Annotated in this window: 37 protein-coding genes and 1 tRNA gene (1 of these 38 cut by a window edge); 11 read left to right on the forward strand and 27 right to left on the reverse strand. The window is 43.7% G+C overall.

Annotation, left to right across the window (positions count from 1 at the left end; genetic code table 11):
• On the forward strand, positions 1-185 hold the end of the coding sequence (locus L0M98_RS18510; protein ID WP_227217187.1) for an META domain-containing protein. The gene continues 835 nt to the left of window position 1, outside the view; 185 of the gene's 1,020 nt are visible here — the last part of the coding sequence; its start codon lies beyond the left edge, outside the window; the stop codon is at positions 183-185.
• An 83-nt stretch (positions 186-268) separates the two neighbouring features.
• Here L0M98_RS18510 and L0M98_RS18515 read toward each other — a convergent pair whose 3' ends face one another.
• Positions 269-2,449 carry a glutamine synthetase III family protein gene (locus tag L0M98_RS18515; RefSeq protein WP_186977347.1) on the reverse strand — a complete coding sequence of 727 codons (2,181 nt, stop codon included), beginning with the start codon at positions 2,447-2,449 and terminating at the stop codon, positions 269-271.
• Between the two features lie 614 nt (positions 2,450-3,063).
• On the opposite strand from L0M98_RS18515, the gene L0M98_RS18520 reads away from it, so the two are divergent.
• The 4 genes from L0M98_RS18520 to L0M98_RS18535 all read left to right on the forward strand — a co-directional run bounded on the left by L0M98_RS18520 (position 3,064) and on the right by L0M98_RS18535 (position 7,759).
• Complete coding sequence (locus L0M98_RS18520; RefSeq protein WP_186977349.1) at positions 3,064-5,358, forward strand: PAS domain-containing sensor histidine kinase; 2,295 nt, start codon at positions 3,064-3,066, stop codon at positions 5,356-5,358.
• 39 nt (positions 5,359-5,397) lie between these two features.
• Positions 5,398-6,264, forward strand: a complete 867-nt coding sequence (locus L0M98_RS18525) for a pyridoxamine kinase (protein WP_227217186.1) — start codon at positions 5,398-5,400, stop codon at positions 6,262-6,264.
• A gap of 101 nt (positions 6,265-6,365) precedes the next feature.
• The gene (locus tag L0M98_RS18530) at positions 6,366-7,190 is read left to right on the forward strand and encodes an HAD-IIB family hydrolase (RefSeq protein ID WP_227217185.1); all 825 of its coding nucleotides are present in this window, start codon (positions 6,366-6,368) and stop codon (positions 7,188-7,190) included.
• Positions 7,191-7,195: 5 nt separating this feature from the next.
• A complete protein-coding gene (locus tag L0M98_RS18535; protein WP_227217184.1) occupies positions 7,196-7,759 on the forward strand; it encodes an AAA family ATPase in 564 nt (187 codons plus the stop codon).
• A 203-nt stretch (positions 7,760-7,962) separates the two neighbouring features.
• On the opposite strand, the gene pyrF is transcribed toward L0M98_RS18535, so the two are convergent.
• Together pyrF and prfA are read right to left on the reverse strand one after the other, a co-directional pair.
• Positions 7,963-8,790 carry an orotidine-5'-phosphate decarboxylase gene (gene pyrF, locus L0M98_RS18540; RefSeq protein ID WP_227217183.1) on the reverse strand — a complete coding sequence of 276 codons (828 nt, stop codon included), beginning with the start codon at positions 8,788-8,790 and terminating at the stop codon, positions 7,963-7,965.
• A gap of 36 nt (positions 8,791-8,826) precedes the next feature.
• Positions 8,827-9,912: a peptide chain release factor 1 gene (gene prfA, locus L0M98_RS18545; protein ID WP_186977357.1), complete on the reverse strand. Its 1,086-nt coding sequence runs from the start codon at positions 9,910-9,912 to the stop codon at positions 8,827-8,829.
• A 180-nt stretch (positions 9,913-10,092) separates the two neighbouring features.
• On the opposite strand from prfA, the gene L0M98_RS18550 reads away from it, so the two are divergent.
• Positions 10,093-10,671, forward strand: coding sequence for a sigma-70 family RNA polymerase sigma factor (locus L0M98_RS18550; RefSeq protein ID WP_227217182.1), 579 nt, complete (start codon positions 10,093-10,095; stop codon positions 10,669-10,671).
• 159 nt (positions 10,672-10,830) lie between these two features.
• Here the strand turns inward: L0M98_RS18550 and L0M98_RS18555 are convergent, their stop codons facing one another.
• From L0M98_RS18555 to L0M98_RS18650, 20 genes are all read right to left on the reverse strand, one after another.
• The gene (locus L0M98_RS18555) at positions 10,831-12,393 is read right to left on the reverse strand and encodes a PKD-like family lipoprotein (protein ID WP_227217181.1); all 1,563 of its coding nucleotides are present in this window, start codon (positions 12,391-12,393) and stop codon (positions 10,831-10,833) included.
• Between the two features lie 24 nt (positions 12,394-12,417).
• On the reverse strand, positions 12,418-13,086 hold the full coding sequence (locus L0M98_RS18560; RefSeq protein WP_227217180.1) for a DUF4843 domain-containing protein: 669 nt from the start codon (positions 13,084-13,086) through the stop codon (positions 12,418-12,420).
• A gap of 19 nt (positions 13,087-13,105) precedes the next feature.
• The gene (locus tag L0M98_RS18565; protein ID WP_227217179.1) at positions 13,106-14,557 is read right to left on the reverse strand and encodes a RagB/SusD family nutrient uptake outer membrane protein; all 1,452 of its coding nucleotides are present in this window, start codon (positions 14,555-14,557) and stop codon (positions 13,106-13,108) included.
• 12 nt (positions 14,558-14,569) lie between these two features.
• Entirely contained in the window at positions 14,570-17,968 is a 3,399-nt protein-coding gene (locus tag L0M98_RS18570) for a SusC/RagA family TonB-linked outer membrane protein (protein WP_227217178.1), read from the reverse strand.
• 62 nt (positions 17,969-18,030) lie between these two features.
• A complete protein-coding gene (locus L0M98_RS18575) occupies positions 18,031-20,637 on the reverse strand; it encodes a zinc-dependent metalloprotease (protein WP_227217177.1) in 2,607 nt (868 codons plus the stop codon).
• Between the two features lie 43 nt (positions 20,638-20,680).
• The gene (locus L0M98_RS18580) at positions 20,681-23,245 is read right to left on the reverse strand and encodes a zinc-dependent metalloprotease (protein ID WP_227217176.1); all 2,565 of its coding nucleotides are present in this window, start codon (positions 23,243-23,245) and stop codon (positions 20,681-20,683) included.
• A 31-nt stretch (positions 23,246-23,276) separates the two neighbouring features.
• Positions 23,277-25,949 (reverse strand): zinc-dependent metalloprotease, encoded by a 2,673-nt coding sequence (locus L0M98_RS18585; RefSeq protein ID WP_227217175.1) that lies wholly within the window; start codon positions 25,947-25,949, stop codon positions 23,277-23,279.
• A 136-nt stretch (positions 25,950-26,085) separates the two neighbouring features.
• Entirely contained in the window at positions 26,086-27,291 is a 1,206-nt protein-coding gene (locus tag L0M98_RS18590) for a FecR family protein (RefSeq protein WP_227217174.1), read from the reverse strand.
• Between the two features lie 316 nt (positions 27,292-27,607).
• Positions 27,608-30,244 carry a zinc-dependent metalloprotease gene (locus L0M98_RS18595; RefSeq protein ID WP_227217173.1) on the reverse strand — a complete coding sequence of 879 codons (2,637 nt, stop codon included), beginning with the start codon at positions 30,242-30,244 and terminating at the stop codon, positions 27,608-27,610.
• 111 nt (positions 30,245-30,355) lie between these two features.
• Complete coding sequence (locus L0M98_RS18600) at positions 30,356-31,471, reverse strand: TlpA disulfide reductase family protein (protein WP_227217172.1); 1,116 nt, start codon at positions 31,469-31,471, stop codon at positions 30,356-30,358.
• Between the two features lie 22 nt (positions 31,472-31,493).
• The gene (locus tag L0M98_RS18605; RefSeq protein ID WP_227217171.1) at positions 31,494-32,747 is read right to left on the reverse strand and encodes a thioredoxin family protein; all 1,254 of its coding nucleotides are present in this window, start codon (positions 32,745-32,747) and stop codon (positions 31,494-31,496) included.
• 31 nt (positions 32,748-32,778) lie between these two features.
• Complete coding sequence (locus L0M98_RS18610) at positions 32,779-34,101, reverse strand: thioredoxin family protein (protein WP_227217170.1); 1,323 nt, start codon at positions 34,099-34,101, stop codon at positions 32,779-32,781.
• A 30-nt stretch (positions 34,102-34,131) separates the two neighbouring features.
• Positions 34,132-35,151 carry a hypothetical protein gene (locus L0M98_RS18615; RefSeq protein ID WP_227217169.1) on the reverse strand — a complete coding sequence of 340 codons (1,020 nt, stop codon included), beginning with the start codon at positions 35,149-35,151 and terminating at the stop codon, positions 34,132-34,134.
• A 22-nt stretch (positions 35,152-35,173) separates the two neighbouring features.
• Complete coding sequence (locus L0M98_RS18620; RefSeq protein ID WP_227217168.1) at positions 35,174-36,754, reverse strand: RagB/SusD family nutrient uptake outer membrane protein; 1,581 nt, start codon at positions 36,752-36,754, stop codon at positions 35,174-35,176.
• Between the two features lie 11 nt (positions 36,755-36,765).
• Entirely contained in the window at positions 36,766-40,362 is a 3,597-nt protein-coding gene (locus L0M98_RS18625; RefSeq protein WP_227217167.1) for a SusC/RagA family TonB-linked outer membrane protein, read from the reverse strand.
• Positions 40,363-40,524: 162 nt separating this feature from the next.
• Positions 40,525-41,652, reverse strand: coding sequence for a FecR family protein (locus L0M98_RS18630; protein ID WP_227217166.1), 1,128 nt, complete (start codon positions 41,650-41,652; stop codon positions 40,525-40,527).
• 510 nt (positions 41,653-42,162) lie between these two features.
• Positions 42,163-42,702 (reverse strand): RNA polymerase sigma-70 factor, encoded by a 540-nt coding sequence (locus L0M98_RS18635; protein ID WP_237961838.1) that lies wholly within the window; start codon positions 42,700-42,702, stop codon positions 42,163-42,165.
• Between the two features lie 159 nt (positions 42,703-42,861).
• Positions 42,862-43,854, reverse strand: a complete 993-nt coding sequence (locus L0M98_RS18640; RefSeq protein ID WP_227217241.1) for an NAD-dependent epimerase/dehydratase family protein — start codon at positions 43,852-43,854, stop codon at positions 42,862-42,864.
• Positions 43,854-44,261 (reverse strand): OsmC family protein, encoded by a 408-nt coding sequence (locus L0M98_RS18645; protein ID WP_099289916.1) that lies wholly within the window; start codon positions 44,259-44,261, stop codon positions 43,854-43,856. The genes L0M98_RS18640 and L0M98_RS18645 overlap by 1 nt, the downstream gene beginning before the upstream one ends.
• A 313-nt stretch (positions 44,262-44,574) precedes the next feature.
• The gene (locus tag L0M98_RS18650; RefSeq protein WP_227217164.1) at positions 44,575-44,925 is read right to left on the reverse strand and encodes a YraN family protein; all 351 of its coding nucleotides are present in this window, start codon (positions 44,923-44,925) and stop codon (positions 44,575-44,577) included.
• A gap of 388 nt (positions 44,926-45,313) precedes the next feature.
• On the opposite strand from L0M98_RS18650, the gene L0M98_RS18655 reads away from it, so the two are divergent.
• Entirely contained in the window at positions 45,314-46,120 is an 807-nt protein-coding gene (locus L0M98_RS18655; RefSeq protein ID WP_186977396.1) for a glycogen/starch synthase, read from the forward strand.
• A gap of 74 nt (positions 46,121-46,194) precedes the next feature.
• Positions 46,195-48,033: a glutamine--fructose-6-phosphate transaminase (isomerizing) gene (gene glmS / locus L0M98_RS18660; protein WP_099289914.1), complete on the forward strand. Its 1,839-nt coding sequence runs from the start codon at positions 46,195-46,197 to the stop codon at positions 48,031-48,033.
• A 33-nt stretch (positions 48,034-48,066) separates the two neighbouring features.
• Here glmS and galE read toward each other — a convergent pair whose 3' ends face one another.
• On the reverse strand, positions 48,067-49,083 hold the full coding sequence (galE, locus tag L0M98_RS18665; RefSeq protein ID WP_227217163.1) for a UDP-glucose 4-epimerase GalE: 1,017 nt from the start codon (positions 49,081-49,083) through the stop codon (positions 48,067-48,069).
• Between the two features lie 128 nt (positions 49,084-49,211).
• On the opposite strand from galE, the gene L0M98_RS18670 reads away from it, so the two are divergent.
• Entirely contained in the window at positions 49,212-49,916 is a 705-nt protein-coding gene (locus L0M98_RS18670; RefSeq protein ID WP_227217162.1) for a hypothetical protein, read from the forward strand.
• On the opposite strand, the gene pssA is transcribed toward L0M98_RS18670, so the two are convergent.
• The gene (gene pssA, locus L0M98_RS18675; RefSeq protein ID WP_227217161.1) at positions 49,882-50,724 is read right to left on the reverse strand and encodes a CDP-diacylglycerol--serine O-phosphatidyltransferase; all 843 of its coding nucleotides are present in this window, start codon (positions 50,722-50,724) and stop codon (positions 49,882-49,884) included. The two genes, L0M98_RS18670 and pssA, sit on opposite strands and share 35 nt — an antisense overlap.
• 93 nt (positions 50,725-50,817) lie before the next feature.
• On the opposite strand from pssA, the gene L0M98_RS18680 reads away from it, so the two are divergent.
• Positions 50,818-51,837: a glycosyltransferase family 9 protein gene (locus L0M98_RS18680; protein ID WP_227217160.1), complete on the forward strand. Its 1,020-nt coding sequence runs from the start codon at positions 50,818-50,820 to the stop codon at positions 51,835-51,837.
• 16 nt (positions 51,838-51,853) lie between these two features.
• On the opposite strand, the gene L0M98_RS18685 is transcribed toward L0M98_RS18680, so the two are convergent.
• Positions 51,854-55,477 carry a sensor histidine kinase gene (locus L0M98_RS18685; RefSeq protein WP_227217159.1) on the reverse strand — a complete coding sequence of 1,208 codons (3,624 nt, stop codon included), beginning with the start codon at positions 55,475-55,477 and terminating at the stop codon, positions 51,854-51,856.
• Between the two features lie 19 nt (positions 55,478-55,496).
• Complete coding sequence (rlmH, locus tag L0M98_RS18690) at positions 55,497-55,970, reverse strand: 23S rRNA (pseudouridine(1915)-N(3))-methyltransferase RlmH (protein WP_099289908.1); 474 nt, start codon at positions 55,968-55,970, stop codon at positions 55,497-55,499.
• A 172-nt stretch (positions 55,971-56,142) separates the two neighbouring features.
• Here rlmH and L0M98_RS18695 point away from each other — a divergent pair.
• Positions 56,143-56,216: transfer RNA gene (locus L0M98_RS18695), tRNA-Ile, on the forward strand.
• Positions 56,217-56,348: the final 132 nt, after the last annotated feature.

Consider the following 56,348-nt stretch of genomic DNA (forward strand, 5'->3'; position numbering starts at 1 on the left):
TTTACCCGAACGAAGAACTTGCCGTGGTTACCCTCGACGATCAAACTTACGAGTTACCGCAACAAGTAATGGCTTCCGGTTACCGTTACGAGAAAGATAACGTAAGCCTCATCGGCAAAGGAACCGAGGCAAAACTCACTCTTCCCGACGGGAAAGTACTGAATTTACAGGAAAAGAAGAAATAAGTTTATAAAGTTTGTAAGGTTCATAAAGTTTGTAAAGTTACTTTATGAACCTTACAAACTTTACAAACCTTATAAACTCATTCTCAACGAGAGAACAGCAATTCCCGGTATTTCGGCAACGGCCAAATCTCATCATCTACAAGCAACTCCAACTTATCCACGTGATAACGGATTTTTTCCAAGTAGGGACGCACGTTTATCGTGTACTCCTCGGCACGCTTCACCTCGTCGGAGATCGTGTTAGCTTGTTTACGCGCCTCGGTCATATCCGACACCATCTTCTGGATCTCCCGGATATGATGGGAAATCGTGCGAATCTCGTCAATCTGCACATCAGCCACCTGCTCGTAATCCGGCAAAATGGCCTTCAAAGAGGTCACGTTCGTCAACAACGTATTCTGGTACGAAATAGCCGTCGGGATCACGTGATTTAAAACCAAATCACCCAATACCCGCGATTCGATCTGCAACTTCTTCAAGTATATCTCGTTCTTGATCTCGAACCGCGCCTTCAACTCCCGTTCACTCAGGATACCGCTGTCCACCAGCAATCGTTTTGCCTTCCCCGAGCAATAAGCCTTCAACGCGGGCACGCAATCGACCTCCGTCGACAGGCCGCGACGCTCCGCTTCCTCTTTCCATTCCTTGCTGTACCCGTTCCCCTCGAAACGCACGAGTTTCGACTCGATAATATATTTACGCAGCACTTGAAATATCGCTTCATCCTTCTTCACCCCCTTGTCTATCAAGGCATCCGTCTCTTGTTTGAAATGAATCAACTGTTCAGCCACCGCCGCGTTCAGCGCGATCATCGGTCCCCCGCAATTGGCAGAAGACCCCACCGCCCGAAATTCAAACCGATTCCCGGTAAAGGCAAAAGGAGAAGTACGATTACGATCCGTGTTATCCAGCATGATTTCCGGGATCTTGCCCACGTTCAACTTCAATTCCGTCTTCTCGTCCGGGCTCATTTTCCGGTCGCTCACTTTCTCCACCAACTCGTCCAACACCCCGGAAAGATAATTACCGAGGAAAACAGACATAATCACGGGAGGAGCCTCGTCCCCACCCAAGCGGGCTTCATTACCCAACGAAACGATAGAGGCTTTCAACAAATCGCCATGCTCGTATACCGCCCTGATCGTCGACACCAAGAAAACCAAAAACTGCATATTCGATTTCGGGTTCTTGCCCGGGGATAACAAATTCACCCCCGTGTCGGTCATCAACGACCAATTATTATGCTTCCCGGAACCGTTCACCCCCTTGTACGGCTTCTCGTGCAAAAGCACGCGGAAATTATGACGCCGTGCCACCCGCTTCATCGTGGACATCAGCAACTGATTGTGATCCACCGCCAGATTCGCCTCCTCGAAGATCGGGGCACACTCGAACTGATTCGGTGCCACCTCGTTATGACGTGTTTTAATCGGGATGCCAAGACAATGACACTCGTGTTCCAGCTCATCCATAAAAGCGGTCACCCGTGCCGGGATAGAGCCGAAATACTGGTCTTCCAACTGCTGATCCTTCGCCGAGGAATGTCCCATCAACGTCCGCCCGCACAACTTCAAATCGGGACGGGCATTGTACAAAGCCTCGTCTACCAAAAAGTATTCCTGTTCCCAGCCCAACGTGGCTAAAACCCGCTTCACGTCCTTGTCGAAATACTGGCAAATATCCACCGCCGCCCGGTCAATCAACGCCAACGCCTTCAACAAGGGAGTCTTGAAATCAAGCGCCTCCCCCGTGTACGCCACGAACACGGTCGGGATACACAACGTGCGATTGTTAATAAAAGCCGGAGAAGCCGGGTCCCACGCCGTGTAACCGCGCGCCTCGAACGTGTTGCGAATCCCCCCGTTCGGGAAACTGGATGCATCGGGTTCCTGCTGCACCAGTAATCGCCCGTCAAAGCACTCGATCACGTCACCGTCCGGCAACAAATCAATAAAAGAATCGTGTTTCTCCGCCGTCGCGCCATTCAAGGGATGAAACCAATGCGTGTAATGAGTAACCCCTCTTTCTACCGCCCATGCCTTCATCGCCGAAGCCACTTGATCCGCCAATCCCCGATCAATGACACTTCCCTCCACCATCGCCCTCTCCAACTTCTTGTAAGCCTCGATCGAAAGATAATGCCTCATCTTGTCCATCGAAAACACGCTTTCGCCAAAAACAGCAGAACACCGGGGTAATTCCCCGCGTTCCACGGGTTTACGACGGGTGATTTCCTGTAAAGCTAAGAATCTGAATTTTGCCATAAATTTGTATTTTTAGAATGAACCCTATTTTTATCGGGGCAAATATACAAAATATCCATCATTTAGCATACACCCCCCTATTTTTTATACCAAAACTCGAATAAAATACATTTTCAAGAAAGAACACCCCCTAAATGCTCCCCTCTCTCGTGAATTTCATATAACATTCTTCGCTTCACCCAAGATGACAAAACAAAAAAGCAGGAACACGTCAAGGGGAGCACAACATTGATTAACTAAATATACCCTATTTATAACCTGTTCATAACCTGCTATAGCAGGTTATGAGTAGGTTTTAAGCAGGTTTTGAGCAGGTTATGAGCCCGCTCAGCCCTTTACTGGCGCGGGTTACGAGAGGGGAAACGCGTAAAAAACATGTAATAAACTTTTTACCAGCAATTTACACCCGCACTCGACACCACATGAAAATAGGATTAAATTTAGTAACCAAAAACAAAAATAACACAAATAAAAGACAAAGCCGGAGAAGCTTCCAATGTCCAAAATTTAAAATTCAACATCAAATACCGATAATTTACCCGATACATGAATAAAAACATTAACTTTGTTCCGTTATAACAGCTATATAGTGAGGTCCTACTAAAATCAACAATATGTTACACGGTACTACTTCCCTTGAAAATCAAGGTTCCGAAGATATACTGAAAGCCATTATAGCAGCTTTCCCGGACATGATGCTCATCTTCGATGAAACGCATCATATCATGGATATTATCAACCCCATCCGGGAGCAATTACCCCTTCCCGCGGAAGAAATGATCGGCAAACAGTTACATGAACTGATAACTTCACCCTCGGAACGGGATTATTTCTGCCAACAAATAACGAAGACGCTCGTGTCAAACACCTCCCTGCGTTTTGATGTTTGCCTGCCCACGCAAGGTCAGCCCTATTATTTCGAAACCTGCACGGCAGTTCTCCCCGGCAATAAAGTAATCGCGTTCTTGCGTGACATCACGGAATACACGCTCCATCGCATAGAATCCGAGAAACTTCAATTTTTCCTCGGTCAAGTGTTGGAAAATACAGCTATCCCCACTTCAATCAAAGACATGAACACGGGGCGCTATATATTCTGGAGTAAAAAATCAGAAATGTTCGGAGCCACGGCGCGACAAATCCTCGGGCAGACCGAAGACATTTTCATGAATAAAGAACAAGCAAAAACATTGCAGGAATTTGACAGGAAACTATTCGCGGAAAAAGGCTCATACCAAGGAATCGAGAAATTCATCATGGCTGACGGCAAGGAACACACGCTCATGATCACCAAGAATATCTTCACTCATGAAGACAACAATTGGCTGGTTTGCAGTTCCTTTGACATTACCGAATTGCAGGCACAACGGGAAGAGATAGAGTCCATCACTCAAAAATTGTCCCTCGCCCTGCATATCTCCAAGCATCTTCTCTGGATGTATGACATTGAAGCGAAGAAATTTATCATGGATTCCCTGCAACTAAAGGGCATATACAGCGAAACATTAAAATGGGACACGGAAATTCCCCTCGAAGCCTTTTTCGAGGCGGTTCACCCGGAAGACATCGAGCGAGTAAAAACAGGATTTCAAAGCATCATCCGGCAGGAAGTACAACAAATCATCATCATCTTCCGGGCCGATTACCGGAAAAAAGGAATATACCAATGGATCGAAATTCAAGCTCAACTGGAAAAACCTGCATCGAACAAACAATCTCCCCGTCTCATCGGGACTTCCTGTTCGATCAACGACCACAAAAAACTGGAGGAATCACTACGTGACGCCAAAGAAAAACTGGAAATCACGAACTCCACCCTTTCCTCTGTCCTCAGTCTGGCACACGTGCTACCGTGGGACTGCGACGTACCCTCTCAAACTTTCTCGTGCGACTATTCTATATACCACCACGAGGACACCAAAGAAGCTATTGACGGCAAATACTATTGTAAAGTCGAAAAATATATCAATTCCATACACCCGGACTTCCGGGATCATATGCGTTCCGTCTTCGAAGAACTGCTCTCCGGGGAACGGGAAGAATTTCACGAGGAATACCTCGTGCATTGGTACAACGACCGGGAATACGAATGGATAAACAAACAAGGGGCCGTGTACGAGTATGACGTGAACGGCCGACCGAAAACCATCATCGGTTCAAGCGTCGTGATTACTGAACAAAAACGCATGGAACAAAACCTCCGGGACGCCAAGGAACAAGCCGAAGAGAGCAATCGTCTAAAGTCGGCATTCCTCGCCAACATGAGTCACGAAATACGTACCCCGCTCAACTCCATTGTCGGGTTCTCCGAGATTCTGGCGTACACCACGGATGAAAAGGAAAAACAAGAATATCTCAACATCATAAACAACAATAACAACCTGTTGTTACAACTGATCAACGACATCCTCGACCTTTCGAAAATCGAGGCCGGAACTCTTGAATTCGTGTACACTGAGGTGGACATAAATATATTGCTCGATGAAATAGAACAAAGTACCCGGTTGAAAATGGACACGGATACTCCCGTCAAATTCCTCGTTGAAGAACGTCTTCCGGAATGTATCATCCGGACGGAAAGAAACCGGGTAGCACAAGTGCTCCACAATTTCATCACGAACGCGCTCAAGTTCACGACAAACGGCAGCATTCGTGCCGGGTACAAACTAATCGATCCGCAAACTCTCTGCTTTTACGTGAAGGACACCGGTTGCGGTATCGCACCCGAAAAACTGAAGAAAGTGTTTGACCGTTTCACCAAATTGAACACGTTCTCGCAAGGCACGGGACTCGGACTGGCAATCAGTGAAACCATTATCACTAAATTAGGCGGCAAAATCGGGGTGGACTCCACCGTCGGACAAGGTTCCACGTTCTGGTTTACCCTCCCCTATATGCCCGTTCATTGATTTTTTATTATCTTTGAAGACTCAAGATAATGAAATGACATGAAGAAAATTGCCGCAATACACGACCTGTCCGGCTATGGAAGGGCATCCTTGACCGTGGCCATCCCCATTCTCACGCACATGGGTTATCAGGTATGCCCGTTGCCGACGGCCATACTGTCCGCCCATAGCGAGTACAAGGACTTTCGTTCCCTCGATCTGACCGATTACATGGAAACATTCATCGAACACTGGAAAGAACTGAACCTTCATTTCGACGCGATTTACACGGGCTACCTCGCTTCCGTGAAACAAATGGGAATCGTCAGCGACTTCTTCGACTATTTCAAAGACAATAATAATTTTATACTGGTCGATCCCGTGTTGGGAGATCACGGGACATTATATTCCAGCATGACACCCGATATGATCGAGGGCATGCGACAACTCTGCTCGAAGGCCAAAGTAATCACCCCCAACCTCACGGAAGCCGCGTTCCTGCTGGGACGCAATCCCCGCGAAGAAATATCCGTGGAAGAGGCTGTCAAATGGTGTAACCAACTCAGCGAACTCGGCCCCGAACACGTGATCATCACTTCCGCCCCCGGAAGCAACACGTGCAACGTCGCCACTCTCGCGTACAACAAACTGGACGGACGCACGTGGCGCGTGCTGTGCGACTACGTCCCGGCTTCCTATCCCGGAACGGGCGACGCTTTCGCCAGTGTCATCACGGGCTGCATGCTCAACGGTGACAGCCTCCCGGAAGCCCTCGACCGAGCCGTCCATTTCATCAACATGGGTATCAAATCCACCTTCGGGTACAACCACAACCCGCTGGACGGCATGAACCAAGAGAAAGTGCTACACTACCTCAACGAACCTCTGCCTTACTACAAGTATGAACTTGTAACAATTGAAAATTGAAAGTTGAAAATTGAAAATGACAGAAGCGAAACTTCTCTTGAAGGGAAAGAGCGCCGGCAAGCGGGGAGAAATCTAAAATCATAAATCATTAAATCTAAAATATGATAAGGGCTATCATTATCGATCTGGACGGAACCACGCTCCCGCGCGGTTGGAATTCGCTCAGCGAAGAAAACAAAAAAGCATTGGAAGAAGCCGGATGCGCGGGAATCACCCGCGTTCTGGCAACGGGACGTTCCGTATTTTCGTTTCGTAACGCTTTGCCGGAAGGACTTCCCATTGATTACATGGTATTCTCCTCGGGCGCAGGCATCATGCATTGGAACGACCAACGCCTTCTCTGTACCCGGGAACTATCCCCGGAAGAAACACTGGATATCGCCACCATGTTGTGGGAATACGACATCAATTTCACCATACAACAACCGATTCCCGACAATCACCACTTCCTGTACCGCAACACCTCTCCCTTGCACGAGGACTTCCGCCGACGCGTAGAAAACTACCCCGGACTAGGTACTTCCATTCAAAGCACACGGGACATACGCGGCGGAGCCACGCAATTTCTCGTGATACTCGACTCCAAACAATTGCAACTCCACGGGGAGATTCAAGAGAAACTATCCGGATACTCGGTAATCCGCTCCACCTCCCCGATCGACAATCAAGCGATATGGACGGAAATATTCGCCCGGGACGTGAACAAAGGTTCCTCCTGCCAAATTCTGCTCGACCAACTTGATATTCGCTATGACGAGTGTGCCGGGCTGGGGAACGACTACAACGATATCGACTTTCTCGAACGTTGCGGGCACCCGTTCATCGTCGCCAACGCCCCCGAACCGCTACGGGGCAAGTTCAACAATGTCACCAGCGACACGAACAACGGGCTGGCAGAATTTATCCATACCGCACTAACTTTATAAACGTGATGTATAAACCGAATTTCATCATCATCACCGGTGGTCCCGGTGTAGGCAAGACTACCCTACTAGAACAACTGCAACAACGGGGTTTTCCTTGTATTCCCGAAGTCGCCCGGGAGATCATCCGGGAACAATCGGCACAAAACGGGAATGCTCTTCCTTGGGGCAATATACCTGCGTATACCCGGCTGATGCTCTCCCGTTCCGTTGACTCCTATCGAGAGAACGCGTACCGCAACGAAATCCTCTTCTTCGACCGGGGTATCCCCGATACCCTCGCCTACGCTCATCTCACCAATCAACCACTCTTTCCCGAACTCCCGCGAGCCTGCGCCGACTATCGCTACAATACCCGCGTATTTATTCTCCCGCCTTGGGCCGAAATATACCATACCGACTCCGAACGCAAACAAACCTATCAAGAAGCCATCGACACCTACCACACGATGGCTGCCACCTACCAATCCATCGGCTACAACCTCACCCTTGTCCCCAAAGTGACACCCGCAGAACGGGCGGATTTTGTACTACGACAAATCAGCCAATCACTCGATTACAAACACGTTTAGGAAGAATTTCTCCCCTTTTCGAGAAAAACACGGGGAATACCTTGGCTTCCGGACAGGTTCAAAGACGACTCCTATCGGCTTTAACTCGACTTTATTTAATAATCGCGAGCCGAACTCTTGAGAATCTCTCCTCGAATTGGGTATAAAAAAAGGAGGAATGTCAAAACACCCTCTCCTCTTGTTCTTTATATGATAACATCAGATCAAATAATCCCTCTCGCTGCCAACAATTCAGCCATTTGTTGTTGCAACTTCACGGCTTCCTCGCGGGCACGGGTAGCGAAGTTCTCGGTTTTATCCGCGAAGATAATTCCGCGGGAAGAATTCACGATCAGACCACAGTGGGCGTTCATCCCGTATTTTGCCACTTCTTCAAGACTACCGCCTTGAGCACCGACACCCGGCACCAGCAAGAAGTGATTCGGCACGATGTCGCGGATGCCCGACAGCATCTCCGCTTTCGTGGCACCAACCACGTACATCATATTCCGATCGTTACCCCATTCTTGGGATTTATGCAATACTCTTTCATACAACTTCTCACCGTTTTCCTCGAAGAATTGGAAATCAAAAGCACCTTTGTTTGAGGTCAACGCTAACAATATCACCCATTTCCCCTCGTATTTCAAGAAAGGCGTAACGGAATCCTCCCCCATGTAAGGAGCCACCGTGATAGAATCGAACTCCAGTGTTTCGAGAAAAGCACGAGCGTACATCTCGGAAGTGTTCCCGATATCTCCCCGCTTGGCATCAGCGATCGTGAATATCTCCGGGTACTTGGATTTAATGTATTTCACGGTCTTTTCTAATGAGATCCATCCCTCGACACCCCGACTCTCGTAAAAAGCGATATTCGGCTTGTAAGCAATTGCCACGTCCGCCGTGGCATCCACGATTGCCTTGTTGAACTCGAACACCGGATCTTCGGCATCCATCAAATGTTGCGGAATCTTCTTGATATCGGAATCCAAACCGACACACAAAAAAGATTTCTTCTTCTTTACCTGCTCAAACAGTTCGTTATAGGTCATAAAACTTTCAGCTTTTAATTTTTATCTTTTCACTTCCTAGAATCCGCTCTCTTTCAGTTTCTCCGTGTTCTCCTCTATCTGCAATTTCTCGATAATCTCGCCGATCTCACCGTCCATCACTGCCGCCAGATTGTACAAGGTCAAATTGATCCGGTGATCGGTCACCCGTCCTTGCGGGTAATTATACGTGCGGATCTTTGCCGAACGGTCACCCGTGGATACCATCGTTTTCCGTTTCGTGGCAATCTCGTCCATATACTTCTGGTGTTCGATAGCATAAATACGCGAACGTAACTCGGTCATAGCCTTCGCCAAGTTTTTCAACTGCGACTTCTCGTCCTGACAAGTCACCACGATACCCGTGGGGATATGTGTCAAACGGATAGCCGAATAGGTCGTGTTCACGGACTGTCCGCCGGGACCGGAAGAACAATAGGTATCTTTCCGTATATCAGCCGGGTTCAGCACCACGTCCACCTCTTCCGCTTCCGGCAATACTGCCACGGTAGCCGCCGAGGTATGCACGCGTCCCTGTGTTTCCGTTGCCGGAACCCGTTGCACGCGGTGAACACCCGATTCGTATTTCATGATCCCGTACACCCCGTCGCCCGATATATTCGCCACGATCTCCTTGTAACCGCCAGAAGTACCCTCACTGTAATTCGTGATCTCGATCTTCCAACGCTTTGACTCGCAATACTTCGTGTACATACGAAACAAATCACCGGCAAAGAGGCTCGCCTCGTCACCACCCGTTCCGGCACGGATTTCCAGAATAACATTTTTCGAATCCTCCGGGTCGGCAGGCACCAACAACATTTTAATCTTAGTTTCCAGTTCCGGTATCTTCGCTTCCAGTTCTTCGATCTCCATCTCCGCCATCTCCCGCAACTCCTTGTCGTTCTCCGTGTTCAATATCTCTTGTGCCTCGTCATAAGATTTCACCGCACTCTTCAACTCGTCACCCGCCTCCACGATCTGCTCCAGCTCCCGATACTCCTTATTCAGTTTCACGAAACGATTCATATCCTGAATCACCTCGGGGTCTGTAATCAACTGCCCGATCTCGCGGAATCGGATATAAAATACCTCTAATTTTTCTAATAGGGAATTATCACTCATATATGTCTAATTAGATTTGTCGCGAATTTAATAAATTATCAGGAGAAAAAAAGCCCCCTCCCGAGAATAGAACAAGTGTAACATCAACTCTTTAATACTTTTAAGATAGAACACGTGTAAAATTGAGTTGAATATTTTATATTTGCATTATATTATACTCTGGATTTGAAGATATTGTACATGGATGAAAAGGAACTATTAAAAATGCTTTCGTCAAACCGAAATGAAGCATACGAACACTTGTATAATGAATATTATACGCCTCTCGTGTTGTTTGCCGATCATTATGTTTCCAATCAAGATGTTGCCCGCGATCTGGTTCAAGAAGTCTTTATAGCCTTACTGGACGTAAAAACAAAATTCGAGAACCTGTTGCATCTTAAATCATACCTGTACAACTCCCTTCGCAACAAATGCCTCAATCACCTGCGTCACGAGAAGATCAAACAAGAATTTTTGCAGGAAGAACTATATCTTAGTGATGAATTTTTCGAGCAGAAAACAATCGAGGAAGATGTCTATTCGTTACTCCTCTCCGCGCTGGACAACCTCTCGCCACAAAGCAAGGAAGTCATGCTGTTATCACTCGAAGGGCTGAGTAATGCCGATATTGCCGAACGCCTGCAACTCTCGGTCGAAACCGTGAAGTCCTACAAGAAAAGCAGCAAAAAGAAACTTACCGAATATCTTCTTTCCCGTAAGGATTACCCGGCATTCATGCTTTTTATGATGTTGCTCGAATTGTATCATAGTATTTAAATATAATCCAAATAAAATATATTTTAAAAATAGGAAAGGGTTATCCCAGTAAATATCAAATCATCACTGAAATAACCCATTCTAAAATAACTATAAACTCCTATTTCTGTTAATTATTAAAGTCGCTATTGTTATCAAACATTGTTCATTCACTAAAATCTAACTCTGCCAAGCATTACCAGTCTTCATTTTATAACGAATATCCACTATTCTACCAACATTTGTATCGGATTCATAAATCACACGTTTACTTTCTTCCGGCATTCCTTTGTCCATTTTCGTGTCCAACACATAAAATTTTCCGTTAGCAAGCCCTACACCGACACGATAACTTCGAGCTGACTCTGCATCCAAAGCCGTAATATCGGCATCGAAATGTTTGTAGAGTATCACAAAAGATTGCATATTTCCAGCACCAATATTAGCTCGTTCGATAATATATAAATCGGCTCCATGAGCAATTAACATGTAAGTATTTTCTATATAGGGAGGTATATAAAACAATGTATTCTCATCCAAAATATCACCCAATATTAAAGGCACTTGCTTTATCGGTGTTGCAATAACAGAACTAGTTCCTGTCATCTTCTCTATAGTAAATTCTTGATAATAATAAGCTCCTTCTGCATTTCTCAATATGGAATGATACATATTTTTACCACTACTATTTGTTTCGACACGACTGTATCCCGTGTAGACCACTTCCATATCGCCCAAATTATCCAAATGTGAAAATTCATTCGGGTATCCACCGCTAATCGACAACGGCAACACTTTACCCGCATTACTTTTATCCTTATCAATCAAAGCCAGATAACGTTGTTGACCTTTCTTCCCTTCCACCATCAACGTATAGCCGGGTCCCATAAAGGGGGCAATCACAAAATCCGTTACATAGAGATCTTCACCATTGTATTGTAATGGACTGTCTAGAAAAGCCCCCGTAAAAAAAGATTTATCAGAAAGCTTCAAGCGAGTGTACACTTTATGGTCATTTTTATTAATCACCGCAGAAATCCACCTCATTTCAGCCATTTCAAGCGGCGTGAAATTGGCAGGTAATTGTTCATCCAAAAAACTCTCTTGCAACGTTATATCCCGTTTGAATGAAAGTCCGCTCAAATCAACAGATTCAGCCCCATCCAATAGTACCCAAATATTAGAAGAAGATGAACGATAATAAAAATGTTCCAATAATCCTACCGGTTTGCCACCCAATTTCAGATGATTCTCTTGTTGATAAACATCCGGGTACTCCACGTAAGAATATCCACTCGGAGCTGTAGCATCGATATTCTCTCTTATATAAGTCAAATACGACTCGCCATCTTTTTCCGACAAAATCATCCATCCCGTGGTATTATGCTTTTCTGTTAATACAAAATTAGTTCGAGCCAAATAAGTAATATCGGTTTTCGTATCCAACACCCGTAAATAACAATCCTCTTTCAAAATCGTATCCACGTAATAAGACAGATTACGCTCATTGGAAAGCACTTTATTGCCCAAGCGCCATTCAAACTCCAGTCCGGTTTCATTACTATCTTGCGCAAAAGTCAGTACCGGTTTAATATTTATCGTTTCACCGGCAACCGCCGAATACTGGGTATTTCCCAAATCTATCGTAATTCCATTTGTTTCGGAATAATCATAATTCCCCTTGTCATCATAACATGCAGCGCACGCGAACAACAATGCAAATAACCATATTATATTTCTCATATTCATACTCTTTAGACCGTCAAATTAATTCACCGGAATGATAATCTCTTCTCCATTATCCGTAATACCCTCATCCTTAATATACTTTTTCAACTGAATAGCATATTTTCGCAATGCCGGCTCCTCTACACCCGAAAAGTCATGTATCCCGGTACACGCGAGCAAAGCATCCAACTTCACTCTAGACCAGGGACCGAAATAAATTTCAAAAGTACTATCCCACCAGAGAGGTGCAATATCTTTATCATTAAAATGAATCGTGATATATCGTTGCCCAACAAATCCCGGCTCAAAATTCTCATTGGCAACGACCGCCACGACAAGCGTAGCATCTTTTTCTTTCAACATCGCATTCTTTTTCACCGTAACCTTTATCGTATCCTTATCTTGACCGGCTCCAAAATAAGGTTCCGAATCAAACTCGTACAAGTCTGAGGTTGCAGTGGTTAACGAATCAACCACAGCTAACTTAAACGCACGTGGAGAAGCGAGCAGATTCCCCATCAAATTCACTTCAAAATACAAATCATGTGTATCCGCCCCGGGATAATTGGCAAATGACAAAAGAGTGTCTTGCTCCTCGGACATGGTAAAATACACGTAATGCTCCAAATCATAACGACCAATCTGGTCCTTTTCACATGACGCCAATAATATCGTCAAAAATATACTGATTATAAACCACCTATTCATATTTTTACATATTTAATCATTAAATACCTGATTCATTCCGCGGCAACGGTAACACGAAATTGGTGTTCTTATTGGGTTTCACGTTATATTTCTTATAAAAATGAAAAAGTTGCCCTTCTCCCCAAAACTCTTTCTTCACGTCATTCAATATCAAGTCATGAAATTCATCTAAACTAGAAGCACTGATTCGCCCCGGGGTACACCCTCTCGCATTTCTCACGACCTCCAATTCAGCGACAGCCTTACCAAAATCACCCAGACTCGCGTAATATTCTCCCCGTATATAATACATTTCGCTTAAACGTATCACGGGCAGCATCCGTTTATTTATCTCGTTCATACCTGTTGCATCATAATACTTACGAGTAAATACATACTCCCACGCTTCCACCACACGAACCAATCCACCGTCCTCGGCTAACCTTTTATCCCCGGCATCTTCCGATTTCCATTCTTCCCAATCCCAATAATCCACAGCCAAGTTGCATGCATTATCATCCGATTCATCATAGTTTTCAAAGTTTTCCGTCAACTTACGTTGCGAAAGCGCAAAAATCAGTTCATCATACATTTTCGTCTTATTACTGAATGTTTCTTTGGAAGTAAACGAAAAAATCTTCTCTCCCCTATCATCCACGAAATCGATCACTTCGGTTGCCATTTTCGCGGCTTCCTCTAATCGATTTGCATAAAAATACAAACGAGCCAAAGCAGCCGTCACTGCCGTGTAGTTCATCCGAAAACCCCGGTAATTAAAGAACATATCTGACGGACCTTGCTGTCCTTCATAACGACACGTAGTTGGTAACAAATAAAGCATCTCTTTCAACGTATCAGTCGTAGCTAATATATCGCGAGCATCCAGCAAATCCCGCTCGATTTTCTCAATCATGCCCGGCACGGATAAATAAGACGCCATCAAAGAAGGAAATTCATCGAAATAAGGCATATACACTTTATCTCCGGCCTCACTCAGCGAGGGGGCAAAATAGCGCAATAACTCGAAGTGCATAAACCCACGACAAGCAAGGGCCTCTCCATGAATCATATCCCGTTCAAGACGTTTTTCCTCGAACTTCACCGTATCCTCCTTACTGATATTCTGAACCAAATTATTGCAATTAGCAATCACGTTATACCCGACAGACCAAATATTCTGAATCAAAGATTCCAAATTCTTATCATCGTACAAATATCGTACAGCCCGATTATAAACATGAGAACTACTCCCTAAATTATAACTAGGGTAATACTGGGCAAGAACATCAGCAAATCCCCAAGTCAATTCCTGTCCCCACAAAGATGTGGAAGACATATCTTTATATATACCGTTCAAAGCTGTTCTATATCCACTCCCGGAATTGAAAAGAGTTTCCTCGTCCACTTCATTGCTCGGCTGTACTTCCAGCCAATTGCTACAAGCTCCAAGCAACAAAGGTAAAATGATATATAGTATTTTAATCTTTCTCATATTTCTAATTTTTTAAAAAGTCGCTTTCAATGAAAAATTCACAGTTCTCGCGTACGGATAACTCAATCCCCGCTCTTGTTTTACAGTACAGAAACGAGCCAAATCATTAGCCCCCAACTCGAAACGCACCATACCCAATCCCGCTTTCTTCAACCATTGTTGCGGAAGGTCGTAACTAATAGTCAAAGAATTTAACGACAATAAATTGTAATCTTCAACAAAACGAGTGCTTGGACGGGTACGCACTATCGACTCTTTTCCATTTTCCAGTTTTTTGAATTTAGCTTTATCACCCGGTTGTTTCCATCTTTGGGTAAGTACCCGTTTATCAACATTATCATTATACACATCGGCATTCTCTACCTTGTCTACCAAAGTCTGATTATAACGTTGTCCCCCGTACTCGTACATGAAGGTTGCATACAATGACAATTGTTTATACCTGAAATTGAAACCGAAAGAACCTTGAATATCCGGTTCTGTATCCCCGTAACTGATCTGGTCGGCTGAATCCCATACCGTGGTCAACGTTCCATCCCGCTTTTCTAATATCTCGTTTCCGGTAGCCGGATCAATTCCATGTGATTTCACAACAGAAATTGCCGTAGTTGAAGCCCCTTCCTCATATTTTTTATACGGTTTAGCAGACTCACTATCATATATCTTCAATTCCTTGTACATTTCATCCACACGGTCATTGTAATCTCTCAATGAACTGGATATCTTCAATAATTTGTTTTCATTGTGCGCCAAATTCGCGAAAATAGAAAAGCTCATATCTCGGTCATTAATTATATTACTGCGCACACTCACTTCAAAACCGCGATTCTGCATCTCTCCCACGTTATCTTTATACGTGGTAAAACCGGTTGAACTCGGGATGGTTACATCATTTACCAAATCCACCGTTTTCTTGTTATACCAAGAAGCTGTCACGTAAAACAACCTATTCAAAAAACCGAAATCCACCCCTAAATCCGTGGAATACGTTGTTTCCCAACCGAGTTTTTTATTTCCCATTGCAATCATAGAGGCTCCCATTCCCGTTTCGTACCATTCCTCGCCATCCACATTATACACGGTTTTAGCAGCAAACGGCTCGAAATTCACCTTACCGGTCGCCCCGTAAGTTCCGCGCAATTTCAACTCGTCGATAAAACCGGCATTCTTTATAAAATCGTAATTATGCAAGGCAATACCTCCACCCAACGACCAGAACACTCCGGTTTTATTATCTGTTCCGAATTTAGAAGAACCGTCCACACGCACAGAAGCGTCGAACAAATAGATATTATTATAACTGTAATTCACCATTCCCAAGAACCCGAACAAACGGCTCTTCTCGTCCCCGTTTGAAGGTTTTTCGTAAACATCTTGAGCATAACCGGCAGAACTAAAATCGCCGGAAGGGAAACCGCGATATACAGTAGATACATTCTCCCCGGTAGTAGATGTCGCATTAATACCCAACGAGAAGTTCACGTTGTGTTTCTCTATCGAACGATTGTAAGCCAGTATAACGTTCATATCCCATCCCAAACTCTCGGAAGTGGATACCGTCAATTGTCCCGATACCGAATTATCGAGATCCAATTCATCCGCATTTCTTTTAGAATTCGGATCGATAAAATTCCGTCCTTTACTTGTTGACTTGGTTACGGTAAACTGACCTTTTAATTGCAAATAATCATTAATATACCAATTAGCACTCAAATTATTAATCAATTCATGGCTTTCCGTACGATTAAAACTATTCAAACTCGCCTCGTATAAAGGATTTACATTATCGAAAGAGAGATGCCATGCCTCCAATTCCCGCTTGTAAGTCCCATCTCCATTTTTGTATTCACTATAAGGCAACTGTTTCGTGTAATCTGAAAATTTTCCATAAGGAGAATCTGCTGAACGGGTTACTCCATAAGACACATAATTCTTTACTTGGAAAGACTTAAGACGATAATCCAAATACAATCCCATGCTAATACGGTCACGATAAGAATCTTTCATAACCCCATCCTCATTATTGTACCCTAAATCCACGCCGAAACGAATATCATCAGTACCTCCATCTACATACAAACTATGCTTATGATTAAAAGCCGTACGCAACGGTTTAGACAACCAATAAGTATTCACTCCACGTACCACATTATCCAATTTCCAATTGTACTCCCGGTCTAAAGTATATTGATTTAACGGTTTATCGTCATGATAAATTCCGGCAGCAACTTCCGTTTCCAATTTCTCTTTAGCATTCATCAAGTTATAATCAGTAAGATCAGGCATAGTTACCGTTCCGGTCATACTGTATGAAACGGAAAGCTTTCCAGGGGTCGGGGCAACGGTGGTAATCACAACCACACCATTTGCCGCACGGGAACCATACATCGCTGTTGCAGCTGCATCCTTTAACAAAGTGATATTCTCGATTCGGTTCATGTCCAAGTCATACAATTTGGTAACCGAAACTTCAAATCCGTCCATGATGAAAAGCGGCAAGTTCGGGTTATTCTTCAAATTAGACTTTGACAAAGCATCTGCATCCAATTCCTTTACTCCAATACCGGAACGACCGCGAATGTACAACTCCGGCACGGCATTCGGGTCTGACCCCCACTCCGTGTTTTCTTGTATACGAAAAGACGGATCGAATGTCTGTAAGGCTGCTAAAACATTATTTTTAGATACTTTCAGCAACTCATCCCGTTCCACTTTTATCGCATTTCCCGTGAAACTTTTCTTATTGATGTTACCATATCCCGTGATCACCACCTCTTCCATCTCCATTTTTTCTTCCACCAAACGGATAGATAAAGGTTTATCATCATTCTTGGTATCATTGCTGACCACCACTTCTTTCGTGACCATACCGACAAAGGAAACAACAAAAACGGTACTGTCCATCGGGACAAAAGTGACTTTAAATGCTCCGTTCGCATCGGTTGCGACCCCCATCTTCGTTCCCTTGAGCATGACTGTCGCACCGGGTAGCGGTTCGCCCCGCTCATCCATCACGACTCCCCGGACGGTGCGTTCTTTTACTTTCACGTCCTTTTTGTCATTCGCTTCTTTCAACTTAATCACGATGATGTTGTTCACGATGTTGTAAGTATAGTTCGTGTTTTTCAAACAATACTGCAGAATCTCCTCCACGGAAGCGTCTTTAAATACTTTCGTCACGGAAGGAATCTTGGCGATTTCTTCAAAATTGTACAGCACATCATAAGATGTTTTACTTTTCAACTCCTCCAGCACCTGTTCCATGGTTGCATTCTGGAAGGTCAACGATAACTTCTGCGCCGCGGCAGGAGTTACCTTGAGTACGCACATGAAGCAGAGTAACAAGACTCCCTTCAGAATACCCGAGTGTAAAAAATTTTCTCTCATTTTTTTCCCAAATCTGAAATTCATATCCTACGGATTTTGTTAGTAATAATTCTGACTCAAGTAGTCCGGTCACCCGGACTACATATTTAGATCTTAGGCATGTCCTTCCACGAGCGAGTCATCAGGAATAACAAATAATCATAATGAGCTCGTGTCCGGGCATCACCCGTATAGCGTTGCTTTTTAAGCAACTCTTTTATCTTATCGTACACGGAGTACCACAAATGTTTCTGGTTATCTGCCGCAATGTTTTCCACCACCCAACGATGTCCGAAAACTTGATGTTCCGGTCCTTGCGCGGATTCTTCTTCTAATTCTTCATCCAAACCGGCGTTTACATCTGCCTCTGTTGCATAATATTGCCCGAACCATCTTACCCGACCGTTAATATCGACATCATTACGCACGTTTGAAATGAATTCCGCTTGCATCACCCGCTCCTCATCCGTCAACGCCCTTCCCCGTTTCGTGGGTTCGAATACAAGTTCATATAAATCCTCGATATACTCTTTCGGACTATATGAGTTAGGAGCACGATGATAAGTCAAAGATATGCGTTTGGTCTGATATAAATCGGTAATCACGTTTTTTTCCTTCACGACATAAGATTTCAAAATTTTCATCGCTTGAGAACCGTTAAAACTTAGATTTTTGATTACCTCTTCCTGATCCAACCACCTTAAATCTTTCAACTGCTCGATCACGAATTTCAAAGAAGCCCGTTGCACCTCTTTCGGCACGACTGTAAGCGTCGGATTCGGATCTCCCACGAACGCTTCATTCAAGTAGAAAGAACCGATATTCCGGTACACGTTGAACAAATATCCCTTTACCTGTGCCACTATAAAGCGATACATGTCATTCCGGTAATTATAATCTCGGTCTTCCTCATCCATCCATTCGTTCATGTGCTCCATGATATATTTCAAGTTCTTGAGCCCGTAAGCACTGGCTTTAATGGCATCGTCACCCAAATCGTACGATAATCCGCTGGGGTCGAAGGTCGTCAACAGATATTGTTCGGGAGCGAAACGATACATCGGATCACCGGCTTTCTCGGCAATCCACCCGGCAACCACCTTATTCTCCTCTTCCGGCGTATTCACATCAAATACAGGTTGGTATGCCACTTTTATAACATAATAGTCATACGTTCCCAGTTGAGGTACTAAAGCTACCCCTTTATCCTCCGGTTGAGCCACGTAATTAAAGCCGATATTATCCATCACGGAAGCCGTAATCCCGTACTTTTGAGTATAGGAAGCCGAACGCAAAGAATCCGTCGGGATAGCAGCCGAACCTGCCATATTATTAATCAATCCTAACGTGTGTCCAATCTCGTGACGCACGGCAGCCCGAATAGATTCTCCCTGCAACTCATCCGACAATTTCAAGTGGCGGGCTCCCTCGTCAACTTGCGAGGTCTGCACGAAACGTTGAATGTTATTCCATTTCAACAAGTCATGAAACAAGAATAGAGAAGCGTTACGAATCTCGCCATTACGAGGATCTACCCAAGAAGCGTCTTTCATCATCGTCACTACACCCGTCGGCACGTAGCGAATCGTGTTATATTTCATATTATCCGGATCGAACTCGGGATCATTTGTCGGGTAATCTTTTACCTGAATGGCATTTTTGAAACCGATAGCCTCGAAAGCCTTATTCCAATCCAAAACACCTTGCGCCACGTGCGCACGCCACGCTTTAGGGAAATTAGGATCCAGATAGAATACAATCGGTTTCACCGGTTCTGTCAATTTCCCTTGTCGATAGGCTTCCACATCCGCGGGTTGAATATCCCAACGCTCCATGTAATGTCTTTCAACGGAGCGATCGACCTTGGTTGTCATATTCTCACAAGCAGAAGTTGAGATACCTACCCTTGGGTCTGCCAAACGGGGACGCATTGTCGGATGCTCCGGCAACAGCATGAAGGTACGATTCACTTTAGCCGTTAAGGGTTCGCTCTTCGAAATCACGTATTGTCCGCCCATAACCAAATCAAACCAATATCCCAGACAGGAAACAACAGACACGTTATCCTCGAAAGCCTTTGTGCTCACCACGTATGACAAATCCTTTTTAAATTCAGGGGCTATCCCGGCACGACCGTACTCCTGCGTACGTTTCCCGCTACTGAAAGGTGTCATTTCTTCATCATGCCCCACAAGAAAATCCGTCATATCAAACACGATAGCCGTACTATCGGCATTATACGCCAACACGGGGAATGAATTGATAAGCGGATGAATACTATTCATACGGATAGCCTCCTGCACTCCCTCTTCACTCGAATCCGAATATAAAGGAAGTTGCCCATTACGACTAATTTCACACATCATCAGGGTACTGTCCTGCAACGAGAAAGCAAAATGTTTCGGGCGGGTTCCCATCAATCCCACGGTACCGCTCCCCACATCGGAAGTCTCCACGATCTTCGAGCCCAACAGGAACTCTCTGCCCAACAAAGAAACCGGCAACTCGAAATAGATTTTACCGTTCACCAAATGTAACGTCATAAAACCTTTCTTGGTATCGACTTTTTTACCTTTAAAAAGTTTGTCGTACTTGCTCAATTTCTCCACCTTCTCCGTGTCCTTTTTCTTTTTATCCTTTCTACCGGCAGCATGAATATCCGCAAAAGCCACCAGTACAAGAAGAACCGTGAATAAAACAAAACTTCTTTTCATCTGTTTATATTTTTATTTTCTTATTTATCAATTAATATCTCGCTCATTTCCAGTTACGCACATCCTCAATCTTTTCCAAAAGGAAGCCGTAATGACTCCGGGTTTCCCGTGAACCGCCGTTCAGTCGGGACTCCATTAATTTCTGTACCCGAATCAACAGCCCATGCCATAAATGCGCCTGATTATCATTAGACAAGTTCGTCACGTAATATTGGAAACCGAATCCTTGTACCGGCAACACGGGGTTTATCTCTTTCGCCAGTGTTTCCACTTGAGTCTGCCTTCTCTTCTTGCCATCTCCTAACCGATGATTCGGAATCTGTATCCGTTTCAATATAGCACACACGACCTCATACTGTAAAGTACGTTCGGCCTTCGTGAGATTCCTGCCCTTTATTGTCGATGCCCACACATGCGCATATATATCATCAAGGTATTCTTTGGGGGAATAACTCTTCGGGTCCCGGTAGTAGCCCAAGGATACCCGTTTCGTGTTCACCAGTTCCTTGGCAAACTTTTTCACCAGAATTTCTGACTTCGGCGTTCCCACTGTCAGGTTTTTAGTCACTTCCGGGGCATCAATCCAATCCAACGTGCGCAATTGCTCCATCACGAATATCGCGGCACGTTTCTGCTTCTCCTTGGGCAACACGCTGAAAGCGGTACGCCCGTCCCCGACAAAACTCTCGTTCAAGTAATACCCCCCGACATTCAACAAAGCATTTTTCAAGTATCCGGCAAACTGATTGGCAATTCCCCGGTACATATCTATCCGGTAGGTATAATCCCGGTCTTCCGCGTCCAACCAACCATTCATGTTTTTCAAGATATACTGCAAATTCTTGATACCGTAAGTCCCGGCTTTCACGGCATCGTCGCTTAAATCTTCGGTCAACGCACTCGGGTCATATTCGTCGTACACCTGCTGCTTGCCGTAACGATACATCGGATCTCCGGATTTAGCCGCAATCCAAGATTGTACCACACGAAGTTCTTCCTCCGCGTTCTTCGCCTCCGGTACCGGACGATATCCCACTTCAATAGCGTAATAATCATACACACCCAAATCCGGCGGAGTCAAACCGACTCCTTTATCTCCCGGTTGCGCGATATAATTATAACGGGCATAATCCATGATAGAAGGCGTAGTCCCGTATTTCCGGGTAAATACCGCACTCCTCAACGAATCAGCGGGAAAGGCTGCCGAAGCTGCCATATTATGCATCAATCCAAGACAATGCCCGACCTCGTGAGCAATAATATAACGCAGGCTCTCGTGCATCACTTCATCCGACAATTTAGGGGTACGTACACGCTCGTCCAGTTGTGCCGTCTGCACGAAACGCATCTCGTTCACCAATTTCACGATGTCATGATATACAAATACCGAAGCGTTCATAATCTCACCCGTGCGAGGGTCTACCCAAGAAGGGCCCATGGCATTCTCAACCCCAATCGGTGCATAACGCACGCAAGAGTATTTCAGGTTATCCGGGTCGAATTCCGCATCATCTTTCGGGAAATCCTTCGATTGAACGGCATTCTTAAAACCGATACGCTCGAATGCCTTGTTCCATGTCCGTATGCCTTCATGGATAGCATTCTTCCATGAAGCGGGGAAAGTATTATCCACGTAAAACACGATCGGTTTCACCGGTTCAACAAGTTCTCCCCGCTTGAATTTCTCCATGTCCGAAGGTTCCAGATTCCAACGATGCATAAAATAAGTTCGAGTACTCCGATCTACATCCATCCCCATGTGTACTCGGGATGAAACGAAATACCCTACTCTGGGATCCGCCAACCGCCAACGCATCATATCCTCCTTTTCCGGCAACAAAATCATGGAACGATTGACCTTCATGGTTACCTGTTCAGCATGCCGATACCCCGTATTCTTACGGGTAAGTACCTCGTGATAAGTCAACACCGAACAAATCGAGATATTATCTTCGAATGCTTTAAAAGAGTCCAAGTATGACAATGACTTATTCAATGTCGCCTGTCTGGTCAACAAACCGAATGCCGCAGTCTTTCCATACGGGTCGAAAGGATCCATTCGCTTGTTATCACCCAAAAACATTTCAGTCACATCGAAAACCACCGTGGTAGTGTCCCGATTATAAGCGGCAATTTTAAAGGCTTGCATCAACGGGATAATCGTACTTTTAGCCACAGCCTGTTGCATTCCGACCTCGTCAGCATACACGTTGGGACGAGTGCCATTCGTCACCTCCTGCATATACAGCGTGCTGTCAATAATATTGAATTTCACATGCAACGGCTCCGATGCTTTCTGCCCGACCAACACGTTCCCGTTATTACTGATCTCGCTCACCGTCGTTCCGAGCAGGAACTCCCGGTTCAAAAGATTCATGGGCAACTCGAAGTATAACTTCGCCCCGATCTTATGAATCGTCAGCAATCCCTTTTTAGTTTCCACCTTCTTCCCCCGGAAGAGGCGATCGTACTTCACGGAACGCTTCTGGGGAGCAGGTGCATCCGCCTTCACCTCTTGTTTCTTTTTCCCTTTCGCGGCAACCTCTCCGGTCACAAGAAACAAGAGTCCCATGATGCAGATGAATAACCTGTATATTTTTATTCTCATCTTCAAACACTTAAAGTATTAATCACCCTATTTATTTTGACTTCATAAAATCCTCCACGATAGAAAGCAAATAAGTATAGTGCGCACGAGTTTCATACGAGCCACTATTTTTCCTTTTTTCCATCACGGCTTTCACTTTTGTCAATAATTGATAATACAAATAGTTATTGTTATTCGTCGACGTGTTGAATACATAATAAATATAGTCAAACCCGGCACGCTCGTTCAATTCATTCATCTGATTCAATGAATGATAGTAATCCAACATATCGCCTTGGAAATTACCTGAAACAACCGGCATATCTCTCAAATGATCAAACAATTCCATTTGTTGATACACGGGTAAATCCGCACGAGGTGACAAAGCATGTACATCCCGATTCATCTCGGCCGCAAGCAATTCATCCACTTCACCTCTGGGAGTGAGAGGATCTGCCCCTTTAATTAAATTCTTCAACACTTCGGTTTGCAGGATACGCTCACATTCCGTGGGATTCGTTCCCTTTATCGCGGAAGCCCAGATACTCTCGTATAAATCCGTCAGATATTCTTCCGGCGAATAAGCATCTTTATCCCGATAAACTGCCAGCGACAAACGTTTCGTGTTCAATAGCGAACCGGCAAGATTTTTCAGCATCAACCGGGCTGTCGATCCGTCCAGCGGCAAATTCTTCACCACGTCGATGTTATCAATCCAATCCATGTCTTTCAATTGTTCAAACAGGAACTGTGCCGAACGTTTCTGCATCTCTTTCGAGACAATGGCAGACGTGGCGTAAGGATCACCGACCATATGCTCATTGATATAGAATCCCCCGATATTCATATTCACGTTATACAAATAACGCATATATTGAGAAGCTATTGCCTGATAAATATGGAATCGATAACTATAATCCGCATCCTGTCCATCCAGCCACTCGTTCAAATGACTCATGATATATTTCAAGTTCTTGATACCGTATTCCCCGGCTTTCACGGCATCGTCACCCAAATCTTCCGTCAAGGAAGTCGGGTCAAATACCCCGTAATAAATTTGTTGTTTCCCGTAACGATACATCGGGTCACCAATCTTATCCTCGATAATTTTGTTCAAGTGAGGAACTTCCTCTTCCGTACTCTTGGCATCCGGGAAGAAACGGTATCCCCAGTCTATCGCGTAGAAATCATATACACCCAAACGGGGAGGAGTTAATTTCACCCCTTTGTCTTCAGGCTGAGCGATATAATTAAACCGGGCATAGTCCATGATGGAAGGCGTCGTCCCGTATTTCTCCATAAACTCTTTATCACGATATTTCTCTACCGGAATTGAAGCCGACGAAGCCATATTGTGCATCAAACCGAGGCAGTGCCCAACCTCGTGCGCCACAATATAACGCATACTCTCTTCCAACACATCTTCCGGTAATTTTGTCGTGCGTACACGGGGATCCACTTGCGAAGTCTGCACGAAACGCATATCATTCACCAACTGGATCACATCATGATAAATGAACACCGAAGCTTGAATAATCTCACTATTCCGGGGATCTACCCAAGAAGGCCCCATAGCATTGGCGATACCGATAGGCGCGTAATAAACACAGTTATATTTTAAGTTGGCAGGATCAAACTCAGGATCATCTTTCGGGAAATCTTTCGCTACCATCACGTTTTTAAAACCGATCTTCTCGAACGCTTTGTTCCATTCCAACACGCCCTCTCTTACCGGTTTTTTCCATGCTTCCGGGAATTTGTCATCCACGTAGAACACGATCGGTTTCACCGGTTCCACCAACTCCCCTCTTTTATACGCCTCCACGTCTTTCGGACGAATATCCCATTTATTGGCATAAGTCAGTATCTGCACCTCATCCGCGTACCGAGTCAATTTCTCTTTAGATGAAGTGAAATAACCAATCCGGGGATCCGCCATACGGGCATGCATAACAGGTTCTTCCGGCAAAAGAACAAAAGAACGGTTCACTTTTATCCGCACGGGTTCTTGATAAGCAATCATCACGATTCCCATGTACAACAAATCCTGCGTGTAACTCAGGCAAGAGGTAATCGACATATTGTCCTCGAACGATTTCAACTGATCGACATACGACAGGTTCTTTTTAAAAGAAGCCCGACGGGCGCATGCCCCGTACATAGTCTTCTTCCCGTTCGGATCAAAAGGATCAAGCCGCTTGTTGTCACTCACCAGAAAATCAGTCATCTCAAACACGACGGCAGTACTATCCGCATTATACGCTTTCACTTTAAATCCCTGCATCACCGGACATCCCACTCCCTGTGCCAAGGCAGCAAGAACACCTTCTTCCTCGTAATCCGTGAATATTTGACGACGAGCTCTATTGGTCACTTCCCGCAATTCCACCGTACTATCGCGAAGTGTAAACTTTATATGTAAGGGTTGTTTCACCTTCTGTCCCACCAATACATTCCCGTTATCACTAATCTCCGAAACGGTGGAACCCAACAACATATCCCGCCCCATCAAGTTTAATGGAAATTCAAAATAGACCTTCCCGTCCATCTTGTGCAATGTAACCATCCCTTTCACTGTTTCCACCTTCTTGCCTTGGAACAGTTTCTCGTAAGGGGTTACCTTTTTCTCCTCTACCTTTTTCTTCTTCCTCGTTCCGGCGCTAAGCGGTTCTGCCGCGGAAAGCACAACAAGACAAGTAACAAAAAACAAAAAAGTTCGTCTCATAATAATCATCATTAATTTTAAAATAATACATACAATATCCTCACAACGAGCAAATTATTTACCCGATGCACATAACAATACCTTTGCAAATCTTATAAACTCACACCTGACAAGCTGGAAAAATACCTTTGGCACACTAGTGATTCGATCTTGTCAAATCTTGCATCACTATTACAGTATTTCCCTTTATCTCAAATTTTATATTTGTTGTCTGTTCCAATAATTCAAGCACATCATGTATATCCGTGTACTTGGGAAGTGTTCCTTTAAAATGATAGTTCTTCAAATTCTCGTTCATATAAAATATATGTACATTATACCAACGAGCTATCTTTCGCAGGATCACATCTATATTCTCTTTGTCAAACTTGAACGTATTCCCCATCCATGCTATATAAACCTCCACGTCCACCTCTCTCACGTTTACTCCATGTTCCGAGTAATACGCCTGTTGTCCCGGGGTTAGAACCACCTTTTCCTGCTCCCGTGTTGTCACCTCCACCTTTCCGGTCTTCAACGTGGTATGGGCGAAAGTTTCATCCATGTAACTCATCACGTTAAACGAGGTTCCTAATGCCCTCACCGCAAAACCTTTAGTTTTCACGATAAACGGTTTATCCGGATTCTTCGCCACCTCGAAGAATGCTTCTCCTTCCAGATAAATCTCTCTCGTTTTTCCATTAAACGCCACCGGATATTTAAGCTTGGAGCAAGCCCCTAACCATACCTTGGAACCATCCGCCAACTGCATGAAAAACTCCCCGTTAGCCGGAATTTCCAATGTATTATAAATGACTTTTGCATCCTCTCCCCCGGTCGTACCTTGATACACCAATTCCCCGCTATTCCGGTTGGATATCATCGTACCATTCCGCTCACTTAATACCACGTTGTCTTTTCCCAACTCTATCGCGCTACCATCCGACAAACGCAACACGGCTCTCTTGTCCCCGTGGGCAATAGCCGATGCCACCTGCATAACCTCATCACCGGAAAAGCTCTGTTGCAGCATATATATACCCCCAACCAACAAAGGAATAAGCAATATGGCTGCATACCGGAAAATTCTGTTTATCCGGCGTTGTCGGCGAACTTTTTCCATTCTCTCCTTTTCTCGCAAAAACTCCTTAAAAGCCATACGTTTATCAATCGTCCGATACAATTCAATCTTACGTACTAATTCTTTCTCATCCTGCAATCGTTCAAACAACCGCTTGTTCTCCTCCGAAACCGCAAGCCATTCATCTACCGTTCTTCGCTCCGCGACAGTGGCTTCCCCGCTGATTACACGGGCGATAGAAAATGATATTTTAAACGACTTGTCAGTTACTTTACTCATCATAGTGTGATTTTATACTCCTAATACACTTAAATCTACCAAAAGGGGGTAATGTAAGTTATATTTTTTCTGTAAAAAATACGTTCTTAGCGGCAAAAGGTTCATTTTCAATGAATATACACATAAAAAAAGAGGCTATCTTGGTGGCAGCCTCTATTTGTATTCTTTAGAAGTGTTCAAAAAATACTCAGATGCAAGGCTCTGATTTACAAAGATGAGGGAGCGTACTAAAGCACGTGATCGAATCTTTGGAAAGCAAGAACGCAGCAGACGAGTACTTTTTGGACATCTTCTTCAACTAAAATGAGAAAAACAATTCCTATAACTTATCCTTTAACGCATTATTCAACTTAATTAAAAGCGATTGATAATGCACTTTTGCGCTACCTGACGTTCCACCGATCTTGCTCTTCAACAAATTACGGGACTTAATTGCCATATCCTGCATATAAGCCTTCGAATCATCAATAGCAGATACATTCACGGCTCTTTGCCAACCGTAACCCGGCGTTCCGAACTGATTCTCGATCATACGCGAGGCAACATAACCTCTCCCGTATTCTTCATCCACTGTACGGAATTGATCTGCGAAACGACCAATCAAACCGCTCTCGTCCAAGCCGTAGGCAACAATCTCGTCCACCGAAGGAGCGAACCCGAAAGGAGAAGCGGATTTCTTACCGGCACCGTCACTCAATGACTCGCAGAACATATCCACCATAGCTTGTTGCAAAATCTTATCTCCTTGCGTCAACGACCTCCCCTGCAACAGGTTATTCCACGTCCCGTTGTAAAGATCCGTCATAAATTCATTGACCGTGTACGGTGAATTTGCCACGTGAGAAGAAAGAATCACGTTACTCGTCAAACCTCTCAAATCTTTCGCCACTCGATCACGCACGATAGCACTTCCATCCACGTGCAACGGGAAATGTTGCTTCAATTCCGTATTATTCAACCAATCGGAATCCTTGAATTGCTTCAACACCCAAGCCAAAGAAGCCTTCTGACGAGCTTTCGGCACTGCCTCGTAACGTTTACCCGGGGTACCTTCTTTCACTTCCGTCAAATAAATACCACCGACATTATACATCACGTTGCGCAAGTAACGGTAATATTGATTCATAATCTGACCGTATAAAGTCTGACGATGAGAATAATCCGCATCATCATTGATCCATCCCTTCAAATTTGAAAGAATATACTTCAGATTCTTCACCCCGTAATCACTTGCCTTTACCGGATCGTCACCCAAGTCCTCCTCTATAGCACTCGGATCATAACGCACCTGAATTTGCTGTCTCCCGTAACGATAGATCGGATCGCCCGCTTTCTCGTCCACCCATTTCTCCACGATTGCCTGTTCATCCCACTCATCCCGTGCATCAGGCACATACCGGTAATTCCATTTGATTAGAAACTCGTCATACACACCCAAATTCGGGGGAGTCAATTTCACACCCTTGTCACCCGGTTGAGCTACATAATTGAAACGGGCATAATCCATGATACAAGGTGTAGTCCCGTATTTTTGAGTAAACGTGGCGGAACGTAAAGAATCTACCGGGAAAGCAGCGGAAGAAGCCATATTATGCATGAATCCCAAACAGTGTCCTACTTCGTGAGCCACCACGTAAATTAATGATGCTTGCACCACGTCATCCGGCAACTTTTTCGTTCTCACGGAAGGATCAAGCTGTGCCGTCTGCACGAAACGCCAGTTATTAATCAATTGAATGATATTCCCGTAAACCAACACCGAGGCATTGATAATCTCTCCCGTTGTCGGGTCTGTCCATGACGGTCCCATAGCATTAGCCGTGGAATTTGGCACGTAGCGGATACAAGAATACTTCAAGTTATCCGGGTCAAAATCAGGATCATCCTTCGGGAAATCTTTCGCCACCATCACGTTCTTGAAACCGATCTTCTCGAACGCAATATTCCAAGTCGTCACGGCTTGACGAATCGGCTCTTTCCACAATTCCGGGAAAGCATCATCCACGTAGAACACGATCGGTTTCACGGGTTCCACCAGTTCGCCTCTCTTGTAAGCCTCCACATCTTTCGGTTCTATTCTCCAGCGATGAGCCACGGAATAACTTCCGATGGCATCCTCTTTCGTGATAGAAAGCCGGAGTTTATTACTATTGAATATACCCACGCGGGAATCCGAAATACGGGGACGCATCTTGTCTTCCGGCAAAAGCAGGATAGAACGCGTAACCGTTGCCGTGAAAGGATAATCATCCATCAGCTTCATCATTCCCATCACGCTCAATGACACCCCGTACGACATCACCGTCTTCACGCTCAAGTTATCATCGAAAGCCTTGATCTCGTCCAAATAAGACGCCTCCTTCTTGAAAGAAGAGGAAATCTTTACCATACCGCCCATCATGGCATCAGCGAAAAATCCCAAATCCTTCACGTTCGTGGTGAACAGCGTCGACATATCGATTACCACGGCCGAACTGTCGGCATTATACGCCTTCACGTCATACGAGTACAGGATCGGAGCGCCGTACACGCTACTCATCGCCTTCTGCAAATTATCGGTAGTCGCAGACGAACTCACGTAACGCAAGAATATAGAACTATCCCGTTTCGTGAATTTCAAATGTAACGGACTATTTGCCTTGTAGCCTATATCGCAAAACTCCGGAGAGGTCACGTTCGTCACCGTGGAAGCAAGCAAAATCTCACGTTCCATGTACTTCAACGGAATCTCAAAATACAACTTGTTACCCACCTTATGCAAGGTAATAAAATCACTCTTCGACGTAACTACATTTTTTCCTTTCAGCAACTTATCATAAGCACTTACTTTCTTGGGAGCAGGCAACGCTGCCGCGGTCGCACCTTTCTTCTTTTTCTCTTTACTTGCCGCATACAAATCCGACGACAACGGCATGGCAATCATTACTGCCAACAATACAAACATCCATTTTCTCATACTAAACTTATTAAATTAGTCATCTATTATATAACTTCATTTATTAATAGACACAAAAGTCAAAATCAGTTGACAAGAGAATCCATTATTTTTTTCGTGTACTATCCTTTGCTATTCAAAAAACGACGCTACTTTCTCTTTCAAAGCCCCTCCCCTCAAATCCGTGGCTACGATACGCCCTTCCTTGTCCAAAAGGAATATTTTCGGAATACCCGTCACGTTATAACGTTTCGCCACGGGACACTCCCACCCTTTCAACGAAGAAACATGCACCCAATTCAGACCGTGTTTGTCAATCGCTTTCTCCCAAGCATCTTTCTTATCATCCAGCGACACCCCGTACACCTCGAATCCTTTGTCCCTATACATATCATAAATCGCTTTCACGTTCGGCACTTCTGCCAAACAAGGTCCGCACCACGAAGCCCAGAAATCCAACAACACGTACTTCCCTCTCAACGACGAGAGCTTGATTGGCTTCCCGTCCGGAGCGGTCAAATCAATATCCGGGGCAAAACCACCCACGTTAATGGATTGAAGACTCATCATCCGGTCTTTCAACAACTGTCCCGGGTAAGAAGTTTTCACCTCCGGGGTCAAATTGCTATAATAATGTTCCACGTCCTCGAACGGGTATTCCTTGGCAATAAAATCACCGATCAAATAAGTAATCGCCAAACTATTATTATTGGAATCCACGAAATTCTTGATTTGCTCGTCCATAGCCTTTTTCATCATCTGCGTGGCTTTATATACGGAGTCCAGCTTCACGGAATCATCCTTCACGTTTACCATGGCAAACATACCGGCCAAACCCATTAAACTTTTTCCCATGGAAAGACTCTTCCCTTTCTGTATAATCTCCTGCTCGCGACTCCCTTTAATCCCGACTTTCCACGACTCGATTTTCTCTCCCTGTTTATTGGTCATTTGAGTTGCCATCACTTGAATAGGGATCTCGTCCAACAAAATATCCTGTTCGTCCTTGCCGATCACCAATTTTCGCATATCAATTTCAAGAATTATCCCCTTCATCTCGAACTTGCCGTCTTTCACGACAGCCGAATCCAATACTTGAAATTGTTTATCACCAATCTCCTTTTTCAGATAGGCAACCCTACCGTCACCATTTTCCCATGTCCCGGAAATCGTGTAAGTCCTCTCCTTGCTGCATCCTACCGCTAACAAGAGAACAGCACACAACCAATAACATACATTTTTTATCATAATATCTATTTTTAATAAAACATCATTTCTCATCCTTTACTCCAAAAATCTTTTTCATCTCTACCATCTTTTTCTCCTCCAACTGCTCATAATTTTTCTTCGCTTCGGCAGCTTTATCCTTTTGCCCGAGTTTCGTGTAAACTGCCGCAATCACGTCATAATAATTACTCCGCACGAGATCACTTTTCGTTTGATTTGCTTTCTCTTGGTCAGCAGTCATAATCTTCAATATCCCGTTCAATACTTTCTTGTCTTTCACGTGCTCCGTGATATACAAATAAGTACCGCCTCGAAAATCATTCTCGTAATTTAATATATTCAACTCGTCCGCGAACACCATCATACGAAACATCACATCCACCTTCCCCGTCAGACGCAGCTCGTTAATTGCCAGTTTGCACAAATAAGTCGGAAAACGCTTCACCGTGTTCTGTTCCAACATTTCCCGCAGAACCTCTTCTTTATCTGCCATCATCTTCAATGTATCCGCATTTGTTGTTTTCGTCGTTATTTGAATAATCTCTTTCACTGCATCTGCCATTCCGTTCCCCAATTGGCGTTCCAGATCATAACGATTCACTCCAACCCGATATTGAAACTTCTCAATCTGTTTGAAAACAAACTGATAAGCCTCCGTATAAGGATCAGTAATATACGCTCCCACGAGTCCCCAAACCTCCTTATCCATTAACTTCTCGAGCGGTATTGTCTTCATGAATTCAGAAGCAATCACAGGAATAATCTCTTTTTTAAAAGCCCCGTTCAATGCTGCCACGTAATCCCGTACCGTTTCGAAATCCCGGGCTCCCGCCTCGTACTTCTTTTGTAAGGCGGGCAATGCCTTCCCTTCCAATCCGGCTTTCATCCCTGCTATCAGATCTTCCGCCTTCTGGTATCCCGCCATCTGATGAATTACCTCACCATTCTGATCGATTAGCAACAGAGTCGGGAAACCGATAATGTACTCCTTGTATTTCTCCCGCAACATTTTTCCGTCCCCTTTCTCCATATCATACTTCGCATTCACGAAGTGAGCGTTAAAGAAATCACCCACCTGCTTCTGTGGGAATACATCTTTCGACAATCCTTTACAAGGACCACACCACACGGTATAGCAATCCATGAAAATCAACCGATTCCGCTCTTTTGCCTGCCGCAAAACTTCACTCCAAGGTTCATTCTCCATGAACACAATTCCTTCCTGTTTCTCTTCTTGGGCACACAAAACATACCCCCATCCTGTCAATAACAGGATTAAAAATAATTTTATTCTCATACAATTACATTTACATACTTTCTCGATTTTATTATTTCTGCTCCAAACCTATTTTCGCATAAAGTTCATTAACAGTCTGTATATATTCCTGATCAATTTGTGCTTTTACCTTTTCATCTTTGAACATCTCTTTCATATCCACAAGTTTTATTTTATAGCGTTCGTCAAATTCCTTTGCGCACTCTTCACTTCTCTTTTTATCCCCCAAACGATAATATCCTATGGCCAAAATATCATAGTTATTCGACGTGAAAAGGGTAATTTTTCCATTACTTTTTTCATCATCCATACTCTGTCTTTCTTGAATAATTGCCAGATATTTCCTGATAACCTCCTTTTGTGTCTTATTATTTGCAAATTCTATTATATATTTATACATATCTGGACGAAAGGAGTATTCATCTCTTGTTGCACGCAAGGTTTTATCCGCTTCAAGCATAGCATCCAGTGCCACAATATCTCCTTTCATCCGGATATCATTGACTGCAAGCTTCGCATACAACTCATTAAATCCCTTCACGCTAGCACTCTGCAATAACTTTTTCAACACCTTTTCCTTCTCTCGCATCATGGCTAAGGTATCCGCACACGTATTATTAAGAGTTATATTCACAATTTCCCGAACAGCATCAGACATCGTCCTTTGCAAACGAGTTTCAATATCATACCTGTTCATTTTAAGCTTATACTGATAATCATCTAAATGTTTGACTACATACTCGTACTGTGGAGAATAGGCATCTTTCAGGTAAGGCAGGTACATATCAAACAACTCTTTACTTTTTAACGAATCCAACGGCATGGATTCAATATACTCTCTTATAACTCTCTCTTTTGTATCCTGATCGTAAGCAACATCAAGTGCCTTACAATAATCTTGCATCAATTCCAAAGAACGTTCCCCTGCATCATAACGTTTTTGAAATACAGTCAATGTCTTACCATCCAATCCGTCTTGCAAAGCCACAATAAGTGCATCCGGCTCCGTGTAACCGACCACTTTGTGAACGATACTTTCATCCGCAGGATTAATCACCAGCATAGTAGGGAATCCCGGAATATCACTCTTGTATTTTTTGTACAACATGATTCCCTCCCCTTTTTCCATGTCATACTTACAACACACGAAATGAGAGTTCAAGAAATCACCAACCTTTTTCTGTGGGAAAACATTTTGAGCCAAACCTTTACATGGTCCACACCAAGAAGTGTAACAATCCATAAAAATCATTCTTTTCTCTTTTGCCGCCTTATCCTTTACTGCATCCCACGACTCATTCTCCATGAAAACAGTCTGAGAGAACGTGAGGCCTGTTATAAACAGGCTCACGCATAAAATAAATAATTTTTTCACGTTTCTATGATTTTCAAATTAAATCAATAATTACTCTCCTAATTCAGGAATATCCCAATTCAAATACTTTTTACAATACTCCTTAACAAGACCTTCATTCACGATAATGTTTGAACTCTTGGCACGAATCTCTGCTTTTTCTTCTGCAGACGCATACATGATATATGCAACATAATCAGCAAAAGCATTCAAGCATGTAGGAATACCATACCATTTGGAAATATAAACATAATACCCCGTTTCATTATCCTCATCATCAAAGCCGTCATATAAAGTCGCAACTTTTATTGCTCCAGCACTCACGAGTCCACTTGAATAAGGATCATAAGAGAAGAATATATTTCCTTCATCCCAACCATCTTCATGCTCCCCGACTATATAATCGTAATAAAAATACCCGAGCCAATTGTCCCATGCAGTCTTATTATTACTTTCAAAAGCATCCGGATTCGGCAGATTTTTTAATGCCTCATAAAAAATCAATGCAGTCCATCCACGTTTTATGGACTCCTTATCAATTTTATCAAACTCGGGACCTACCGGAGCCAGCAGCAAATAGCGACTACCATTCCATCCATAAGCAACCTCTTCAAATGTTTCTTCCAAATCAGGATACTCTTCTTTTGAAGTATAGTTCAAATAATCCTCCAATTCACAAGAATGAAATACACGTCCCTCAAAAGCAATATACAATCCCATATATTCGCCAAGAATGCTATTAGGCATATTCGCCATTACTTCATTTTCCAAGAAATCCAGAGCTTTTACAATATAATCCGGATTCGCCTCTTCATATTCGTAATCTAAAGAACTTGAAGAATAATTTTCACTTGTAGTCCATGCATAAAACAGGTCATTTGCAGGAACATTGTATTGACACCACACTCCAAATTTGTCAAAAAACTCTTTCATCCGCTTTCCATGAACCGTAGACTCATCAAACGACGGTCCATCAGGAAGCTGTACATCAAAATCTGCATCATCACCGCGGTCACAAGCCATTGCCGTCACCATTATACACAAAACCAATATATATTTAAATGTTTTCATCTCTTTCCTATTTAAATTTCCATTAATTTTCATTTCGCGCAGGACGAGAATTAGGTACCAAATTAGGAGATTGATTACGTTCCGCTATCGGGAAGTTCAAAATAAAAGCGGGATCTTTCTCTTGCAAAGTAAACGTTACAAATGTATTACCACTTGTCCCCGCATAATTATAACGATGAGTAACCTGCTTCTGTCCTTGTCTTCGCATATCCCACCAGCGATGACATTCTTCAAAACACAACTCCCGACGACGTTCATCCCAACAGAATTGAACAAGAGCATCATTAGAGGTAAAATCGGCCAAAGTTAAAGTCGTATAAGGATTAATTCGTTTTTCCCGCAAAGAATTCAGATACCCGACAGCTTTCGCGTTATCTCCCGCTTCATTCCGACGTGCATAAGCTTCAGCCAACGAAACATAAACCTCTCCGGTCCGCAAGCATTGCTGTAAAGCCTTCTCGTCATCACAATCATATTTCAATGTTCTATAAGTATTATAACTGTCTGCATAGCTGGATGAAGACATTTTCGAAGGTAATATAAACCAATAAAGTAAACGTCTATCCCCTGTCTTCGCCGCTTCATCGGTATCATACATTTCTACCAATGTTTTTTGTCCGTCATAATTGGTTTGAGAAGACACAGCTATCCAATACCCGGAATAATACACGCCATATTTGCTAAAAAGGCTATAAAACGTCCTGCCACTACTGGAATAGGATGGAGTTGTATTATAACTCCAGATAATCTCCGGATTACTTTTCTGAATAAAATTAATCACGTTTTTATCAGCACCAGTTCTTGAATTCGTAGATTTCGTTTCACTCGTAATATCCATCAAACCGGACTTACGTTCCAGCAACTCCTCTCCATACTTTATAACATTGTCCCAATCTTCCATGAACAAATAAATACGGGTAGCAAGAGCAAGAGCCGCATCGTACCCTATCGTGTAATAATCCCCTGTTGCTTTATCCTTCAGATTTACGATAGCGTTCTCTATATCCGAAGCCATACTTTCCCAAACCTGAGACACGGTTGCACGAGCGGGTGAATTGACAATAATCTCAGACTTTAACACCAAAGGCACACACAAATCATCCGTGCTAGCTTCATTATATGCTTGTGCATACAAATTAGCTAAATAGAAATATGCCATGGCACGCGTAAAATAAGATTGCCCTAACAATATTTCACGCTTATCCTTATCTCCTTCTGCATCAACGCCTCCTTCAAGACAAAGATTAGCCACTTTCACTTGTTTGAAAAGATAAAGATAGGCTTCATCTGAAAAATAATCATTTTCAACCTCTGACTGCCAAGTATAGAGATCCCCGTAATGAGTTACATTATCGGAAGTATACGAGTAATCTACAAAACGTGAATAACATTCTTGAAATTCAGCATCATCCGTCATCAATTGAACCCAACAGGTTTTACTGTACAAATCTTTAAAATAGCCATCTCCCTGTAACAGTTCCGTATAATGCTCCACGGTTTCCGGAACAATCAAATTTTGAGCTGAACGTTCCAGAAAATCATCACAACCGAATACTACTCCAGCCAGAATCACAACACTTAATAATTTATATATTGTTTTCATATGACAGAATTTTAGAATGTTATGTTCAAATTTAAAGTATAGGCTCTTGTCAACGGTGTTGTGGCAAAAGCTGCCTCGGGATCGGAACCTTCCCATCGTTTATCTGCCCAAGTAAATAAATTTGTTGCTTGCAATCCTATCGTGCAATCCGTGATACGCCACTTGGAAACAAACTTCCGAGGAACCAAATAATTCAATGACAAACTTCTCATTTTCAAGAAATCAGTCTTTGCCACACGAACAGTTGATTTATCATACATCGTTGTTCCGTTCACCTCTGTCTTTCCTGTCAATATATATCTATTCTTCAGCTTGTTATACACTCTGCTATTATAAAGAACAGGAACATCGGTTTTAGCTTCATCACCAGATTCTCGCCAACGCTTAGCATATTCTTTTGACACATTCGACATCGGATTAAACACATAATTTCTATTACTTCCATAAATATCAGAGAGTCTGTTCACTCCACCAAATTGATAAGTAAAACTACCGCTTAAACGTAATCCTTTCCACCCGACACTCAGGTTAATACCTCCTTGATTAGGGGCTGTCATAACTCCGGATTTCACAAGATTTACTTCATCTGACCAAAGAGAATAATTTTGATTTTCTTCCCCATCTATATTCGTAAAAGTTGTATTTCCATACATATCACGGAATACCGGATAACCAGTCTCGTGATTCAACCCTGCAAAATCATACGAATAAAGCGTTCCCAACGCCTCTCCAACCACTAAAGCATTACCGGCTAATTTATCTTCATTTGTGACCAAACTTTCATTCGCATCAATAAGTTTATTCCGATTATAAGAATAATTAATCCCTATCGCAATATCCCAATCTTTGGTTCTCAATGGAATAATAGTTGTCCCTATTTCAACACCTCTATTATCGACCTTCCCTGCATTAATTTTAACAGTTTGAATTCCATTAGATTGAGACACATTCTTAGTCATAATCATATCCGTTCCCTGTTTCTTATAGACGTCAGCAACAACAGAAACCCGATTATCCAACAAAGACAAATCCAATCCGATGTTATACGATGTCGTTTTTTCCCAACGCAAATCCGGATTGGGCAAATAAGCAATTGTTGATTCATTATGCTCTGTTGTAGCATTCTGTGACCCTAACTTTATCACCAAATCCGGAGATGTACCGCTATCAACATTCCCTTGTATTCCGTAGGATGCCCGCACTGCTAAATAGGAAATAATATTATTATCCCTCAGGAAATTTTCATTGCTCAAAGTATATTTACCCGACACTGACCAAATAGGTAAAAATCGATATTTCGGGTTAGAACCAAACTGATTGGAGCCATCCATACGTATATTCCCATTCACCACAAACTTATCCTTATATGAATAAGATCCGGTAAAGATCCATGATACATAATTCTGAGTCGATTTTGTCAATGACGGATTAAGAGAACCTCCTGCAAGCAGCGTTGTATAGGCTGTTGTTATTGCAGGATTAAATGTTTCTCCCCGATCCGGTTGCCACCCATAATACGTTCCGGACAATCCATCCGTTTTTACCTGACGAATTTCTGATACCGCCATTAAATTCACCACGTGCTCCTCCTTTAGCACGTAATTAAATTCCAACGTATTCTGTACCGTATAGGTATCTGATTGTGACGTATTTTTAGTATAAATACCTCCTGTAGGAATCGAAGAACCATCTTTAATTTCAGCCTTTGTTTTATCCCCTTCTGCTGCCACGTAAGTATTATAAAAATCTAAATTATACCCGCGCAAATCAGATACATAATATGAGCTTTCTGTTGCCCAACTCTTTTTCATCGAATGACTATTCTGATAGGACAGTTGCAACTTATATTTCAGACCTCTCCATATATTCCACTCCAAATTAAGTTGCGAAGAAAGCTGATTCACACGTCCGGATTGTCCCGTTTCATCCATCTCGTTGAGAATATTATAATAAATATAATTTCCCCAATCCCGGTAATACCGATTATACGTATCATAATAATATAAAGACCCGTCTTCATTGTAACACGGGATTGCCCGAGAGGTATTATAAGCATAAGTATTCGGGTTTACAGAAGAATGGAATCCAAGAGTATTCTTAGTTGAAACATTTGCCTGAAAACTCAAATAAAGTTTTTCCTTCAATAACCATGAATTAACCTTTGCCGTTGCGGTAAAACGTCGACTGTAATTTTTTATTGCAGTACTTTGCGTGTCGTCATACCCGAAAGAAGTATAATAACGTGTTCCATCACTTCCCCCGCTCAAACTAAGTGAATGAGCATGTGTAAACGAATTACGGAATAGAATATCATACCAGTCGGTATTCATGTCGGCCAATTTTTGTACACCATTCGTGAACTCCTCATACGTAATCTCACGACTTATCCATTTCATATAAAGTCCCTCATAGCCATATTCCACGGGCATAGAAGAATAAGCTGAATTATCTTCAATAATCTCCTTTGAAAGTTGTAACCTTTCACTTGCATTCATTCTCTCCAAATCAGCATAAGACATACGTTGATTAATAGCATAACTCCCCGAATAAGAAATTTTTGGAGGTCCTGCCTGTCCTTGTTTGGTTGTGACAACTATAACCCCGTTAGCAGCTTGTACTCCATAAATAGCTGTTGCTGAAGCATCTTTCAATACCGTAATTTTATCAATATCGTTCGGATTAATACCTGATATCGCATTACCTACAAGATAAGCAGCATCATCACCATTCAAATCAGTCATGTTAACTTCGCCCATATCATCCTCGGTCAAAATAACTCCATCCAATACCCATAACGGGGCCCGGTTCCCCAAAATGGACGACGTGCCGCGAATTCGTATCTTGGCAGAAGCCCCCGGATCTCCCGAGTTAATAATCACATTCATACCTGTAATCTGTCCTTGTAACATACTCTCGATACTTGGGACGCCCCCTATCCTCACTTTTGCAGCATCGATAACACTCACAGCACCTGCAATCTGCGACTTTTTCATATTTTGATAACCGGTAATCACAACCTCGTCCATTTCCAACAAATCTTCCTCCATGATAATTACCCAATCGCCTTTTTTCGGTCGGTCCTTATAAGCGATTGTCTTGGATTTCATCCCAACAAATGAAAAAACAAATTCCACGTGCGCCGTAGTATCAGGAATCAAAATAAAAAACACACCATCAACATTAGTAACCACTCCTGTTGTTGTCCCTTTTATCAAGACAGTCGCTCCCGGAATAGGTTTTTCCTCTCGATCTATCACTTTACCACTCACCACCGTGGATTTGTTCTCCTTCTTCGTTTGAGACAGATCTACCAATTTCGGCGAAATCACCACAATCTGATCCTCGATCATATACCAGAGTTGCGTTCCTTTCAAACACTCCGCCAAGACTTCCTGTAAATCTTTATCCTTCGCGTTCATTGTCACCTTTCCCACCTGCTCCACCTCATTGTTGCTATACACGAACTCGTAACCTGTGCTCTTCGTGATCTCTTTAAAAATTTCTTTAAGAGTAGCATCCTTTACGTCTATACTCAATCGCACTTGCGAAAAAGTATTCGCCGAAACCGTGGATAAACCCAGAACAAAAATGCAAATAAAGACTCTCATAATTCTTAACATTTTACAAATGACATTAGACTCCCATCCTATGTCAAAATCTCGAATTTTTTCCATAGATTTGTACTGATTAATAGTTAATAATTTGCCATTCCCCAATGGCAGTTATCTCAAGAGTGGGGTTCTGTTAGAGCAGAACCCTATTTTTATGCATCATTCCAATTGAACTATCAAAACCCGCTTATTCAATTCAAACTTCACCCGTGTCGTCAATGCCAGCAATTCCAATACCTTATCTATCTTCTCGTACTTGGGCAGATTACCCGTGAAACGCATCTCCCGCAAGGCGGCATTCTGGATAAAGACATCTATATTATACCAACGTTCCAATTTCTTCAACACGTCTTCCAAAGATTCGTTCTCGAACACGAATCGCTCATTTTTCCAAGCTATATAAGGATGAATATCCACTTGTTCGACCTTCAATTCATGCTCGACACAAGTCACTTGTTCTCCCGGACTCAGCACCACTTGTTGCTGATTCAATGATACCTCCACAGCCCCTCTCACCAGTGTCGTCTGCTGATTCTCGTCCGGGTACGCTTTCATGTTAAAACACGTCCCCAACACCCGGACATCCATCCCGTTTGTCTTCACGATAAACGGTCGCAAACTATCTTTAGCCACGTCGAAAAAGGCCTCTCCTTCCAACAATACCTGACGATCTTTTCCCGAGAACTGTGCCGGATAACGAATCTTAGAATCGGCATTCAAAGTAACAACCGTCCCGTCAGCTAAATTCAACACGAACTCGCCACCTCTCGGAACCTGTAACGTGTGCCATTCGACAGCCTTCTCCGCCGGAACTTCCGTGTAAACCAACTTTCTTCCGTCATTCACGAAATTCTCCCCCTCCACCTTTTCATATAGGGTATCCCGCCCCGATTCCAACTCTATCGCTTTCCCCGATTCCAAGAATAAAATTGCTTTCGAACGTCCATATTCTATTTCCTGTACATATTGTACCGGTTCCTCCCGATCCTTCATTAAATACCATGCAGTTACCCCCAAACTGAATAAAATAATCACGGAAGCCGCATACCTCCATATCGAACGATACGCGCTTTTGCGAGATTCAGTCAATCGCGGAGTAAGTTTTTTCCAATCCTCCACGGAATTAAACCTTTGGTATCCGCGTATTTCATTCTGCACATAATCAGAATTTTGCAATCGTTCAAACAAGGCTCTATTCTTCTCGCTCTCGTTTACCCATTCCTCCAACTCTTTCGCTTCTTTAGTACTCGCCTCCTTCCGAAAATAAGCTAAAATCAAACGAACCACCTCTTTTCGATTATATCTTTTAACGATCGTTTAATGATGTTTGAATTTGTGTTACAGAAGAGGGAAAGATCGGTTTCTTTTAAACATCTAATAGTTAAAACATTGACGAGAGAAAGATGCAACAGTTTAATAAAAAGGAAAAATGAAAATGGACATAAAAAAAGGATATAAAAAAACGATCGTTTAATCTTTACTATTAAAACAGCCAAAGTCCAAAAAGGATGACAAGAAAAACGAATTATTTTTTAAAATTTATCTATCCAATTTCCCGTTGCGTAATTTGCGCAGCGTAAATTACACAACGGGAACATCCTACCGTGAACCCAAGGTAATCCCAAGATAATCCTACCTCTCCTTCGAAGCTGTTTCGAATATTCGCCAGTGCATCACCATCTCCAGCTAGTCAAGCAACGGCGAAGATTCCGCATTGCTTCGAAGTAGGGATAGGATTACGGTAGGATTATCTTGGGTTCACCATAGGAATACTTTAAAACGACAGTCATCAATTGATCAGAAAAACATGAAAATCACTACGGGATAAAGATGCTGTAAACGCTCCCGAAGATATTTTTTGGCACGCTGCCGCTGTGTCTTCACTGTCGATTCCGCCACGTCCAGTTGCTCGCAAATAGTCTTAATATCAAGCATTTCCATGTAACTCATTTTGAAGATACGGCGGCATTCAAGCGGCAATTCTTCTATCGCCGCGAAAACCTCCTCGAATACATCGGTTTCTACCTGAAAACAGAAAACATCCTCTTCGTCAAGAATTTTCCATTCCATACTCCGGTTGGCTTTCTCACGGGTATGTAACTTATCCAAATAATTAATAGCAGCATTCTGAACGCAAAGATACAGATAAGACTTCAGAGCCGTTTCGTTCGCGAACTTGCCTTGGGATTCCCAAAAACGAAGGAAAACCTCTTGCACGATATCCCGTGCCGCCTCCTCATCATGCACAAATTTATTGGCAAAATAGCAAAGTGAAGCGTAATACCTATGGAATACACTTTCAAAGACTTTCGGTTGCTTTACATTCACTATATCCACGAACGTCATTTTAAAAGGTTAAATCAACTCTCATCTGCCTCACTCTCTGACTCCAAAAATACATTATTTCTGTCAAACATTAACAAAATAGAACAGGAAATATAACATCAAACAGTTAAATCACTCACTATAAAGGAGTATCCAAGAGAAAAACAATATTCACAAATGAATAAAGAATCGAGCCGTTTCCTCCAAGGTATGAAAACGAAAATCAGGTAACGTTTTCAACAATTTGGCACTGGAATAACGGGATTTATTTTGAGAGGAACGGGCAGTTTCACGTGTAAAAGCCGGTTTCTTTCCTGTAAACAAGGAAAAGAAAGCGAGCAAACGCCAAGCTAAAGAAGTCATCCAAGGCGCCATCCGTATATATGGCGGTCGTTTCCCCGCAGCACGGGCTATCACGGTAAACAACTCCTTGTAAGAATAATTTCCACCGCAAAGCACGAACCGCTCTCCCCGGATGGAAGAAATATTTACCAAGCGAATCATTGCCTCGCAAACATCCCTCACGTCCACGTAACCGTTCACCCCACCGGTGTAAAAAGGCATTCCTTTCCGGGCTTGCTCGAACAATTTGGCACTACTACGTCCCCGAAGTCCGGTACCCAGAATAATCGCCGGGTTGACAATGACAGCCTCCATCCCTTTCCGCACGTAATCCCACACGATCTGCTCGGACGCTCCCTTACTGCCCGAATAAAGCGAATGAACAGAGCCGGGGATTTCGGGTGTAACCTCGTCAATAATGACTCTCTCGTCAGGAGCATCCCCCAAGGCGGCAATAGAACTCACGAAACAGAGCCGCACGCGATGTTGCAGGCAAAGGGAACATATATTCTCTGTTCCCCGGATATTCGTCTGCAACAGGGTATCCCTATCGCTCCCGTTAAAAGAAACCATCGCCGCGCAGTGGTACACCGTGTGGACTTTCTCCATGCTCGGGGAGATGGATTCCCCATCCAACACGTCCCCCTCTACCCATGTTACACGAGAAACAGCTTCTTCCAGGGACGAGAAATAACGAGAAAAGAGAGCCATTGTCTCCTCGACACGACTCTCTTTTCTTTTTAATGCTATGATTGTCTCGCCCGAACGAGCCAGATGACACAACAAATGGCTACCCAATAACCCGGTAGCCCCGGTTACCATTACTGCCAATTAAACACGATGTTTTGTTTCACATCGGGATGCAGACTCAAATGTACGGGACAAGTATGCGCCACACGCTCCAGAATCTTTTTCTCTTTCTCGGTATACCCGTTCGCCGGGAAATTAAAGATTACATCAATCTCCGCTATACGGCGAGGCTCTGCAGCCATCTTCTTGGTAATCTCGATGTCAGTTCCTGTCAGATCGATTCCGTTATTTTGGGCATAAATTCCCATGATTGTCATGGCACAGGCTGCCAAAGAAGTAGAACACAAATCGGTCGGAGAAAAAGCCTCCCCCTTACCGTTATTATCCGTCGGAGCATCCGTGATAATCGTCGTACCACTCTGTAAATGCGTGCATTCCACGCGTAGACCTCCTAAATATTTTGCTTTTACTGTTGCCATACTCTCTTTTTTTAGATTTAACTCTTCAAAAGTAATCATTTCCGGACAGCTTTACAAGAGAAGTGTCCGTAAAAAAAGCATTCCCGCAACCTTATGGACGTTGTCACCCTTACAAACCCTAGGTGTCAGCTTTTCCTTTCGGTTTTGTAAATTTTGAATTAATTCCCTAAATTATCAAGATTTATCCAATGATTGTCGATTTCTAGCACAATTTTTGATATACCTCTAGTATCCCTATTGACACTTTTCTTATGCCGGGTGGCATTCATATTCCTACCACACCACACACACGACAGAAGCCACCCGGTTCTTTCTAAAACAAATCAATAGCTTCACGCACGTACTCGATACGCATATTGGAACCCGTGACAACCACGAGGTCGAAACGTATTTCCCGATGTATATTCTTTTTCGTGAGATAAGCAGCCCCGGCAACTTGCAGACTTTTCTTTTTCTTGTAATCCAGCAACTCGAAAATATCCACCTCTTCGCTCGTCCGGGTTTTCACCTCGACCACGACAAGCATCTCTCCGTCCAAACACACGAAATCCAATTCCCGACGTCCGATTCGCCAATTTCGTTCCAAAACAGTATATCCCAGATCTAACAGATAAAGATACACCTTATCTTCTCCCAACTTTCCGAATTCATTATGCCAAGCCATAGTCAAGTCTTCCCCTAATTTACAGGCTAAAAAGAGTTCCGCAATGTTATATAAATCTAAGATAAAAGCAAAATATTTTGCATGAAAATCATTGAAAGGAGTCATTTTAGCATTTTGCCTAGTTTATAAAGTCGAGCCTTCGGCTCTTAAAGTTCATAAAGTCTATAAGGTCACGGGAGTCCTTCGGACTGTGTTCATCGGCAGCTTGGCTGCCGTAGACTAAGCGCCCGCAGGGTCCACGGACTTTATGAACCTTATGGACTTTATGAACCTTTGACTAAAAGGGCGAAAGCGTCAAAACGCTTTTGCCCTGAGTTTATTACCTCGAAGTTTTGAATTCTAATCGGAATTGCCTATCTTTGTAAGGTTTTTGGGAAAAGTAGTAGTTATGGCTAAAAAAAGAGTTTTATTTATATCTCAAGAGATTGTACCTTATCTTCCTGATTCCGAAATGGCTAATATCGGAAGATATTTACCTCAGGGGATTCAAGAAAAAGGTAAAGAAATCAGAACGTTCATGCCGCGTTACGGCTGTATCAATGAAAGACGCAATCAATTGCACGAGGTCATCCGGTTATCCGGGATGAATTTGATTATCAATGACACTGACCATCCTTTGATTATCAAGGTTGCATCCATACAATCTGCAAGAATGCAGGTGTATTTCATTGACAACGAAGATTATTTTCAACGCAAACACACGATCGCCGATGAAGACGGAACATTTTTTCCCGATAACGACGAACGTTCGATATTTTTCGCGCGGGGTGTTTTCGAAACGGTACGCAAGCTAAGATGGGCACCGGACTTGATCTATTGTCAGGGATGGTTTACCGCATTGATTCCGCTTTACCTCAAAAAAGAGTACCATGATGACCCGGTATTCTCCAAAACAAAAGTGGTATTCTCCACTTACAACGATAAATTCGAGGGAAAATTGGATAGCAAATTCGAGGAGAAAGCTATGACGGAAGGAGTTGCACGCAAAGACGTGGCCCTTATAAAAGATCCGACACACACGAATATCAACAAATTGGCATTCCAATACGCAGATGGCATCATCTTTAATCACAAGGACGTGGATGACGAACTTCGTACTTTCGCCAGCGAATTGAAGAAACCGACCTTGGAGTACCCCGGGGAGCAATGCTATATTGATGCATATTCCGACTTTTTTGACAAAATAATCGAATAAACATAGAAACAAGCGGCAATGGTTGTTAGCCGCTTGTTTTATTATTAACAAATATATAAAACACGACAAACATTATGTGTGGTATTGTGGGATACATCGGGCCCAAAGAAGCCTGTCCAATCTTAATCAATGGTCTGAAACGCCTGGAATACCGGGGATACGATTCTGCCGGGATCGCGTTGATTCACAACGATGACATCAGAGTTTACAAATGCAAGGGAAGAGTGCTCGACCTCGAACAACACATGGAACTCGAAGACACGAGTGCCACGATCGGGATGGGGCATACGCGCTGGGCTACCCACGGGGAGCCGAATGACGCGAACGCTCACCCGCATACTTCCATGAACGGTCTTTTCTCTATCGTGCATAACGGTATTATCGAGAATCATTCCCTGTTGAAAGAAAAATTACAGGCAAGAGGCTACGCGTTCAAAAGCGAAACCGACACGGAAGTATTGGCAAACCTCATCGAGTACATATACTTGAAAGGTCAGATAAATGCAGAAAACGCGGTTCGTCTGGCTCTGACCAAAGTAATCGGTGCCTACGGGCTGGTTGTTTTGTGCAAAGCGGAAGCGGATCAACTCGTGGTGGCACGCAAAGGCAGTCCTCTGGTAATCGGAGTGGGACAAGGCGAGTATTTCGTGGCATCCGACGCCACGCCTATCGTGGAATACACGAAAAACGTGATTTACCTGAACGACGATGATGTCGCTATCCTGAAAAGAGACGAGATGATCTTGAAAACGATCAAGAATACCCCGGTCTCTTTAAGCATCCAACACGTGGATATCGACATCGAGAAAATAGAAAAAGGCGGTTTCCCGCACTTCATGTTGAAGGAGATTTTCGAACAAGTAAATTCTATCTATGACACTATCCGGGGACGGGTGAACGTGGATGCCTCCGAGATTTACCTTGGTGGTATCTCTGAAATCATCCCGAAGATGGTAAACGCACACCGGATTATCATTATCGGTTGCGGAACGTCATGGCATGCCGGACTGGTCGGCGAGTACATGCTGGAAGAATTTACCCGTATCCCGGTAGAAGTGGAATACGCTTCGGAATTCCGTTATCGCAACCCGATAGTGAATGAAAACGATATCGTGATAGCCATCTCCCAAAGTGGAGAAACAGCCGACACATTGGCAGCTATCAAGTATGCCAAAACACACGGGGCCACGGTTATAGGCATTTGCAACGTGGTCGGTTCAAGCATCGCACGCGAAACGGATGCCGGAGTATACACCCACGCAGGACCGGAAATCGGTGTCGCCTCCACGAAAGCGTTTACCGCCCAAATATCCGTACTTGCCATGATGGCTTTGCAAATAGGTCACCGTAAAGGGACACTGGCAGACGATATATATAAAAAATATATCAACGAACTCTATAACCTACCGGATAAAGTCAAAGCTATACTGGAAAAGGACAACATAATCAAAGAAATTTCCGCTATCTACAAGGACTCCACGAATGCCATTTATCTGGGAAGAGGTTGTCAATTCCCCGTGGCTCTCGAAGGAGCGTTGAAGTTGAAAGAAATTTCCTATATCCATGCCGAAGGATACCCGGCAGCGGAGATGAAACACGGTCCCATCGCCTTGATTGACGAGAATATGCCCGTGTTCGCCATTGCCACAAACGACAATTACTACGATAAAATCGTTTCCAACATCAAAGAAGTACAGTCCCGCAAAGGACACGTGATCGCTCTGGTAAACGATAACGACACGCAAGTCACAAAACTAGCGGAACACGTGATCGAAATTCCCGAAACACTGGAATTCCTTTCCCCGCTGCTGAACGTGATTCCATTACAACTTATCTCCTATCACATTGCCGTGATGAGAGGCTGTAACGTGGATATGCCGCGCAACCTTGCAAAATCGGTAACTGTAGAATAAAGCAATAAAAAAGGGGTTTTAAAAACCCCTTTTTTATTGCTTTAACGATTGCTGCCATTTCCACACGTTCCTCATCGTGTCCTCGATCGGTGTCGCGGCCTTCCATCCCAACTCTTTATTCGCTAAAGTCGTATCAGCCCACACCTTCTCGATATCACCGGCACGACGTCCCACGATTTTGTAATTCACCTTTACCCCGGTTGCCCGCTCAAAAGCATGGATGATCTCCAACACGGAAAGTCCTTTTCCCGTCCCGATATTGAAAAACTCGTAATTTGCCTTATTCTTACCCTCGAGCAAACGGCGAATAGCCACCACATGTGCTTTTGCCAAATCTACCACGTCGATATAATCACGTAAAGGTGACCCGTCGGGTGTATTATAATCATCACCGAACACGCTCAACTGCTCCCGAATACCGATAGCGGTCTGTGTCAAGTAAGGAATCAGATTATTCGGCACGCCATTGGGCAACTCCCCGATTAAGGCAGTCGGATGCGCCCCTATCGGGTTGAAATAGCGCAAAGCCAACGCGTTCATCTTCGGTTCCACCTTCATCAAGTCACGGATAATATCTTCACTCATCACCTTGGTGTTCCCGTAAGGCGATTCGGCCTCGTGGCGGGGAGTCTTTTCCGTCACGGGAAGTACATCCGCTTGCCCGTATACCGTGCAAGAAGAAGAGAATACCAGATTCGGCACTTGAAACTCACGCATAGCATCGAGCACGTTCATCAATGAATTCAAGTTATTGAAATAATACTCCAACGGCTTATGCACGGATTCGCCCACCGCTTTCAACGCGGCAAAATGAATCACCGCCTTGACATCCGAATGGCGAATAAAAAAATCTCTCGTTGCCACCCGATCGGTAAGATCAATCTCCTCGAATTCAGGACGAATACCCGTGATCTTCTCGATCCCATCCAACACGTCAATACTTGAATTCACTAGATTATCGGCTATAATCACGTCATAACCACTCTGTTGAAGTTCCACCACCGTGTGGGACCCGATATACCCCGTACCTCCTGTCACAAAAATTTTCATACACCAATAATTTTTTCTCAATTTATAACAATCTGTGTGTCTGTAATAGACAGAACAAAGTAAATAATAATAATCCGAAATGCCTAAAATGAGTTTGACAACCTTGCGTTTTTTCTTACCTTTGCCGTATGAATAAATACGTTGAACACATAGAAGAATTGTTATATCTACATGATTGCGTGATAGTTCCCGGGCTAGGAGGCTTCATCTGCAACTATACCGGAGCAACGATCAACGACAAGACAGGGATGATCATCCCCCCTGCCAAAAAGGTCGTGTTCAACAAACACTTGAAACAGAATGACGGACTTTTGATCAATTGGATCGCCCGCAAGGAACAGATCGATTACGAGAAAGCACAACGCCGCCTCGCTCTATTCCGCGAAGAGGTAAAAGTACGATTGAACCAAAAGCAAAAAGTAAACTTCGGCAAAATAGGGACGCTCAGTGTAGACCGCCGTTTCAATATTCTCTTCGAATCAGCCAACCACAACTTCCTGCCCGACGTCATGGGAATGGAAGCAATGCCCCTCGTGGCAAACGGCAAAAAAGTTAAGAAGACAAACGGAGAATACATAAATACCGAATCCGGAAACCTAGTTACCCGTCTGTTCAAATTCGGACTATCGGCAGCCATGATCGCGGGAATCGTGGTACTCTCGCAACAGGATATATTCCAAGGGGACACAGCTGCCAACTTGAGTAATATGCAACCCGCATCCATGAAAAGTAAATTGATTCAAACGGAGGAAACGGCAAAGATTTCTCCCGACTGTGATTTCGTGGATTACGATCCCGTTATTGATTTGACCGGGAAGTCAAGCGCACAATAATAACGATCAAGCAAGCCGGGACAATCATATACAACGCCTTAATCCCGAGCAACCCGAGAATCACAAGTAATATGCTCCAGAACACCCAATTCATCTTTTTCTTGAAATTATAACAAGAAATCAGTATATACACGGGAATCATATAAGTTAATGCCTTCACGTTCCATATCGCAAAACCAATCAAGACCATGCCGAGAAAACAGTACAACAGACTATTTTCTTTCCAAGAAAAGTTTGTCAGTTTTAAAGAAAACATCGGCACTTCACTAATTAGAAGAATAGCAAAAACGAGAGAACAAACTGCCAAAAGCCAAGCATTACCCCATGCCATCATAAAAAACTCCGGCCGGTAATACAAACAAAACACCAACATCACCCAAAACAACGCGTTCGAGGGAGTCGGCAACCCGATAAACGAATGTGTCTGCCGGGTATCGAGATTGAATTTAGCCAGACGATAAGCCGAAAAAGCAGGCACCAACAAAGGAACTACCGATAGCACCCGTTCCACCCAATAATATGTTTCTCCCGGTTCAGAAGAACAAAATGTTTCCCGAATCAAGAAATACGCCATTACCGCCGGCATCACCCCGAAGCTCACCATATCCGCCAAAGAATCAAGCTCTTTCCCCATATCCGATTTCACGTGCAGAAGACGTGCGGCAAAACCGTCAAAAAAATCAAACACCATGGCAAGAATCACCAGCCATGCAGCAATTAGCAAATTACCGTTAAACGCCATATAAATAGCCAACGCTCCGGAAGTAACATTCAGACACGTGATCAAGTTTGGGATATGTTTTTTCATGGACTATACTTTTATGATTCGAACACGAAAATACTTCTTTTTACAATAGGTAAACTACATTTTTATTACTTTTGTTGCAAAATTGTTATCGACATGGCTAAATTTCTCATTATTAGATTCAGTTCCATCGGAGATATCATCCAATGCATGAACGTAGTAAACGGGATCAAAAATCACTTCCCGGATGCGGAAATACACTGGATTGCCCGTAAAGACATGGGCTCTTTTCTCAATATGGACAAACGCATCGACCGGGTTTGGGGATTTGACAAGAAAACGGGGTTGAAAGGTTTACTTCGCATGGCAAAAGAACTGAAAGCCGAGAAATTCGATTACATTTATGACGCACACAGTAATATCCGCTCGAACATATTGAAAGCCGTGTTATTACCTCCCTTTTACTCTTTGTTCCCGAGAGGACGGCACTACACGCTACGCGGCAAAGAACGGTGGAAACGTTTCTTGCTTTTCAAACTGGGTATCAACAAATTCGACAACCCCTTCCGGGGTATCGTTTCTTACCGGAAACCTCTTGCGAAATGGGGTATCACGAATTTCGAATCGGATTATTCCGACTGGTGCTTCCCCGAAGAATACAAAGAACGCTTTGCCCGCACCTTTACCCCGAAGACCATTACCCTAGTTCCCTCGGCCAACTGGGAAATGAAACGCTGGCCCGTCAGCCATTGGCAGCAAGTTATCCAACTTATGCCGGAATACCGATTTATCATTCTCGCCGGACCGACAGACACATTCTGTGAAACAATCAAAGCCATCGCCCCCGAACGAGTGAACAACCTCTCCGGACAAACCTCTCTGTTGGAATCCTGTTACCTAGTGAAGCAATCTCACCTTGTCATCAGTGGCGATACCGGCTTCCTGCATGCCGCCGATCTGTTCCACACGCCCTCCATAGCCTTGATGGGTCCCACCGCATTCGGTTTCCCCACCGGAAAAGAAGCCGAAGTCATGGAAGTAAGCCTTCCCTGTCGTCCCTGCACGAAAGACGGTAGAGGAAAATGCAAACAACCCGTCTGGCAAAAATGTATGGTCGACATCACCCCCCAAGCAGTAGCCCAAAAAGCCAAAGCTATTTTAGATTTTAAATTTTAGATTTTAGATTGAAAAACTACCCCTCCGACTCCCCCTTATCATGTCTTAATGTCACGTAGAAAGTTGTACCCTCGTTCTCTTCGCTCTCGAAAGAGATCGTTCCACCCATACTCTCTATAATCTTGTACGACATTGCCAGTCCGAGTCCGGTACCACCTGATTTGGTCGTGAAATTCGGTTCGGAAATCTTATCCCGGATACCTTCCGGAATACCACAACCGTTATCCCGCACGAACAAAATAATCTTGCCCAATGCCGTCTTCAACTGCACGTGAACGTGTCCTTCCCGGTCTTCCGGGATACTTTGTTCCGCGTTTTTCAGCAGATTCACAACCACCCGGTTCACCTGATCCCGATCTCCATATACAAAAACACCCGGCTCTATGTCACATGTCATGTTCGCCACGTTCTCGTGAAACAACTTGGCACACCCATCCACAAGCTCACTCAGGTCAAACCACTCATTATTCGCCACTTGTAATTTAGCAAAATCAGAGAACGCGGAAGCGATAGACGCCATGTGGTCTATCTGCTCGATCAAAACCGAAGATATATCTTTAAACCGCTGCCGTACTTCCTCAATATCCCCTTTCTGTAAAGTACGTTGCATAAATTGCAAATTCAACTTCATCGGCGTTAGCGGATTCTTAATCTCGTGCGCGATCTGTCTTGCCATCTCCCTCCAAGCACTCTCGCGTTCGGACTTTGCCAATTGCTTGACATTCGCTTCCAGTTTATCCACCATCGCGTTGTACTCCTTCACCAGTAACCCGATTTCATCTTTCTGGTTATAAATAATCTTCTCGTTCTTACCCCCTACCCGCATCCGTCTCAACTTATCGTTCACGACCTGCAACGGCTTCGTGATCCGCTCGGCAACCACGCTGGATAAAATAAAAGCCAATACCATAACAATCATCGCGATATTCACCGCGACAATCACGGTCAGGAAAATATCTTTGTTCAGCTCTTCCCCTTTGGTAAAATAAGGAATACTCAACACGTATCTCTCTCCCGATTCCAGCACCAACGGCATATAAACCGCCATATAAATCATCTCGGCTATCCGTTCGTCCTGCACGAAACTCATTTGCTCTTGCGTCACGACTTTCTTGTAAGCCTCGGGATTCAACAATGTCCCGTCAAACCCTTTCTCGAAAATCATCGGTCGGGAAGTAGCAACCAACTCACCGCCCCAATTATAAACATTAATATCTACCCAAAGCACATCCGCCAATCTCCTCAACGCCGTCTCGATCTCCGGACACTTATCCGCATCCACGCAATTGTAGCGCTCCAACTCGCTCGTGATATACTTCGACACCTGAACAAGCGCTTCACTGTGCCGACGTTCGAAACTAGCGGCATTCCCGACAATACTCATAATCGTCATAAGCACGAACAAACCGGCAACCAGCGAAATAATATTACTTTTGATCCTTGACTTCAAACTCACCTGACGGAAATTTTCCCACCCGCCGTCAAACCGGAAAAACATCCCGTAAGACGTCAGTATAGCACTCACGAAAATAGCGTACAACAGGTTCATATAGTACAACGCGAACACGTCATCCGCCAGACTGACAACGCAAATACCTTCCTCTTTAATCGGAACGATCATGTGGGAATACCCGTCTACATTAATCGTGCGGGCATGCTCGTACGCCCCGAAACGCTCGGTAGAGCGCGGGTAATTAAAAGTTCCGTCAGCATCTACAAGCACCCCCTTACGGTACTTGGCATACGAATAGGGATACACGAATTCATTCTCCAAATCTGTCTCCCGCGACAATATCTGCGCATACCCTATTCCCTCGTGTCCTTTCTTAGAAGTAAAACGAATATACAGGCAACTGCCGTTCTTCACGTCCGGCAACATATAACGCCCCAAGTACACGTTCTGTCCGTCAAACAGATCAATATTATAAAATAAAGTACTATCCACTCTTATCCCGAGACTGTCTATCATACCGTCATAATAATCATAGCAACCGTATTTCACGTGTTTCGGAGTTACCAGTATAGTATCCCGTCCCGTGCATATAATAGCCTCGCAATCATAGTAAAATCCCGTCATGTCCAGTAATTCTTCCGAAATATACCGGGCCAGCACCTTCTCGTCCCCAACGCTGATCAGTGAATCGACCTTCGTACTTTTCATGATTTCATTGTTGATCTCGACCAACTTCTCCTCGAACACGGGATCAACTTCTTTCACGATCTGAACGATATAATCGGCACGAATTTTCAACTCGCGTTCCATCTCGTTACTCTTGGCTAAAAAGATGATATAAACGCAAACCACCACGAGAGCAAGCATAAATACACTTTTCTGGGCATCCATCTTCATCAGGTAAATCCCCAGTATAAACAAAAGGTAAAGTGACAAAGTAAACAAGCACTCCAAGGGAGTCAACGAAAAATTAAAGAAATAACAAAGAGCCGCGCAAAACAAGATCACGATTGTCACCCCGAGCAACGCTTGTTTCATCGTGAAAAGGTTCCGAAAATAACGGACGGAACTATTGATCAACACGATAAATCCCATACCCGCGATAATCAAAGTTACAAACGCTACCACGGACGAAAAATCGACATTAATCAGACGAGCTATATTCAAACTGATAGACGTACTCTCTATCAACGTCTTGATTGAAAAATGAAGCAAATTCGTGTAGATAAAAGCCACGAACACGAAGCCCGCAAGAAAAAGCCACCGGTAGCGCATCAACCGGTATTCATTATATCTTATCCGCAACTTATTGAACGTGATAAAAAGATAATGTGCCAAACAAAACATCGTCACGAACAAATCCCCTACCGAAACAATAAACGAACCGCCTCCGGCCACCTTACTGTTCGCGAAGATCGACAAATGATAAAGCGAGTACGGCACCTGATACCTCACCATGATTACCCGCAGCAGAATCAACAGGCAGAGGAACCCAAACGAGTGTCCCACCTGTTCCCTGAAACTCACGGAGCGATCCAGCGATATCTCGTAAGCATAAAACAAGAGATAGAGAAACACGAAATAGAGTACCAGCAAAAAATAATTCGGCAATGTATCCCCGTACCCCACGTTACTCTCGATCTTGAACAGCGCTTTCCCGTCCCGGCTATATATCGTGTACCCTCCCTCTTCCCATACATTCTTGATCGTCACTTTACTGGCATCATCCAGATTACTCCCGAACCGCGGGTTAAAATGATTCTTCACGTAACTGCTGGAATAAGGATAATCCTCTTTAATAAATAAAAGCCCGTAATACTCCATGTCCCCGATAAACCGCTTTCGGACATCAAAGTACAAATTATTCAACTTCACTAACTCCCCCCCCTCCTTCAGACGCTCGTACAGGTTGGGAGTCCCCACCCGTTCGTCACTCCAGTACACCAATTGCCCATTCTTGAAGCCGAGCAGGATCGAATTCCGCATCCGCCAGTTACTTTTGGAAATCTGAGTATTCTCGTCCAACTTCTGCAACTGTTCGTCCAAATGCTTCTCTTCCGCTTGCAATTGAGCCTGAAAAAGAGCGACTTGGGAATCCGCCGACCAATCACTCAAAGAGGTTTCCCACAACGAAGCCACCAAGAGACATCCCATGGCCAAGGCTAACACGAGCCAAAACTTTCTCATTCTTTTTCTAATCCCCGACTTACTCATGATGATAAGGTTCTCCTTTCAATATTGTCATTGCCCTGTATAATTGCTCCGTGAAAATCATCCGCACCATCTGGTGTGAGAATGTCATCTTGGATAATGAAATCTTCATATTCGCACGTTTATAAACTTCTTCGGCAAACCCGTATGGTCCCCCGATCACGAATACCATTCGCTTAATACTTGTCAGCATCTTCTGTGCCAAAAACTCCGCGAACGCCTTAGAAGTGTATTCATTTCCACGCTCATCCAACAAAACTACGAAATCCGACGCCTCCAATTGTCCCCGTATCAACTCCCCTTCCCTCTCTTTCTGTTGCACCTCACTCATATTCTTCGTGTTCCGTACATCCGGAATCACCTTCATCTCGTAAGGGATATAATATTTCAACCGCTTCTCGTACTCGGCAATCCCCGCCCGCACAAACTCAGCATCCGTCTTTCCTATCACTAGCAAACAAACTTTCACACCACAATATTTTTTCTATTACACTAAAATGTTCATCTACACGCAAATGTAGATAAAAATACCATATCTTCCGCGAATCGTTAAAAAAAAGCACACCAATATTTGCCCGAATTTCAAGAAAACACTATATTTGCACCCGTTAAAGCTAACCACTTTAGCACACGCAAGTGTAGGTCCTATAGCTCAGCTGGTTAGAGCACCTGACTCATAATCAGGGGGTCCTTGGTTCAAGCCCAAGTGGGACCACTTGAAAATAAAGCAGTTACAAAATTAAAAATGTAACTGTTTTTTTGTTTTTATATGGTTTTTACTGCCAATTTCGGAACTGGAAAATCTGTTTTTTTTCATGTTAAGCGTAAATTTTGCACAGTCGAAACA

Source organism: Butyricimonas sp. DFI.6.44, from assembly GCF_022132345.1.
GTDB classification, from domain to species: Bacteria; Bacteroidota; Bacteroidia; order Bacteroidales; family Marinifilaceae; genus Butyricimonas; species Butyricimonas muris.

What these genes read in the sequence shown, in the direction of transcription:
- L0M98_RS18600 (WP_227217172.1), bottom strand. Translation starts at nt 31,471, where the DNA reads ATGATAAAAAATGTATGTTATTGGTTGTGTGCTGTTCTCTTGTTAGCG.
- L0M98_RS18655 (WP_186977396.1), top strand. Translation starts at nt 45,314, where the DNA reads ATGGCTAAAAAAAGAGTTTTATTTATATCTCAAGAGATTGTACCTTAT.
- L0M98_RS18585 (WP_227217175.1), bottom strand. Translation starts at nt 25,949, where the DNA reads ATGAGACGAACTTTTTTGTTTTTTGTTACTTGTCTTGTTGTGCTTTCC.
- L0M98_RS18550 (WP_227217182.1), top strand. Translation starts at nt 10,093, where the DNA reads ATGGATGAAAAGGAACTATTAAAAATGCTTTCGTCAAACCGAAATGAA.
- L0M98_RS18515 (WP_186977347.1), bottom strand. Translation starts at nt 2,449, where the DNA reads ATGGCAAAATTCAGATTCTTAGCTTTACAGGAAATCACCCGTCGTAAA.
- glmS (WP_099289914.1), top strand. Translation starts at nt 46,195, where the DNA reads ATGTGTGGTATTGTGGGATACATCGGGCCCAAAGAAGCCTGTCCAATC.
- pssA (WP_227217161.1), bottom strand. Translation starts at nt 50,724, where the DNA reads ATGAAAAAACATATCCCAAACTTGATCACGTGTCTGAATGTTACTTCC.
- galE (WP_227217163.1), bottom strand. Translation starts at nt 49,083, where the DNA reads ATGAAAATTTTTGTGACAGGAGGTACGGGGTATATCGGGTCCCACACG.
- L0M98_RS18555 (WP_227217181.1), bottom strand. Translation starts at nt 12,393, where the DNA reads ATGAGAAATATAATATGGTTATTTGCATTGTTGTTCGCGTGCGCTGCA.
- L0M98_RS18575 (WP_227217177.1), bottom strand. Translation starts at nt 20,637, where the DNA reads ATGAAAAGAAGTTTTGTTTTATTCACGGTTCTTCTTGTACTGGTGGCT.
- L0M98_RS18560 (WP_227217180.1), bottom strand. Translation starts at nt 13,086, where the DNA reads ATGAATAGGTGGTTTATAATCAGTATATTTTTGACGATATTATTGGCG.
- L0M98_RS18520 (WP_186977349.1), top strand. Translation starts at nt 3,064, where the DNA reads ATGTTACACGGTACTACTTCCCTTGAAAATCAAGGTTCCGAAGATATA.
- L0M98_RS18615 (WP_227217169.1), bottom strand. Translation starts at nt 35,151, where the DNA reads ATGAAAACATTTAAATATATATTGGTTTTGTGTATAATGGTGACGGCA.
- L0M98_RS18640 (WP_227217241.1), bottom strand. Translation starts at nt 43,854, where the DNA reads ATGGTAACCGGGGCTACCGGGTTATTGGGTAGCCATTTGTTGTGTCAT.
- L0M98_RS18680 (WP_227217160.1), top strand. Translation starts at nt 50,818, where the DNA reads ATGGCTAAATTTCTCATTATTAGATTCAGTTCCATCGGAGATATCATC.
- L0M98_RS18595 (WP_227217173.1), bottom strand. Translation starts at nt 30,244, where the DNA reads ATGAGAAAATGGATGTTTGTATTGTTGGCAGTAATGATTGCCATGCCG.
- L0M98_RS18670 (WP_227217162.1), top strand. Translation starts at nt 49,212, where the DNA reads ATGAATAAATACGTTGAACACATAGAAGAATTGTTATATCTACATGAT.
- L0M98_RS18605 (WP_227217171.1), bottom strand. Translation starts at nt 32,747, where the DNA reads ATGAGAATAAAATTATTTTTAATCCTGTTATTGACAGGATGGGGGTAT.
- L0M98_RS18570 (WP_227217178.1), bottom strand. Translation starts at nt 17,968, where the DNA reads ATGAATTTCAGATTTGGGAAAAAAATGAGAGAAAATTTTTTACACTCG.
- L0M98_RS18620 (WP_227217168.1), bottom strand. Translation starts at nt 36,754, where the DNA reads ATGAAAACAATATATAAATTATTAAGTGTTGTGATTCTGGCTGGAGTA.
- L0M98_RS18535 (WP_227217184.1), top strand. Translation starts at nt 7,196, where the DNA reads ATGTATAAACCGAATTTCATCATCATCACCGGTGGTCCCGGTGTAGGC.
- L0M98_RS18685 (WP_227217159.1), bottom strand. Translation starts at nt 55,477, where the DNA reads ATGAGAAAGTTTTGGCTCGTGTTAGCCTTGGCCATGGGATGTCTCTTG.
- L0M98_RS18590 (WP_227217174.1), bottom strand. Translation starts at nt 27,291, where the DNA reads ATGATGAGTAAAGTAACTGACAAGTCGTTTAAAATATCATTTTCTATC.
- L0M98_RS18530 (WP_227217185.1), top strand. Translation starts at nt 6,366, where the DNA reads ATGATAAGGGCTATCATTATCGATCTGGACGGAACCACGCTCCCGCGC.
- prfA (WP_186977357.1), bottom strand. Translation starts at nt 9,912, where the DNA reads ATGAGTGATAATTCCCTATTAGAAAAATTAGAGGTATTTTATATCCGA.
- pyrF (WP_227217183.1), bottom strand. Translation starts at nt 8,790, where the DNA reads ATGACCTATAACGAACTGTTTGAGCAGGTAAAGAAGAAGAAATCTTTT.
- L0M98_RS18580 (WP_227217176.1), bottom strand. Translation starts at nt 23,245, where the DNA reads ATGAGAATAAAAATATACAGGTTATTCATCTGCATCATGGGACTCTTG.
- L0M98_RS18565 (WP_227217179.1), bottom strand. Translation starts at nt 14,557, where the DNA reads ATGAGAAAGATTAAAATACTATATATCATTTTACCTTTGTTGCTTGGA.
- L0M98_RS18625 (WP_227217167.1), bottom strand. Translation starts at nt 40,362, where the DNA reads ATGAGAGTCTTTATTTGCATTTTTGTTCTGGGTTTATCCACGGTTTCG.
- L0M98_RS18645 (WP_099289916.1), bottom strand. Translation starts at nt 44,261, where the DNA reads ATGGCAACAGTAAAAGCAAAATATTTAGGAGGTCTACGCGTGGAATGC.
- L0M98_RS18650 (WP_227217164.1), bottom strand. Translation starts at nt 44,925, where the DNA reads ATGGCTTGGCATAATGAATTCGGAAAGTTGGGAGAAGATAAGGTGTAT.
- L0M98_RS18525 (WP_227217186.1), top strand. Translation starts at nt 5,398, where the DNA reads ATGAAGAAAATTGCCGCAATACACGACCTGTCCGGCTATGGAAGGGCA.